This is a genomic window from Streptomyces sp. NPDC088246 (assembly GCF_044741025.1).
Lineage (GTDB): Bacteria > Actinomycetota > Actinomycetes > Streptomycetales > Streptomycetaceae > Streptomyces.
This window is the reverse complement of sequence record NZ_JBIURV010000030.1, coordinates 1-56,440: the sequence shown is the minus strand read 5'-3', so window position 1 is coordinate 56,440 and position 56,440 is coordinate 1. Positions and strand designations below refer to the sequence as shown.

48 protein-coding genes and 4 pseudogenes (1 of these 52 cut by a window edge) are annotated in these 56,440 nt (G+C 70.3%); 18 read left to right on the top strand and 34 right to left on the bottom strand.

What is annotated here, in order from left to right:
- Positions 1-517: the 3' portion of an ABC transporter permease gene (locus ACIPEK_RS32795; protein WP_402003640.1), read on the top strand. 362 nt of this gene lie to the left of the window's left edge; the window shows 517 of its 879 coding nt (coding positions 363-879); its start codon lies off the left edge, out of view; it ends in the stop codon at positions 515-517.
- A gap of 8 nt (positions 518-525) precedes the next feature.
- Positions 526-1,290: a sirohydrochlorin chelatase gene (locus ACIPEK_RS32790; protein WP_402003637.1), complete on the top strand. Its 765-nt coding sequence runs from the start codon at positions 526-528 to the stop codon at positions 1,288-1,290.
- Positions 1,291-1,340: 50 nt separating this feature from the next.
- Here the strand turns inward: ACIPEK_RS32790 and ACIPEK_RS32785 are convergent, their stop codons facing one another.
- The 4 genes and pseudogenes from ACIPEK_RS32785 to ACIPEK_RS32770 form a co-directional block, all read right to left on the bottom strand.
- Entirely contained in the window at positions 1,341-3,962 is a 2,622-nt protein-coding gene (locus ACIPEK_RS32785) for a right-handed parallel beta-helix repeat-containing protein (RefSeq protein WP_402003634.1), read from the bottom strand.
- Positions 3,963-4,117: 155 nt separating this feature from the next.
- Entirely contained in the window at positions 4,118-4,750 is a 633-nt protein-coding gene (locus tag ACIPEK_RS32780; protein ID WP_383078359.1) for a DsbA family protein, read from the bottom strand.
- Positions 4,751-4,818: 68 nt separating this feature from the next.
- Complete coding sequence (locus ACIPEK_RS32775; RefSeq protein ID WP_402003717.1) at positions 4,819-5,403, bottom strand: TIGR03086 family metal-binding protein; 585 nt, start codon at positions 5,401-5,403, stop codon at positions 4,819-4,821.
- Positions 5,404-5,478: 75 nt separating this feature from the next.
- Positions 5,479-5,739 (bottom strand): annotated as a pseudogene (locus ACIPEK_RS32770) (ketopantoate reductase family protein); the annotation flags it as partial.
- Between the two features lie 198 nt (positions 5,740-5,937).
- Here ACIPEK_RS32770 and ACIPEK_RS32765 point away from each other — a divergent pair.
- The gene (locus tag ACIPEK_RS32765) at positions 5,938-6,798 is read left to right on the top strand and encodes an aldo/keto reductase (protein ID WP_402003714.1); all 861 of its coding nucleotides are present in this window, start codon (positions 5,938-5,940) and stop codon (positions 6,796-6,798) included.
- An 83-nt stretch (positions 6,799-6,881) separates the two neighbouring features.
- The gene (locus tag ACIPEK_RS32760) at positions 6,882-7,667 is read left to right on the top strand and encodes an ABC transporter ATP-binding protein (RefSeq protein WP_402003711.1); all 786 of its coding nucleotides are present in this window, start codon (positions 6,882-6,884) and stop codon (positions 7,665-7,667) included.
- A 6-nt stretch (positions 7,668-7,673) separates the two neighbouring features.
- Here the strand turns inward: ACIPEK_RS32760 and ACIPEK_RS32755 are convergent, their stop codons facing one another.
- From ACIPEK_RS32755 to ACIPEK_RS32725, 7 genes are all read right to left on the bottom strand, one after another.
- Complete coding sequence (locus ACIPEK_RS32755) at positions 7,674-8,069, bottom strand: DUF4440 domain-containing protein (RefSeq protein WP_402003631.1); 396 nt, start codon at positions 8,067-8,069, stop codon at positions 7,674-7,676.
- Positions 8,066-8,641: a DUF1697 domain-containing protein gene (locus ACIPEK_RS32750; RefSeq protein WP_402003628.1), complete on the bottom strand. Its 576-nt coding sequence runs from the start codon at positions 8,639-8,641 to the stop codon at positions 8,066-8,068. The genes ACIPEK_RS32755 and ACIPEK_RS32750 overlap by 4 nt, the downstream gene beginning before the upstream one ends.
- A gap of 122 nt (positions 8,642-8,763) precedes the next feature.
- A complete protein-coding gene (locus ACIPEK_RS32745; RefSeq protein ID WP_402003625.1) occupies positions 8,764-9,966 on the bottom strand; it encodes a S8 family peptidase in 1,203 nt (400 codons plus the stop codon).
- A gap of 447 nt (positions 9,967-10,413) precedes the next feature.
- Positions 10,414-11,646: a macrolide-inactivating glycosyltransferase gene (mgt, locus tag ACIPEK_RS32740; protein ID WP_402003622.1), complete on the bottom strand. Its 1,233-nt coding sequence runs from the start codon at positions 11,644-11,646 to the stop codon at positions 10,414-10,416.
- 17 nt (positions 11,647-11,663) lie between these two features.
- Positions 11,664-12,962: an ABC transporter substrate-binding protein gene (locus ACIPEK_RS32735; protein WP_402003619.1), complete on the bottom strand. Its 1,299-nt coding sequence runs from the start codon at positions 12,960-12,962 to the stop codon at positions 11,664-11,666.
- Positions 12,962-13,801: a carbohydrate ABC transporter permease gene (locus ACIPEK_RS32730; RefSeq protein WP_402003616.1), complete on the bottom strand. Its 840-nt coding sequence runs from the start codon at positions 13,799-13,801 to the stop codon at positions 12,962-12,964. The genes ACIPEK_RS32735 and ACIPEK_RS32730 overlap by 1 nt, the downstream gene beginning before the upstream one ends.
- Positions 13,798-14,748, bottom strand: a complete 951-nt coding sequence (locus ACIPEK_RS32725) for a carbohydrate ABC transporter permease (protein WP_402003614.1) — start codon at positions 14,746-14,748, stop codon at positions 13,798-13,800. The genes ACIPEK_RS32730 and ACIPEK_RS32725 overlap by 4 nt, the downstream gene beginning before the upstream one ends.
- A 125-nt stretch (positions 14,749-14,873) precedes the next feature.
- Here ACIPEK_RS32725 and ACIPEK_RS32720 point away from each other — a divergent pair, with 125 nt between their 5' ends.
- Positions 14,874-15,740 (top strand): phosphotransferase enzyme family protein, encoded by an 867-nt coding sequence (locus tag ACIPEK_RS32720; RefSeq protein ID WP_402003611.1) that lies wholly within the window; start codon positions 14,874-14,876, stop codon positions 15,738-15,740.
- A 94-nt stretch (positions 15,741-15,834) separates the two neighbouring features.
- Here the strand turns inward: ACIPEK_RS32720 and ACIPEK_RS32715 are convergent, their stop codons facing one another.
- Both ACIPEK_RS32715 and ACIPEK_RS32710 read right to left on the bottom strand, forming a co-directional pair.
- On the bottom strand, positions 15,835-16,563 hold the full coding sequence (locus tag ACIPEK_RS32715; RefSeq protein ID WP_402003608.1) for a 3'-5' exonuclease: 729 nt from the start codon (positions 16,561-16,563) through the stop codon (positions 15,835-15,837).
- A 92-nt stretch (positions 16,564-16,655) separates the two neighbouring features.
- On the bottom strand, positions 16,656-17,888 hold the full coding sequence (locus tag ACIPEK_RS32710) for an SAV2148 family HEPN domain-containing protein (RefSeq protein ID WP_327272196.1): 1,233 nt from the start codon (positions 17,886-17,888) through the stop codon (positions 16,656-16,658).
- 356 nt (positions 17,889-18,244) lie between these two features.
- Between ACIPEK_RS32710 and glgX the strand changes: the two genes are divergently transcribed.
- Positions 18,245-20,410, top strand: coding sequence for a glycogen debranching protein GlgX (glgX, locus tag ACIPEK_RS32705; protein ID WP_402003605.1), 2,166 nt, complete (start codon positions 18,245-18,247; stop codon positions 20,408-20,410).
- Positions 20,411-20,716: 306 nt separating this feature from the next.
- Complete coding sequence (gene treY, locus ACIPEK_RS32700; protein ID WP_402003602.1) at positions 20,717-23,113, top strand: malto-oligosyltrehalose synthase; 2,397 nt, start codon at positions 20,717-20,719, stop codon at positions 23,111-23,113.
- Here the strand turns inward: treY and ACIPEK_RS32695 are convergent.
- The 3 genes from ACIPEK_RS32695 to ACIPEK_RS32685 form a co-directional block, all read right to left on the bottom strand.
- Positions 23,073-24,107 carry a cytochrome P450 gene (locus ACIPEK_RS32695; RefSeq protein WP_402003708.1) on the bottom strand — a complete coding sequence of 345 codons (1,035 nt, stop codon included), beginning with the start codon at positions 24,105-24,107 and terminating at the stop codon, positions 23,073-23,075. The two genes, treY and ACIPEK_RS32695, sit on opposite strands and share 41 nt — an antisense overlap.
- A gap of 44 nt (positions 24,108-24,151) precedes the next feature.
- On the bottom strand, positions 24,152-24,412 hold the full coding sequence (locus ACIPEK_RS32690; protein ID WP_402003599.1) for a hypothetical protein: 261 nt from the start codon (positions 24,410-24,412) through the stop codon (positions 24,152-24,154).
- 231 nt (positions 24,413-24,643) lie between these two features.
- Positions 24,644-25,210, bottom strand: coding sequence for an FHA domain-containing protein (locus ACIPEK_RS32685; RefSeq protein WP_402003596.1), 567 nt, complete (start codon positions 25,208-25,210; stop codon positions 24,644-24,646).
- 183 nt (positions 25,211-25,393) lie between these two features.
- On the opposite strand from ACIPEK_RS32685, the gene ACIPEK_RS32680 reads away from it, so the two are divergent.
- The 3 genes and pseudogenes from ACIPEK_RS32680 (at position 25,394) to ACIPEK_RS32670 (ending at position 26,888) form a co-directional block, all read left to right on the top strand.
- The gene (locus tag ACIPEK_RS32680; protein WP_402003593.1) at positions 25,394-26,347 is read left to right on the top strand and encodes a GNAT family N-acetyltransferase; all 954 of its coding nucleotides are present in this window, start codon (positions 25,394-25,396) and stop codon (positions 26,345-26,347) included.
- A gap of 186 nt (positions 26,348-26,533) precedes the next feature.
- Positions 26,534-26,728 (top strand): annotated as a pseudogene (locus tag ACIPEK_RS32675) (GNAT family N-acetyltransferase); the annotation flags it as partial.
- Positions 26,700-26,888, top strand: coding sequence for a hypothetical protein (locus tag ACIPEK_RS32670; RefSeq protein WP_402003729.1), 189 nt, complete (start codon positions 26,700-26,702; stop codon positions 26,886-26,888). The pseudogene ACIPEK_RS32675 and the gene ACIPEK_RS32670, both read left to right, overlap by 29 nt.
- On the opposite strand, the gene ACIPEK_RS32665 is transcribed toward ACIPEK_RS32670, so the two are convergent.
- Positions 26,860-27,990, bottom strand: a complete 1,131-nt coding sequence (locus tag ACIPEK_RS32665; RefSeq protein ID WP_402003590.1) for an alpha-L-fucosidase — start codon at positions 27,988-27,990, stop codon at positions 26,860-26,862. The two genes, ACIPEK_RS32670 and ACIPEK_RS32665, sit on opposite strands and share 29 nt — an antisense overlap.
- Positions 27,991-28,085: 95 nt before the next feature.
- Between ACIPEK_RS32665 and ACIPEK_RS32660 the strand changes: the two genes are divergently transcribed.
- Complete coding sequence (locus tag ACIPEK_RS32660; RefSeq protein ID WP_402003587.1) at positions 28,086-29,312, top strand: MFS transporter; 1,227 nt, start codon at positions 28,086-28,088, stop codon at positions 29,310-29,312.
- On the opposite strand, the gene ACIPEK_RS32655 is transcribed toward ACIPEK_RS32660, so the two are convergent.
- On the bottom strand, positions 29,301-30,668 hold the full coding sequence (locus tag ACIPEK_RS32655) for a GH1 family beta-glucosidase (RefSeq protein ID WP_402003584.1): 1,368 nt from the start codon (positions 30,666-30,668) through the stop codon (positions 29,301-29,303). The two genes, ACIPEK_RS32660 and ACIPEK_RS32655, sit on opposite strands and share 12 nt — an antisense overlap.
- A 183-nt stretch (positions 30,669-30,851) precedes the next feature.
- Here ACIPEK_RS32655 and treZ point away from each other — a divergent pair, with 183 nt between their 5' ends.
- Both treZ and ACIPEK_RS32645 read left to right on the top strand, forming a co-directional pair.
- A complete protein-coding gene (gene treZ, locus ACIPEK_RS32650; RefSeq protein ID WP_402003581.1) occupies positions 30,852-32,633 on the top strand; it encodes a malto-oligosyltrehalose trehalohydrolase in 1,782 nt (593 codons plus the stop codon).
- A gap of 62 nt (positions 32,634-32,695) precedes the next feature.
- On the top strand, positions 32,696-33,034 hold the full coding sequence (locus ACIPEK_RS32645; protein ID WP_402003578.1) for an aldo/keto reductase: 339 nt from the start codon (positions 32,696-32,698) through the stop codon (positions 33,032-33,034).
- Here the strand turns inward: ACIPEK_RS32645 and ACIPEK_RS32640 are convergent.
- Together ACIPEK_RS32640 and ACIPEK_RS32635 are read right to left on the bottom strand one after the other, a co-directional pair.
- On the bottom strand, positions 32,997-34,124 hold the full coding sequence (locus ACIPEK_RS32640; protein WP_402003575.1) for an aminopeptidase P family protein: 1,128 nt from the start codon (positions 34,122-34,124) through the stop codon (positions 32,997-32,999). The two genes, ACIPEK_RS32645 and ACIPEK_RS32640, sit on opposite strands and share 38 nt — an antisense overlap.
- A gap of 182 nt (positions 34,125-34,306) precedes the next feature.
- Positions 34,307-34,447, bottom strand: a pseudogene (locus ACIPEK_RS32635) (nucleoside/nucleotide kinase family protein); the annotation flags it as partial.
- A 96-nt stretch (positions 34,448-34,543) separates the two neighbouring features.
- Here ACIPEK_RS32635 and ACIPEK_RS32630 point away from each other — a divergent pair.
- Entirely contained in the window at positions 34,544-34,936 is a 393-nt protein-coding gene (locus ACIPEK_RS32630; RefSeq protein WP_402003572.1) for a VOC family protein, read from the top strand.
- Between the two features lie 259 nt (positions 34,937-35,195).
- On the opposite strand, the gene ACIPEK_RS32625 is transcribed toward ACIPEK_RS32630, so the two are convergent.
- Positions 35,196-35,855 (bottom strand): response regulator, encoded by a 660-nt coding sequence (locus ACIPEK_RS32625; protein WP_402003569.1) that lies wholly within the window; start codon positions 35,853-35,855, stop codon positions 35,196-35,198.
- The gene (locus ACIPEK_RS32620) at positions 35,843-37,072 is read right to left on the bottom strand and encodes a sensor domain-containing protein (RefSeq protein WP_402003566.1); all 1,230 of its coding nucleotides are present in this window, start codon (positions 37,070-37,072) and stop codon (positions 35,843-35,845) included. Before ACIPEK_RS32620 ends, ACIPEK_RS32625 begins: the two co-directional genes overlap by 13 nt.
- 163 nt (positions 37,073-37,235) lie before the next feature.
- On the opposite strand from ACIPEK_RS32620, the gene ACIPEK_RS32615 reads away from it, so the two are divergent.
- From ACIPEK_RS32615 to ACIPEK_RS32605, 3 genes are all read left to right on the top strand, one after another.
- On the top strand, positions 37,236-37,961 hold the full coding sequence (locus tag ACIPEK_RS32615) for an ABC transporter ATP-binding protein (RefSeq protein WP_402003563.1): 726 nt from the start codon (positions 37,236-37,238) through the stop codon (positions 37,959-37,961).
- A gap of 14 nt (positions 37,962-37,975) precedes the next feature.
- Positions 37,976-40,633, top strand: coding sequence for an FtsX-like permease family protein (locus ACIPEK_RS32610; RefSeq protein WP_402003560.1), 2,658 nt, complete (start codon positions 37,976-37,978; stop codon positions 40,631-40,633).
- A 774-nt stretch (positions 40,634-41,407) separates the two neighbouring features.
- Entirely contained in the window at positions 41,408-41,797 is a 390-nt protein-coding gene (locus ACIPEK_RS32605) for a hypothetical protein (protein ID WP_402003557.1), read from the top strand.
- Positions 41,798-41,900: 103 nt separating this feature from the next.
- Here the strand turns inward: ACIPEK_RS32605 and ACIPEK_RS32600 are convergent, their stop codons facing one another.
- From ACIPEK_RS32600 to ACIPEK_RS32550, 11 genes and pseudogenes are all read right to left on the bottom strand, one after another.
- Positions 41,901-42,833, bottom strand: a complete 933-nt coding sequence (locus tag ACIPEK_RS32600; RefSeq protein WP_402003554.1) for a LysR family transcriptional regulator — start codon at positions 42,831-42,833, stop codon at positions 41,901-41,903.
- Positions 42,834-42,956: 123 nt separating this feature from the next.
- Positions 42,957-44,150 (bottom strand): glycine C-acetyltransferase, encoded by a 1,194-nt coding sequence (locus ACIPEK_RS32595; RefSeq protein WP_327272219.1) that lies wholly within the window; start codon positions 44,148-44,150, stop codon positions 42,957-42,959.
- Between the two features lie 36 nt (positions 44,151-44,186).
- A complete protein-coding gene (tdh, locus tag ACIPEK_RS32590; protein WP_383073293.1) occupies positions 44,187-45,215 on the bottom strand; it encodes an L-threonine 3-dehydrogenase in 1,029 nt (342 codons plus the stop codon).
- A 292-nt stretch (positions 45,216-45,507) separates the two neighbouring features.
- Positions 45,508-48,339, bottom strand: a complete 2,832-nt coding sequence (locus ACIPEK_RS32585; protein WP_402003550.1) for a bifunctional YncE family protein/alkaline phosphatase family protein — start codon at positions 48,337-48,339, stop codon at positions 45,508-45,510.
- A gap of 161 nt (positions 48,340-48,500) precedes the next feature.
- On the bottom strand, positions 48,501-48,941 hold the full coding sequence (locus tag ACIPEK_RS32580) for a hypothetical protein (protein ID WP_402003547.1): 441 nt from the start codon (positions 48,939-48,941) through the stop codon (positions 48,501-48,503).
- Positions 48,942-48,946: 5 nt separating this feature from the next.
- Positions 48,947-49,828: an ABC transporter permease gene (locus ACIPEK_RS32575; RefSeq protein ID WP_402003544.1), complete on the bottom strand. Its 882-nt coding sequence runs from the start codon at positions 49,826-49,828 to the stop codon at positions 48,947-48,949.
- Positions 49,825-50,763 carry an ABC transporter ATP-binding protein gene (locus ACIPEK_RS32570; RefSeq protein ID WP_402003541.1) on the bottom strand — a complete coding sequence of 313 codons (939 nt, stop codon included), beginning with the start codon at positions 50,761-50,763 and terminating at the stop codon, positions 49,825-49,827. The genes ACIPEK_RS32575 and ACIPEK_RS32570 overlap by 4 nt, the downstream gene beginning before the upstream one ends.
- Before the next feature lie 660 nt (positions 50,764-51,423).
- Positions 51,424-51,927, bottom strand: a pseudogene (locus tag ACIPEK_RS32565) (MFS transporter); the annotation flags it as partial.
- Between the two features lie 352 nt (positions 51,928-52,279).
- Complete coding sequence (locus tag ACIPEK_RS32560; RefSeq protein ID WP_402003538.1) at positions 52,280-52,471, bottom strand: hypothetical protein; 192 nt, start codon at positions 52,469-52,471, stop codon at positions 52,280-52,282.
- A gap of 278 nt (positions 52,472-52,749) precedes the next feature.
- Complete coding sequence (locus tag ACIPEK_RS32555; protein ID WP_402003535.1) at positions 52,750-53,349, bottom strand: cysteine hydrolase family protein; 600 nt, start codon at positions 53,347-53,349, stop codon at positions 52,750-52,752.
- 97 nt (positions 53,350-53,446) lie between these two features.
- Positions 53,447-54,715, bottom strand: a complete 1,269-nt coding sequence (locus ACIPEK_RS32550; RefSeq protein WP_402003532.1) for an MFS transporter — start codon at positions 54,713-54,715, stop codon at positions 53,447-53,449.
- Between the two features lie 134 nt (positions 54,716-54,849).
- Here ACIPEK_RS32550 and ACIPEK_RS32545 point away from each other — a divergent pair, with 134 nt between their 5' ends.
- A complete protein-coding gene (locus tag ACIPEK_RS32545; protein WP_402003529.1) occupies positions 54,850-55,830 on the top strand; it encodes a LysR family transcriptional regulator in 981 nt (326 codons plus the stop codon).
- A 185-nt stretch (positions 55,831-56,015) separates the two neighbouring features.
- Here ACIPEK_RS32545 and ACIPEK_RS32540 read toward each other — a convergent pair.
- Positions 56,016-56,440, bottom strand: a 425-nt coding sequence (locus tag ACIPEK_RS32540) for a hypothetical protein (protein WP_402003526.1), incomplete at its 5' end; no start/stop codon positions are given.

Genomic DNA, 56,440 nt, shown 5'->3' with positions numbered 1-56,440 from the left:
ACGGGCCGCGATCGGCCCGATCCTGTCCGGGCTGCAGTCCCTGCCGTCGGTCGCCTGGGTGGCACCGGCCGTGATCTGGCTCGGGCTGAACGACAAGATGATGTACGCCGTGATCCTGCTGGGCGCCGTCCCCTCGGTCGCCAACGGGCTGGTCTCCGGCGTCGACCAGGTGCCGCCGCTCTTCCTGAGGGCGGGCCGTACGCTCGGCGCGACCGGGCTGCGCGGGACCTGGCACATCGTGCTGCCGGCCGCGCTGCCCGGCTATCTGGCCGGTCTCAAGCAGGGCTGGGCGTTCTCCTGGCGCTCACTGATGGCCGCCGAGATCATCGCGTCCTCCCCCGATCTCGGCCTGGGGCTCGGTCAGTTGCTGGAGAACGGCCGCAACAACGCGGACATGCCCGGCATCTTCCTCGCCATCATCCTGATTCTGTTCGTGGGCATCGCGATCGACCTGCTGATCTTCAGTCCGCTGGAGCGGTGGGTGCTGCGCAGCCGCGGTCTCCTCGTCAAGAACTGAGCCACGCCATGTCCGCCCCGGTCCTCCTCGTCATCGCCCACGGCAGCCGCGACCCGCGGCATGCGGCGACCGTGCACGCGCTCACCGCGCGGGTTCGGTCGCTGCGGCCGGGGCTGCGCGTGGAGACCGGTTTCCTGGATTTCAACGCGCCGTCGATCCCGAGGGTGTTGGAGCGGCTGGCCGCAGAAGACGCGGGGGACGTCATCGCGCTCCCCCTGCTGCTCACCCGGGCCTTCCACGCCAAGTCCGACATCCCCACGGTGCTGCACGAGGCCCGGGCCGGACTGCCTCGGCTGCGCATCCGGCAGGCAGAGGTGCTCGGCCCGTCACCCCTGCTGAATTCGGCACTGGAACGGCGGCTGTACGAGGCCGGGGTCCGTCCCGGTGACCGAAGCTCGACCGGGCTCGTCCTGGCCTCGGCGGGCTCCACAGACCCGGAGGCGATCGCAGTGATCGCTGAAATCGCGCGGGAGCTGCGGCACACCGGTTGGTGCGCCGTGCGGCCTGCGTTCGCCTCCGCTGCATCTCCCGCGGGTTTCCCCCGCACCGTGGACGCGGTACAGGCCCTGCGGGCCGAGGGCGTGCGGCGGGTGGCGGTGGCCCCTTACGTCATCGCACCCGGCCGGCTCCCGGACCGTATCGCCGCGGGCGCCCGGGAGGCGGGGGCGGATGTACTGGCCGACGTGCTGGGCTCTTCAGCGGAGTTGGCACAGCTGCTGCTCCGCCGCTATCACGAGGCGTGCCTGCCGCGCCTGGCGGCACTCACCGCCTGACCGGCCCGAAGTGGGCGCCGCGGGATGCCCGGCGCCCACTCGGAGTCCGTCTAACCGGCCTTGGTCGTCGCCGTGACCGTGGCTGCCGGACCGGCCCCCGCTGCGGTGACAGCGGCAACCGTGACGGTGTAGCCGGTACTGGGGGTCAGCCCGCCGATCACCCGGAACATGCCCTTGCCCGAGGGCTGGCCGACCAGGGCGTCCCGCCCGGTGACCTCGATGGTCCGGCCGTCGGAGAGCGTCAGCCGGTAGCCGATCACCTTGGCGTCACCCATCTTCACGGGCGGGGTCCACGCCACGGTCGCGGCGTGGGCCGCAGTGCGCAGCTTCGGCCCGGTGGGGGCGTCGGCCGGCACCGTGGCCGCCGTAGGCAGGAGCGGAGCGGAGGCGAGGGACGGGGCACTCGCGCCCTGCGCGTTGGCAGCGGTGACGATGACGGTGAAAGGTCCGCCGTCCTCGGGGAGTCCGCCGATCCGGATGTAGGCCAGCCGCTTGTAGTCGGCGGCCGATGCGGTCGACGCAGCCACCTCCGTCCCATCCAGGCGCAGGGCATGCGCGGTGTAACTGAGAACTGCCGAACCACCCTCTACGAAGCTGGGGTTGAAGGTGGTGTACAGGGCGCCGGCCCCCGCAGTGCTGGTACCGACCCGTGACGGCGCCTCGGGTACGGAGAGCGCCCCGGTCCTGCGCGTGAGAATCCCCCGGTACGCGGGCTCCACCCCGGCGTTGTCGACAATCGCGGCGGGCACGTCGGCGAGGGAGGTCATGATGCGGTTGCCGGTGGTCACCAGCCCCTTGTTGTCGCCGTCGCTCGTGCCCTCCTCCCACCAGTTGTCCTTGATGAGCGTCGGGTCGTTGTTGCCGAGCGCGTCGCGGTAGTCGGTGTGGCGGCTGGCGACATTGGCGTACGAGGCTCCGTACAGCACATTGCCCTCGACGGTCTCGTAGGTGCAGCCGTTGTCGGTGTAGACGCTCTTGCCCAGGCCCCACTGGTCGTGGATGACATTGCCGGTGACCTTCTCACCGTCGGCGAGCGATGTGCCGGTCATGCCCTGGGTGTAGATGCCACCACCATCGTCGAACATCTGCATGTAGTCGAAGATGAGGTTGTCGCTCACGACGTTGTCATGGCTGGGGTTGGGCGTCGCCGGTGAGCCGATCTTGTCGGGCCAGCCTCCCCAGCCCATGGATATCGCGCTGTAACCGAGATGGTCGAGCTGGTTGTGCGCGATGGTGTTGTGCTGGGTGTAGCCGTTGAGGATGCCGACCGCTCCGTGATACTCGCGGGGCAGTCCATAGAGATGGTTGTTCGTCACTTCCACGCCACTGGCGGCCGTTTGACCGTCCACACCGCCGATCTCCAGACCGTTGCCCGAGATGTCGGTGAAGATGCTGCCACTGACCCGGGTGTCGGCCGTACCGGCCCCGAGTTCGAGTCCGGCTGCGCCCAGATGCGTGAACACGCTGTCGCTGAATTCGATGCGCTTGCCGTACGTGAAGGAGACATTGCCCGGCATCTTGGTCCAGGAGGCGAACGGGCAGGTGCCGCCTTCGACGAACCCGCACAATCCTTGAGTGGCCCAGCCGGTGGGTCCGGTAATGGTGTAGCCGGCCTGGATCTCGGAGAAGCCCTCGGGCCGCGACGGGGTCAGCCAGGTCGCATAGCTGAACTGCAGCCCGCGGAAGACGACATCGTGGACGGGTGCCGCGGCGGTGCCACGGCCGTCGAGGAGTTTCTCGGCCGAGGCCGCCTCGACGTCCGCACGGCGCAGGTCCTCGCCCTTGCGCGGCAGGTAGTAGACGGTGCGGGCCGAGCGGTCGAGGTACCACTCGCCCGGCTGGTCCAGGAGCTCATAGGCGTTCTCGATGTACGAGGCCTTGCCGCCGTTGGTGAGACGGCCGGGGCCGACCATGGAGACGGTGCGGCCCGGAATGTCGGGAAACTCCACACGCTTGTTGGAGTTGTCCCAGCACGGCTGGACCATGGTGAGGGTGGTGCCCTCGGCCTCGGCGATCCGGCAGCGCGGTTCGGTCCACTGGCCGAGGCCGTTGCGTTCGACGTTCCAGAGCTCCTCGCCGCTCGAGTAGACGAATTCGGCGTCGGACGGATGGCGCCAGTTCGCGAGGGTGTCCGCGGTTGTGGTGTACCCGGTGGGTGTGACCGTCAGCCCGACGGGCACCTCGCCCCGTGCGCGCTGGGCGCGCACTCCGTCGATGTACAACTGCCGGGTGTCGGTGAGACCTTGGGGCGCAGGGGCCGAGTAGAGCCCGGGACGCCCATGGACCGGCTTCCAGCCTTCGACCTTGCGGCCGCCACTGATGACCGTGGATCCGGTCCCCTGCCAGATGATCCTGTGGCCGTCGCGGCCGGAGTCCCGGGCGTCGAGGACGAGCGGCTTCTCCGTCCGGTACGTACCGGAGGCGAGGTGGACGGTGAGGTCGCCGTCTGCATGCGCGGCCCTCGCGCGCGCCAGATCACGCGCACGCTGAAGGGTCTTGACGGGGTGTCGGGCGACGCCCTGCGCGTGGTCGTCACCCATGGGGGACACATACACATCCGCAGGGTGCGCGTGGGCCGAGTCGGCTCCGGCCGCGGTCAGGCTGCCGGGAACGCCGAGCGCCAGGACCGCGGAGAGAGCCGCGACAAGCGCGGCTCGTCGGGGTACGAGCATCTTCCCTCCTTGGGATCAGTCTCGTCAGGCACGAGAAAGGTAGGAGGGTTGACGTGGATCGGTCAACGCTTGTTGCAGGATTCCCGCCCCTTGCCCTCACTTTCACAAGAATCATCGGATCAATGGCTGTACGTGCCCGGTACAGAAGGTCGCAGTCAGCCGAAGTCGAGGCTGCCCGTGCGGGTCCGCTTGAGTTCGAAGAGGTCCGGATTCGCGGCAAGTACCCGGAAGCTGTCGAAGACCCGCGCCGCCTCCTCGCCACGCGGTACGGCCCGCAGGACCGGCCCGAACCAGACCGAGCCGTCGACATGGATCGTGGGCGTACCGACGTAGGCGTCCGCCTCCGGATCCTTGCCGGCGTCGTGGCTGCGCCGCAGGGCCTCGTCGTACGTCTCACCGTGCGCGGCGGCACCCAGTGCGGCGGGCAGACCGAGCTCCGCGAGGGATTCGGCGATCACTTCGTCGAAGTCCTCGTTCTTCTGCTGGTGGATGCGGCTGCCCATCGCGGTGTAGAGATCGCGGAGCACAGCATCACCGCGGTCGGCGGCTGCCGCGACCGCGACCCGCACCGGACCGATCGACTTGTCGACCAGTTCCCGGTACCAGTCGGGGAGTTCATTGCCGATGTTGTGCAGGTAGAGGCTCATGACGTGGAAGCGGAGCTCGATGTCGCGCTGCTGCTCCACCTCCAGCATCCAGCGGGAGGTGATCCAGGCGAACGGGCAGGCCGGGTCGAAGTAGAAATCGACGGCGGTCCTGCCCGTGTCCGGGGTGCGGTGAGTGGTCATGCGTCGAGCCTAGCCACCTATTGGCTTACTGGCCCGGGCCATTCACCGTCCGGTCAACTGGGCCACTTTCAGGCCCTGGTCCAGTGCGGGTCGCGGCCGCTGTGGGCCAGCGCCCGTTCGAACGCCGACGCCGATGCGGGCACCGTCACCTCGTCGGCGAAGCCGTCGTACTGCCGGTAGAGCGCGGCGGTACCGTCGACGACATCGAGGACATAGGCGGCCGCCGCGTCGGAGAGCCGGACGTCCGCTCCGACGGCGCGGGCCACGTCCCAGGTGTGCAGGGCCGTCTCCTCGATGAGCATCGCGGCGATCTCGGAGGCCGGAGAGGTCGAACCCCCGAGGTCGATCTCGCCCTCCCAGACCGCCGGATCCGACCAGGCGGCGACGGCGCGATCCAGTTGCGCCGCGTACTTCTGCGCCCAGTCGGCGTCGGCGGTGAAGTCACGGGTGGTGAGCTCGTCGGGGAGGTCCTTGCGCAGGGCGCGGTGCTCCAGGCCGTGGGAGGTGTACAGCACCCAGTGGTTGATGAGTCCGCGCAGGTCCCAGTCGCCGCAGGGTGTGGTGGGTACGTCGAGCTGTTCGGCACTGATGGAGCGGGCGATACGGGCCGCCTCTGCAGCGCATTCGGTCATATGAGCGTGCTCGTTCTTCATAAGCCCTACGCTAGGACGGGTCCCTGCCGCCGGTATTGAAGAAAGGCGACGGCGGCCCGGACCCGCGCTTCGGAAGGCGGCTTCGACGTGTGCGACAAGTTCGGCCACGGACATCGAGCCGGGATCCCGGCGCTTGAGCGCGAACATGTTCGCGGTGCGCCGCAGGACGTCATTGACCGGAGCGGGTACGCCGTGGAGCCTGCCGAGCAGCACGATCTCGCCGTCGAGGCAGTCGGCCTCGATCGTGCCCGTGCCCCGGCTGAGGCTCTGCCAGGACGAACCGGCGCCACGCGGGCACCCGTCGAACGGCTCGAAGCGGATCCTGCCGGCCCTGGCGATCGTGGCCCGCCTCGGCCGGCCGTCCCCCGATGACGCCGCCGACGGCACCCGCCCCGACGATGATGTAACGCATCCCAGCCCCCCGTTCCGCAGCCTCACAGGTGAGAACGCCGATCCCCGAAGAGTGGGCAACACCTCGGTACAGGACGAGAAGTCGTGGCGTCGATTGCCACTAGTGTTCCCGTTATGTCTTCCATGCCACCCCCTCTCGATGATGTGTTCCTGCTCGGCGGCGAGCTGCCCGTACGCCGTCTCGGCTACGGCACCGCCCAGCTGACCGGCCCCGGATACTGGGGGCCGCGCGGGGAGCGGCAGGACGCCGTGGCCGTGCTGCGGGCGGCCGTCGAGCAGGGTGTCACGCTCATCGACACCGCCGACAATTACGGCCCCGGGCTGGCCGAGGAGCTGGTGGCCGAGGCCCTTCACCCGTACCGCGAGGATCTGGTGATCGCGACCAAGGGCGGTGTGGTGCGCACAAGCGGCAGTGCCTGGCACATCGCGGGCCGTCCCGAGCAGTTGCGGGCGATGTGCGAGGCCAGTCTGCGGCGGCTGCGGACCGACCGGATCGACCTCTACCAGTTGCACCGGCTGGACCCGGACGTACCCATGGCCGACCAGCTGGGCACCCTGGATGCGCTGCGGCAGGAGGGTAAGATCCGGTACATCGGTCTGGACACCCTCACCGCCGACCAGCTGGAGCAGGCTCTCTCCCTGACCGGGATCGCCTCGGTGCAGAACCGCTTCAATCTCCTCGACCGTTCGTCGGACGCGGTGCTGAAGGTGTGCGAGACCCACCACCTGGCTTTTCTGCCCTGGTTCCCACTGGCCAACGGTGCTCTGACCGGCGAGGCGGCTGCGGCGCTCGCCGGTGCCGCCGATCGGCACGGTGCCACCCGTGGGCAGATCGCCCTCGCCTGGCTGCTGCACCGCTCCCCTGCGCTGTGCCCGACTCCGGGCACCGGTTCGCCCGTCCATCTGGCGGAGAACCTGGGGGCGCGGGAGATCCGGCTGTCCGCCGAGGACATGAGCTGCCTGGAGGCGCTCGCACCCGTATGAAGGAGTACCCGCGCGTGACCACACGTACCACCGCCGCTGTTCCCGCCCCGGCCGGTGCTTCCGGTTCCCCCGCCGCCGTCCCGGTGATCCGGGCCGAGGGTGTCTCGCTCGTCCGGGAGGGCAATGTCCTGCTCGACTCGGTCTCCCTGACCGTACGCAGCGGTGAGCACTGGGCCCTGCTCGGTGCGAACGGGGCGGGAAAGAGCACGCTGCTGGGGCTGCTCGGCGCGGTCAACCACCCCACCAGGGGCTCGGTCGAGGTGCTGGGGCGAACCCTCGGGCGGGTCGATCTGCGGGAGCTCCGGTCGCTGCTCGGTCATGTCGATCCCCGCCATCCGCTGCGTTCGCCGCTGTCGGTGCACGAGGTGGTGCTGACCGGTCTGACCAACTCGGTCGAGCCGGTGCCGCGCTGGTCCGCGAGCCAGGAACAGCGGGCACAGGCGGATCGGCTCCTGAAGACGCTCGGCATGGGCGGCAGGACCCGGTCGCGCTGGCCCGCGCTCTCACAGGGTGAGCGCGGCCGTACGCTCATCGCCCGCGCCCTGATGCCGCAACCGAGGCTGCTACTGCTCGACGAGCCGGCCACGGGGCTCGATCTTGCCGCCCGTGAGCAGTTGCTCGACAGTCTGGACACGCTGCGAGAGGAACATCCGGGGCTGGCGACGGTCCTGGTCACACACCATCTGGAGGAGCTGCCCGCCTCGACCACGCATGCGATGCTGCTGCAGGGCGGCCGGTGTGTGGCATCGGGCCGGGCCGACGAGGTACTGACCACCGATCAGGTCAGCGACTGCTTCGGACATCCGGTGCGGATCTCCCGTACGGACGGCCGGTGGACGGCGCGGGCGCAGCGCGTCACCCGTCGCTGAACGGGTTCATCCGTCGGCGTCCGGACCGGCGTTCGCGATGTCGCCGAACGGCGTGGCCTGGTGGAAGTAGAGCACCCAGCCCGTGCCGGTCAGTCGCCACAGCGAACTTCGGTGGGCGAGGTGGCCCTTCGTCTCGGTGTCGTAGGTGAGGTGGACGCATTCGTCGTCCAGCTGGACTCCGCACATCCGGGATGCGGTGAGCGGGCCGGGGCGCGGGGCGTTCTCGGCGGTGAGCGAGGCGATCATCGTGGCACGGTCCCAGACCCGGCCTGCGGAATCGATCTCGCGGTACTCGGGGTGCAGCACCTGGGAGAGGAGCTCGGCACAGGCGCGTACCACCGGGTCGAGGAGGCGGAGCTCGCCCTCCACCGCTGCGGCCACGCCGGGGGACGGTTCGCTCACGTGCGGGCTCCCTCGTTCGCGGTACCCGTCGGCGCGGTCATCTCCACCAGCTTGACCACGGTGTTCCAGTTGCGCGAGGTGGCGATGACGCCTTTGGTGAGGGACGGCCGGGAGAGGGCATCGGCGAGTCTGGAACGGCCCAGTCCGTCGGGGGCGTAGAGGTAGAGCGCGCGGTCGCCGAGCCGGAACTCCTCGGGGAGGAAGGCCGCCGGGTCGACCCCGGCGAAGCGGTCGGCGTCGACCGGCTGCCCGTAGTAGGTGATGTGCAGCTGCTTTCCTTCGAGTTCGGCGGCCGGGAACGGGCAGGCCGCGGCAACTGCCGCGAGGTAGGCGCCGTCCCGGACCAGGCAGGGGACGGGGAAGCCGAACCGCTTCTCGATGGCCCGCTCCAACTCGGCGGCGAGTGCGTTCTCGTCGTCCGACGCGCTGCTGAAGACGGCGTTGCCGCTCTGCAGGTGGGTACGGACGTCCCCGTGGCCGATTTCGGTGAGCAGCGTGCGGAGTTCGGCCATCGGAACCTTCTTGTGGCCGCTCACATTGATCCCGCGCAACAGCGCCGCGTACATCGTCATGCGCACACCATAGGACGATCCGTCCACGCAGTGCGGCCGCCGCGCCCCGTGGGGGAAGGCGCGGCGGCCGCCGATTGCGTCGCGCCGGGCGTCTGCCGCCCGGTCACGGCTGCGGGGGTCGGTTACTCAACGACCTTCAGCAGCTTGTTCGGTGTGCCCTCGGTCGCGTTGGAGATCGCGTCGGGGGTGGCTCCTCCGGTCAGCGCCGCGGCGACCTCCGCCGGGGTGGCGTCCGGGTGTCCGGAGAGGAGGACGGCGGCGGCACCGACGACGTGCGGGGTCGCCATGGACGTGCCGGAGATGGTGTTGGAGCCGTCGTCGCTGTCGTTCCAGGACGAGGTGATGCCGGATCCGGGGGCGTAGATGTCCACGATCGAGCCGTAGTTGGAGAACGACGACTGCTCGTCGTCCACCGTGGACGAGGCGACCGTGATGGCCTCCGGGACGCGGGCCGGGGAGCTCTCGCTCGCGTCGGCCGAGTCGTTTCCGGCGGCCACCGCGAAGGTGACCCCGGAGGCGATGGCCTTCTGGACCGCGGCGTCGAGCGCCTCGTCCGCGCCGCCGCCGAGGCTCATGTTGGCGACCGAGGGGCCCTCGTGGTTGGCCGTGACCCAGTCGATGCCCGCGACGACCTGCTCGGTGGTGCCCGAGCCGGAGTCGTCGAGGACCCGGACGGCGACGATCTTCGCCTTCTTGGCGACCCCGTAGGTCGCACCGGCAATGGTGCCCGCAACGTGGGTGCCGTGGCCGTTGCCGTCGTCGGCGCTGTCGTCGTTGTCGACGGCGTCGTAGCCCGAGGCGGCCCGGCCCTCGAACTCGTTGTGCGTGGTACGGACACCGGTGTCGATGACGTATGCGGTGACGCCCTCGCCCGCGCTGTCCGGGTAGGTGTACGCGTTGTCGCCGGCCGTCTCGGTCTGGTCGATGCGGTCCAGCCCCCAGGACGGCGGGTTGTCCTGGGTGGCGTCGATGTGGAACTTCTTGTTCTGGACGACCTTGGAGACGGCCGGGTCGGCCGCCAGACGCTTGGCCTCGGTCGGTGAAAGGCCGCTGGCGGAGAAGCCGTTGATGGCGGAGTTGTAGTTCCGCTCGAGCTTGCCGCCGTACTCCTTGGCGAGCTTCGCCTTGTCGGCCTTCTGGTCCAGCATCACGATGTAGCTGCCCGGGACGGCGGTCGCCGCGTCGGCACCGTAGACGGTGCCCATCGCGGGAGCCGGTGCGGCTCCGGCGAGGGAGGTGCCCAGCAGGGTGACTCCGGCCGCCGCGGCCACTGCGGTTATCGCCGCGGTCAGCTTGATCCGACGTGCGCGCTTGTGAATTGCCATGAAGAGGGGTCTCCTCGTCATTCTTTGTGGGGGGATTGACCCCCGGCCGGGAGATCTCCGGGGGTTGGCTCGAAACCCTCGCCGATTGACGCGCTCAGATCAAGACCTTCATGCGGCTGTGACTTACTCAACAAGGTTTCGCAATAAGACCGACCGGCAAATGGGGGGTGGGAGCGGGGCTGGGTGCGTGCAGCTGCAAGGCGGAGGAGGGAAGCAACGCGGAGCCGCAGATGTGCGTGCCCAGCCCCGCGACGCCGCCCCCCATGTGCCGGTCGGTCCAAGAAACCGGCCAGCTGCAGCCAAGTCGGGCACAGTCGAGGCAGCATCCGTCACACGTACGGGGCTTGCCGCTCCCGCAGCAGCGACCCGCGCACTTCGCAAGAGGGAAGGCGGACCCCGCCGGCGCACCCGGGTGGGCGAGGAGACGACTTGATTCCGCCCCATCCGTCAGGCGGGCAGTTCGGCCTCGATGAGGTCGGCCGCCCCCTTCGTGCCGCCCTCCCCCGCCATCCGCTCCCGCACGGCTGCGGCCCTCTTCGCCACCTCGGGGTCACGCACCAGGCCGAGCACGGCCGCCCGCAGCGACTCGGGGGTCACCTCCGCCATCGGGAGATGGCGGGCGACGCCGAGCGCCTGGAGCATGTCGGCGTTGCCGAACTGGTCGACGGCCTGCGGCACGGCAACCATCGGGGTGGCGGTGGCGAGCCCCTCCTGACTGCCTCCGGCGCCCGCATGGGTGATGAAAGCGTCCGCCTGCTTCAGCACCGAGAGCTGCGGCACCCAGGAATGCACCTCCACATTGGCCGGTACGTCGCCGAGTTCGGCGGCGTCGACCCAGGCGCCGATCTGGAGCACGACGTGCCAGCCGGGCAGAGAGCCGAAGGCCGTGACGCAGTCGCGGTAGAAACCGGGCTGGTTGGTGAAGGCCGAGCCGAGCGAGACCAGCAGCACCGTCTCGGCACCCTCGGGGCGCTGCCACTCCCCCTGGTCCGCGCGGTCGCCCTGGCAGGCACCCACGAATGTGTGGACCGCCCTGTCGACGCGGTCGGCGTTCGGCTGGAGCACCTCGGGGATCAGGACGACCGACCGCGGCGGCCGGCCGACGAACGGGTCCGGGTGCTCGTCGATCCCGTTCGCGGTGAGCCAGTCCTGGAAGCGCCGGTAGTACGCCCGCCCGCGCTCGGACCGCTTCAGCTCGGCGGTCATCGGCTCGCCGACCTCCTCCTCGTATCCGTCCCAGGCGACCAGGTTGGGCGAGAGGGAGACGGCGGGCACACCCCAGCGATGGGCGAGGACCCGCGCCGGGTAGGAGGTGATGTCGTGCAGGACGAGGTCGGGCTCGTCCCCGTCGAAGGCCTTGATGAGTTGAGGCAGGGCCTGGACGGCGTCGTCGAGGAAGGGTTCGAGGTTGTCGATGAGTTCGGTGCCCCAGGCGTCCGGGGCCTCTTCGGTCGGCAGCACCGAGGTGTAGAGCACCGGTTCGGCGCCGGTGGCGGCGACCTTCTCGGCGAACGAGGCCGGGATGGCGTAACTGACGCGGTGCCCACGGGCGACGAGCTCCCGGATGACTTCCAGGCTCGGGTTCACGTGCCCGTGGGCGGCGATGGAGAACATGGCGATATGGGCGCGCTCGGTATCCGTCATGCCCTCACCGTAGGCGAGACGAGACGTCTCGTGCATTTGGTTTTCGGGATACCTCAGCGCTGATAGCGGGCCAGCACCCGGTTCCCGTCGTCGACCAGACGTTTCCTCAGCTCTTTCGCGCCGATCGCCCCGCTGTAGTACTCCTGGAGGGCCGGTGTGGCGACCTTGTCCTTCCATTCCGGGTAGCCGCGGACTGACTGGGCGGGCGCCGGCCGCAGCGCCTTCGCCACGGCGACCCCGGTCGACCAGCCGTCCTTGTCGGTGTGCAGGGCCGGGTCCGCGAGGGCCGCGGTGCCGGTCGGGAGCATCCAGTCGCCCTTGGCCAGGCGCACCATGTTCTGCGGCCGGAGCAGGAAGTCGATGAACCGCGCGGCCTCCTTCTTGTGCGGGCTGGCCTCCGAGACGGAGAGGGTCTGCGGACTCACCCCCTGGGCGAGGCCCCCGCTGCCGGCCGGGGCGGGCAGGACGGTCCACTCGAAGCCCTCGGGGGCCTGCTCGACCACCTGTTGGCGGTACGAGAAGCCGAGCGGAACCATCGCGTACTTGCCGCCGAAGAATCCGGGGAGGGTGTCGGAGCCGCCCATTCCGAGCGTGGTGCGGGCGGCGCTGTGATCGATGTCGACCTGATCGTGAATGGTGCCGGGGACGACCTGGTCGCCCTCGCCGGCACGGATGGTCACCTTGCCGTCGGCGCCCGGGTGGAAGAGCCGGCCGCCGGCGGAGAGGCCGAGGTTGAGGGTGACGGAGACGGGCTCCTTGAGCGGCCAGGCGACGCCGTATCTCCCCTTGCCCGTCAGCTCCTTGGTGATCTGCCGGAACTCGGTCCAGCTCCAGGGGTTGCCGGGCGTCGGAATACGGACCCCCGACTCCTTGAGGATCTTGGTGTTGGCGATCAGGACACGGGGCTCCTGGAGGAACGGCACTCCGTAGACCCCGTCGCCGAAGGTGGTCGTCCGCCAGCTCTGTTGCGGGATGTCGGAGGTCAGCCGGTCCGGCAGGAGCGTCCGCAGATCGGCGAGGTAGCCGCCGTACGCGAAGTCGGCGAGGTCGTCGGAGGCGTCATGGATGACATCCGGCGCCTCGTCGCCCTCGAAGGAGGTGAGCAGTTGGTCGTGGACGGTGTCCCAGCTGCCCTGGACGTAGTTGACATGGATGTCGGGGTGGGTTTCGTTCCACTCCTTCACCAGTTGCTTGTTGGCGTCGACGGACTCCTTCTGCCAGGCCAGCGACTGGAAGCTGAGCTCGGTTCGCCCGTTGCCGCCCCCGCCGTCGCCCGTCCCCGAACAGCCGGTGAGCAGCAGAGCCATTGACGTGGCCACGGCAGCCGCCGTCGTCCTCACGGATGCGCGCATCAGCTCTTCACCGCCCCGGCCAGCAGGGAGCCGGTGATCCGCCGCTGGATGACCGCGAAGACGACCAGCGAGGGAAGGGTCGCGAGGAACGCGGCGGCGGCGAGCGGCCCGAGATCGGCCGCGCCCTCCGCCCCGATGAAGTGGGTCAGTACGACCGGCAAGGTCTGCTTCTCCGGTGTCTTGAGCAGGACGAGTGCGAAGAAGAACTCGTTCCATGCGGTGATGAACGCGAAGAGTGCGGTGGCGACGATGCCGGGGGCCAGCAGCGGGGCGGTGACCGAGACGAGCGTCCGCAGCCGGCCCGCGCCGTCGACCGAGGCGGCCTCTTCGAGCTCGGCGGGCACGGCCCGTACGTACCCCACCAGCATCCACAGCGCGAAGGGCAGAGCCCAGACGACGTACACCGCGATCAGCCCCCACAGGGTGTTGATCAGATGGAGATTCTTCAGGACCAGGAAGAGCGGAATGATCAGCAGGACGAACGGGAACGCCTGGCTGACCACGACCCATCCGGTGGTGGCCGTCGAGAGCCTGGAGCGGTGGCGGGCCATGACATAGGCCATGGGTGTGGCGATGAGCACCGCGACGACGGCGGCGCAGAGCGCGGCGATCAGCGAATTGGCGGCGGCCTGGAGCAGCGGCTGTTCGTCGAATGCCTTGTGGAAGTTGTCCAGTGTCGGATGCTCGGGGATCCAGGTCGGGTGCAGGGAACCCAGTTCGCGCGCCGGCTTGAAGGCGGTGGAGATCAGCCACAGGAACGGGAACGCCAGAAAGACGAGATAGCCGAGCAGTGCGACGTACTGTCCGGCGCGTGCGGATCTGCTGGTACGCAGGCTCACCGGTCCTCGCCTCCCCTGAGCCGGCCGACGAGATACACCGCGAGGATCACCGAGATCACCGCGACCATCACACAGCCCATCGCTGCGGCGTAGCCGAACTGCCCGTAGCGGAAGGCCTCTTCGTACGCGAAGAGCATCGGCAGCCGGGTGCGGCCGCCGGGTCCTCCGTTGGTCAGTACGTAGACCAGGGCGAAGGAGTTGAAGTTCCAGATGAAGTTGAGCGCGGTGATGGAGAGCGCGACCGGTCTGAGCACGGGCCAGGTGACGGTGCGGAAGCGGCGCCAGGCACCCGCGCCGTCCAGGGCGGCCGCCTCGTGGAGTTCGTGCGGGGTGTTCTGCAGTCCGGCCAGGAGGGCGACGGTGGTCTGGGGCATGCCGGCCCAGACGCCCACGACGACCACGGCGGGCAGGGCGGTGGCGAGTCCGGTGAGCCAGTCCCGGCCGTCGCCGAGGCCGAGATCACGGATCGTCTCGTTGAGGATGCCCGCGTCCGGGTTGTAGACGAGCCGCCACATGATGCCGACGACCACCTCGGGCATCGCCCACGGAATGATCGCCAGCGCCCGCGCCAGCCAGCGCATGCGCAGATTCTGGTTGAGCAGCAGGGCGAGGCCGAGCGCCAGTACGAACTGCGGGACGGTGACGCCGACCGCCCACAGCAGACCGATCCGGAACGAGTCCCAGAACAGGGCGTCGTGGAGCAGGTCCTGGAAATTCAGCCCGCCGACCCACTGGGTGGAGCGGGTGCGGCCGGACTGGGCATCGGTGAAAGCCAGCGCGATGCCGTAGAGGAGCGGGCCGACGCTGAGGATCAGGATCGGGATCAGCGCGGGCAGTACCAGGAACCAAGTGCCGGCATTCCGGCTGACCGGCCGGGTCTGCTTGTCGTGCGGGCTTCCGGGCGGACCGTGCCTTCCGGATCGTACGGTTGCACTCGCCAATGTCATGAATTCGCCCCCTTGCGTCATTCGATCGGTTTCATACCGTTCTGGCCGCTCAGGTGGCCCTCGTCATCGTGCTGACGGTCCGTCGGTTCGTCAAGCGGGCCTGCACAGATGCGAAAATCGGAGCCATGAACGAGATGCGTGCGCGCGAGGTGCTGACCGCTGCCGGACTGTCCGGCGGTGCGGAGTTGCTCGCGCTGGGTGAGAACGCGGTGTTCGCCGTGGACGACCTTGTGGTCAAGGTCGGCCGCGACGCCGTGCAGAACCCGGAACTGCGGGACCGGGCCGAGCGCGAGGTGGCCGTCGCTCAGTGGCTGGCCGCCTCCGGTGTCCCCGCCGTACGGGTCGCCGAGCCCGGGGCGCGGCTGGTGGAGGGCCACCCGGTGACGCTCTGGCACCGGCTGCCCGACGCCGTACGCCCTGCCGAGCCGCAGGATCTGGCGAGGCTGCTCACCCTGGTCCACGCGCTGCCCGTCCCGGACGGTTTCGCCCTTCCGCGCCGTGAGCTGCTGGGCGGGGTCGAGCGCTGGCTGCGGCTCGCGGGCGATGCGATCGACCCGGCCGACGCCGACTATCTGCGTGAGCGCCGCGACGGCTTCGCGGCGGCCGCGGCCGCGCTGACCCCCCATCTGCCGCCCGGGCCGATCCATGGCGACGCCCTCCCGCGCAATGTCCATGTCGGTCCGCACGGGCCGGTGCTGGTCGATCTGGAGACCTTCTCCGCGGATCTGCGCGAGCACGACCTGGTGGTGCTGGCGCTGTCCCGGGACCGGTACGGGCTGGCGGCCGAGGCGTACGACGCCTTCACCGCCACGTACGGCTGGGACGTCCGCGAATGGGACGGCTGCGCGGTGCTGCGCGGGGCGCGGGAGACGGCCAGCTGCGCGTGGGTGTCCCAGCACGCGCCGACCAATCCGAAAGCGCTCGCGGAGTTCCGCCGCCGGGTGGCGTCGCTGCGCGACGGTGACACGGCGGTGCGGTGGTATCCGTTCTAGGGCGCGGCTGACCGGGGCCGCCCGGTGGCCGCTGCGCCCTCAAGCCCCGGACGGGCTCAAAGGATGTCCGCAAGCGCCGAACGGGCTCGAATTCTCAGCCGGTCACCCGGGCCGGCTCCCGCAGTGGCCAGTGGCCGTCGATCACCGCGTCCGCCGTGCCCTTGCGGCGCAGGAACTGCTGGAAGTCCGCAGCCCATTGCGCGTACCACTCCACCTGGCGCTCATGGAGCTCGGGGGCGGTCAGCTCGGCCACCGAGCCGTGCCGCTCGGCTATCGCGTACGCCACCCGGACCGCGGCCAGTGCATCCGCCCCCGCGTCGTGGGCACCGCCGTGCACCACGCCGTACTCGACACAGACCGCTTCGAGGGTGCGCTTGCCCTTGCGGTAGCGGTCGACGGCCCGGTCGATGGTGTACGGGTCGATGACCGGTCCGATCCCGGCCCCGTCGAGCCGCTCGCTCAGCGACGGCAGCCCGTGCCGCCGCAATTCCGCCGTCAGCAGCGTCAGGTCGAAAGCCGCGTTGTACGCGACGACCGGCACCCCCTGGCGCCAGTAGCCGGTGAGCGTCTCGGCGATCTCGTCGGCCACCTCACGCACCGGCCGGCCCTCCGCCGCCGCCCGCTCGCTGCTGATGCCGTGGATCGCCGAGGCCTGTGCCGGAATCCGGATGCCCGGATCCGCCAGCCAGGTGCGCTGCCGCACCGGCTCCCCGTCCCTGCCGCGGACGCCGACGACCGCGGCTGTCACGATCCGGGCCTCCAGCGGTTCTGTGCCCGTCGTCTCCAGGTCGAAGCCGACCAGCGCCTCCCGGTGCCAGCTCATCCCGTACCTCCTTCGTGGTGCTCTCCCCCAGGTGATGACCACCCTCGCACGCACCACTGACAACGGACGGACAGCCCCTCAGGAACAGCCCCTCAGGAGACGGGCCTGGAATCCGTCCAGACCGACTCGAATTCCTCGCGGTACGTCTCGAACAGCCCGTGCTCGTTGTCCTGACCCGCCCGGACCACCGCACGCCCCCCGCCCCGCAGCACCAGCACGGGCGCCTCCATCCCGCGTGCGCGCCGCAGATACGGCTGGACGACCCCGACCGCGTCCGCCCCGTCGCCGTCCACCAGATAGGCCGTGAAGCGCGGCGTCTCGTCGAAGACATGGATCTCGAAGGCGCCCGGATCGCGGAGCTTGGAGCGGACCCGGCGCATGTGGAGGATGTTCATCTCCACCGACCGGCTCAGCTCACCCTTCTTGAGACCCAGCTCCCGCTCCCGGCGCTTGACCGCGCTGCTCGCCGGGTTGATGAAGAGCAGCCGGACCCGGCAGCCCGACTCGGCGAGCCGGATCAGCCTGCGGCCGGAGAAGTTCTGCACGAGCAGGTTGAGTCCTATGCCGATCGCGTCGAGCCGGCGCGAACCCCCGAAGAGATCCTCGGCGGGCAGCTGGCGCTGGAGCCGCACCCGGTCGGAGTGGACGGAGACCACGTCCGCGTACCGGTCGCCGACCAGCTCCTCGACGGCGTCGACCGGGAGCCGGTCGGCCGACGGGACCGCGGCGCCGCTGCCCAGGATCTCCAGGAGCCGGGCCGAGGCGCGCTCGGCCTGGGCGAGGACCGCCTCGTTCAGGGCGCGGTTGCGGGAGACGACATTGCGGGCGACCTCCAGCTCGTCGAGCGCCAGCTCCACCTCGCGCCGGTCGTCGAAGTACGGCTCGAAGCACGGCCAGTGCTGGACCATCAGCTCACGCAGCTGCGGCAGCGTGAGGAAGCTGAGAACGTTGTCGTCGGCCGGGTCCAGCAGATAGCCCTTGCGACGGGAGACCTCACGTACGGCGACGGCGCGCTGCACCCACTCCTGCCCGGCGGGTCCGGCGGCGGCCACCACCCAGTCCTCGCCGTGGACCGGCTCGTAGATGGGCCGGAGCACCGCGGCGACCACGGCGCGCAGCCGCTGCTCCACGAGATTCAGCCAGATATAGGCACGCCCGGCCCGCTGGGCGCGCGTGCGCACCTCGCTCCAGGCGTCCGCTCCCCAGTCCAGTTCCGCGCCGATCTCCATGGGCTGCGCAAGTGAGACCGCCCCGGGCGGGGCATCGGTTGAGTCCCCCTCGTGACCTGTGTCACCTGGGGGCAGCTCGAACCCTCCCGAGCTCACCCGCGCACCGCCTTCCACTCCCCCACCAACGATCAAGGAAGGGTACTCCGCGAGCGGGAGCCGGTGCAGCCGGATGCACAGGCTGCTTCCTCAACTCCCCTATGACACAGGGACGTTCCCTGCGGCAAGATCTGCCGTAGTGAGCGGATTCATAGTGATTAAGCACCCCGTCCGCGGCCCTGTACCGGGCCTGCGACCGGCTCAGGTCCCCGGATCCCGGATCCGGGCGACACGGAGAGGCCCGATGTTGACCGGACCGCGCGACGTCCTAGGTAGCCGCACCTCTTTCGGGGAAGATCTGGCTCAAGCAGCCCGCAAGCCCCAGGCACCCGGATCAGAAGTGGAAGAGTCAACCTATGCAGGTCTGGCCGGGACAGGCGTATCCGCTCGGTGCCACGTACGACGGCGCCGGGACCAACTTCGCGGTCTTCTCGGAGGCCGCCGACCGAATCGAGTTGTGCCTGCTGCACGACGACGGTTCCGAGACGGCGGTGGAGCTCAGGGAGACCGATGCCTTTGTCCGCCATGCCTATCTGCCCGGGGTGATGCCCGGTCAGCGGTACGGATTCAGGGTCCACGGGCCGTACGAGCCGGAGCGCGGCGTCCGCTGCAATTCGGCCAAACTGCTGCTCGACCCGTACGCCAGGGCCGTTGCCGGGCAGATCCGGTGGGGCGAGGCGGTGTACGGCTATCCGTTCGGCCGGCCCGACGCGCGCAACGATCTCGACTCGGCGCCGCACACCATGACCTCGGTCGTGGTCAACCCGTACTTCGACTGGGGCGACGACCGGCGGCCCCGTACGGACTACCACCGCACGGTGATCTACGAGGCCCATGTGAAGGGTCTGACGATGCTCCATCCGGGGCTGCCGAAGGAACTGCGCGGCACCTACGCGGGGCTGGCCCATCCGGAGGTGATCGCCCATCTGACCGAACTGGGCGTCACGGCGATCGAATTGATGCCGGTTCACCAGTTCGTCCAGGACCACCGGCTGGTGGACGCGGGGCTGGCCAACTACTGGGGTTACAACACCATCGGTTTCTTCGCCCCACACAACGCGTACGCCTCCTGGGGGGACCGCGGTGAACAGGTGCTGGAGTTCAAGCAGGCCGTTCGGTCGCTGCATCAGGCCGGTATCGAGGTGATCCTCGACGTGGTCTACAACCACACCGCGGAGGGCAATCACCTGGGTTCGACGCTCTCCTTCCGGGGCCTGGACAATGCCTCGTACTACCGGCTCGCGGACGACCAGCGGTACTACATGGACACCACGGGAACCGGGAACTCCCTGCTGATGCGCTCGCCGCACGTGCTGCAGCTGATCATGGACTCCTTGCGGTACTGGGTCACGGAGATGCATGTGGACGGCTTCCGCTTCGATCTGGCGGCCACCCTGGCCCGGCAGTTCCACGAGGTCGACCGGCTGTCGTCGTTCTTCGATCTGGTGCAGCAGGACCCGGTGGTCAGCCAGGTGAAGCTGATCGCCGAACCGTGGGACGTGGGTGAGGGCGGCTACCAGGTGGGGAACTTCCCGCCGCTGTGGACCGAGTGGAACGGCAAGTACCGGGACACCGTGCGGGACCTGTGGCGGGGCGAGCCGCGGACCCTCGCCGAGTTCGCCGGGCGGCTGACGGGGTCGTCGGACCTGTACCAGGACGACGGCCGGCGGCCGCTCGCCTCGATCAACTTCACCACCTGCCACGACGGATTCACGCTGCACGACCTGGTCTCGTACAACGACAAGCACAACGAGGCGAACGGCGAGGGCAACCGGGACGGCGAGAGCCACAACCGGTCCTGGAACTGCGGCGCGGAGGGCGAGACGGACCAGCCGGAGATTCTGGAGCTGCGCGAACGGCAGATGCGGAATTTCATCGCCACGCTGATGCTGTCGCAGGGCGTGCCGATGCTGAGCCACGGCGACGAGTTCGCGCGTACGCAGCGGGGCAACAACAACGCGTACTGCCAGGACAACGAATTGTCGTGGGTGCGCTGGCCCGACCCGGCCGAGGCAGCGACGGACGATGTGGACGAGACCGATCCGGCCGAAGGGGACGGTCTCGGCAGCAGTCTGCTGGAGTTCACCCGGGCAATGGTCTGGCTCCGCCGCGACCATCCGGTCTTCCGGCGCCGCCGGTTCTTCCACGGCCGTCCTGTCGAGGGCACACACGACGAGCTCTCGGACATCGCGTGGTTCACACCCGAGGGCGGCGAGATGAAGCAACGGGACTGGCAGGCCGCGCACGCCAAGGCCCTGACGGTCTTCCTCAACGGCCATGCGATCTCGGAGCCGGGGCCGCGCGGCGAACGGATCTCTGACGACTCGTTCCTGCTGATGTTCAACGCGAGCGCCGACACGCTGGAGTTCTCCGTTCCGGTGAATCACGGCCGGCAGTGGATGGTGGTGGTCGACACAGCGCGCCCCACCGGGGTTCTTCCCCGCTCGGGGCCGAAGGTGTCGGCGGGCGAACGGGTGACGCTGGTCGGGCGGAGCATGGCGGTGCTGCAGCGGCCCGCCTAGGCGGGCCGCTGCAGATCTCGGCCGGATCAGGGAGCGGCGTTCGGTGCGTGCAACTGCAAGGCGCCGGAGCGTACTCGAATGGGGTCTCCCCTGCTCGAACGAAGCTGAGAACTCGGGGAAGGATCTATCAGGGCGTTTCGGCAACGCCGCAGATGTGCGTGCCGGGCGTCGCGAGCCCGGCCAAGATCTTCAGCACCCTCCTGGGTCCGGGCTTCCGGCCCGGCCGTTGACTCGACGACACCGCCGGTCGAGCCCTTTGCGGCGTTCGGTGACACAGGAGCCCGCAGGCTGGGTACGTAACGGCGCATGACGCCCACCGCCACCTACCGGCTGCAGCTCCAGCCGGACTTCCCGTTCGCGGCCGCCGGTCACGCCGTGCCGTATCTCGCCACGCTCGGCGTCTCCCATCTGCATCTGTCCCCGGTCCTGGAAGCCGTGCCCGGCTCCAGACACGGCTACGACGTCGTCGATCACAGCCGGGTACGCGCCGAGCTCGGCGGTGAGGAAGGACTGCGGGAGCTGGCCCGCACGGCGCATGAGCACGGTCTCGGACTGGTCGTGGACATCGTGCCGAACCACATGGCCGCGGTCCCCCGCCACAACCACGCACTGCGGGAGGTGCTGCGCGAGGGCTCCGAGTCCCCGTACGCCCACTGGTTCGACATCGACTGGGAGGCGGGCGGCGGCAAGGTGCTGCTGCCGGTGCTGGCCGGGCGGATCGGCGACGAGATCGACAGGCTCCGGGTCGACGGGGAGGTGCTGCGCTACGGCGAGCAGGAGTTCCCGCTCCGGACCGGCACCGCTCATCTGCCGCTGCCCGAGCTGCTGGATGCCCAGCACTACCGGCTCGGCTGGTGGCGGCTGGCCCGCACCGAGCTGAACTACCGGCGGTTCTTCACCATCTCCGACCTCATCGGGGTGCGGGTGGAGGACCCCGAGGTCTTCGCCGCCACGCACGGCAAGATCCTCGAACTGGTCCGGGACGGGGTGGTCGACGGGCTGCGCGTCGACCACCCCGACGGGCTCGCCGATCCTGCGGCCTATCTGGAGCGGCTCTCGGCGGCGACCGACGGGCGGTGGACGGTGGTGGAGAAGATCCTCAGCCGTACCGAGCCGCTGCCCACGGGCTGGGCCGTCGCGGGGACGACCGGGTACGACGCGCTGCACCGGATCGACGGCCTCTTCGTCGATCCGATGGGCGCCGCGGAGCTGCTCGGCCGCTACCGGGAGTACGCGGGGCCCGCCGGGGCCCGCGGGGGTGACTGGACGTCGACCGTCCGCCGGGCCGCGTACCGGGTGGTGACGCATGAGCTGGCCGCCGAGACCGGGCTGCTGACCCGGCTCGCCGTACGTATCTGCGCCGAGGACCCCGCGCTGCGCGACCATGCACCGTGGACGCTGCACACCGCCGTGTGTGAACTTCTTGTACGCGTACCCGTCTACCGCCCGTATGTGACACCCGGCGGGCCCCGCACAGAGACGGCTGAGACGACGCTCCCGGATGCGGCCGTACGGGATGCGGAGGCGGTGTTCTCCGTTCCGGAGGAGGCCTCGGCCGTCGAGGTCGTGCGGGATCTGGCAATGGGGCGGCTGGGCGAGGGGCCCGACCGGGCGACGTTCTGTGCCCGGTTCGCCCAGACCGCGGCGGCGTTGCGCGCCAAGTCGGTCGAGGACACGGCGTTCTACCGGTACGTACCACTGATCTCGGCGAACGAGGTGGGCGGCGATCCCGCGCACCCTGCGGTGACGCCGGAGGAGTTCCATGCGTTCTGTGCCCGGCTGGCGCGCGACTGGCCGGCCACCGGCACGGCGCTGACCACGCACGACACCAAGCGGAGCGCCGATGTGCGGGCCCGGATCGCGGTGCTGACCCAGTGCCCGGAGCAGTGGTCCTGGCTGCTGGTGGAGCTGGGGCGGGTGACTCCCGCGACCGCTCCCGATGCGCAGTTCGCCTGGCAGGCCTGGCAGACGGCCTTCGGCTGCGTGAAGCTGCCGGTCCGGGAGATGGCGGGCCGGCTGGAGCCCGCACTGCTGAAGGCGGTCCGCGAGTCGGGTCTTTCCACCAGCTGGACCGAGCCCGATCCGGCGTACGAGCGGGCGATGACGGACTTCGTCGCGGCGGGACCGGCCGCCGGCAACGGTCCGGTGCGCGAGGCGCTGGAGCGCTTCGCGGGCACGCTCGACCCCTACGTACGGGCCAATGTGCTCGGCGCGGCGCTGGTGCAGCTGACGATGCCGGGTGTGCCTGATCTGTATCAGGGCACGGAACGGGAGTACCTGGCGCTGGTCGACCCGGACAACCGGCGGCCGTTTTGTCACCCGTCCGGGGACGGGGCCTTCAGCGAGAAGGGGGAGCTCACCGCGGCGGTGTTGCGGCTGCGGCGCGAACGGCCGGCGGTGTTCGACGAGTCGGGTACGTACGCCCCGCTGAGCGCCCATGGCCCGGCGGCCGCGCACTGTCTGGCCTTCTGCCGCTCGGGCGAGGTGGTCACCGCGGTGACCAGGCTGTCGTTGCGACTGGCGGAGTCGGGCGGCTGGCGCGGGACGGAGCTGACGCTGCCGGACGACGGACCGTGGACCGATCTGCTGGCGCCCGGCCGGAAGTTCACCGGGGCCACGGTCGCGCTCGCCGATCTCTTCGCGGAACGTCCGGTGGCGCTGCTCAGCCGGGTCGGACGAGAAGGGCCCGTGGACCGCGCGTGAGCACCCCCGTGCCGGCCGGGCGGAATCCGTCCGCCCAGCGGAGCCGTGGCATCGCGTCGAGCAGGGCCCGCAGGCCCTGCTGGGCCTCCAGCCGGCCGAGCTCGACGGCCGGGCAGCCCGCCGGTCCGGTGAGGGACCGGCCCTGGTCGTGGCGGAAGGGATCGAAGAGGTCGGGTGCACAGAACCGCTGCGGATCGCGGCCCGCCGAGCCGACCAGACAGGCGACGGGTGCCCCGGCAGGCAGCGTGCCCCCGCTGAGGGTGACATCGGTGACGGTGCGGCGCAGCACGACCTGGACGGGCGGGTCACGGCGCAGCGACTCCGTCCAGGCCCGGACGGCCAGGGCGGGTTCGATGCGCAGCGCGGCCAGGAGGTCGGGGACGTCGAGCAGGTTGGCGAGGAAGGAGGCGAGCGCGGTCTCGCGGAGGCCGGTGTGCCGGGTGCAGGGTGTGGTGGCGGTGCCTCCCGGTCCGGTGCGGGGCAGCCGGGTCGCGTACGGGCGGGCGGGCGCCTCGGCTCCGGAACCGGCGGGCAGCCAGCGACAGAACTCCTCTACGAGGTCGGCCTGTTGGCGGCCTGCGATGCGGTGCGCCAGCACGTAGGCGGTGCGCTCGATCCGCTCGGCCAGGTGACGTGGTACTGAACCGGTCGCGGCCCTGCGCTGCTTGCGGGGCGTGCACAGGGTGCTGCCGTGGCAGAGTCCGAGGGGTGCGGGGCCGCCGCGGGGCGCACTGTCGTGCGGGAACCCGGTGAACCGGGGGTCGCTGAGGGCCGTGGTCACATCCGCGTACCGGCTGACCAGCCAGGCGCCCAGGGGCGCGTCGTAGCTGAGCGGGTATTCCTCGCGCAGGATGCGGTAGAGCCGGTACGGGTCGTGTGCGGCGCCGGGTGCGAGCAGGCTGGGGCCGGTGCCGGGGCGGGATCCGCGCGCCGTCCGGCCGGCCCGGCGGCCGGGGTCCGGTGCGGGTATGCCCTCGGGCGCGTCGGCCTGCATCGGTACCCCCGGGGCGTAAGGGCGCCGGTGTGCGGCGCGGTTCCTCACCAGCGGATCACCGACGGGGGCGTTGCGCATTCGGTGTACGGCCGTCCGGGTGGCGACGGCGCACCCGGTCTGGCCGGGTCCCAGTCCGTGGGCGACCGGGGGGGCGGAACGGCCAGGAGACTCCGATCCGTGAACGCGGCGGCGGCCCCGGTCAGCTCGGCACGGAGGGTGCGGCCGTGCTGGACGGCCACGACCGTCCGACGCTCTCCGGGGCGGTCGGCGAAGCCTTCTTCACCCTCGCCGGCCGCGGTCTCCATCAGCAGTCCTGCTGCCGCGTCGCCGGGCCTGCCGTCCGGCTCAGAGCCTGTCGGGTGACCTCCGATCGGATAGCGGACGCGGTCTGGTGCGTGCGATTCCAAGGCGGAGGAGGGAGTCGACGCGAAGGGCCCCCCATGCCTTCAGCTATGGGGGAGTCGGTGACTGACGACAACGCGGGAAGCGTGCGTGCCAGGACGTGGCCGCCCGGTCGGAGGCCACCCGACAGGCTCTCAGGCAGGGGGCCCGAGGACGGGCGCGGAGAGCCGGAAGCTCATCCGTCCGAAGCTCACCTGGTCCCCGTCGCGGACCGGGACCGTACCCGTGACCCGCTGTCCGTTGACACAGGTGCCGTTGGTCGAGCCGAGGTCGCGCAGCAGCCAGCGGCCGCCCTGCGCGGTGAGTTCCGCATGGAGCCGGGAGACGGTCTCGTGGTTGAGCCGCAGCCCGTTGCCCGGATCGCGGCCGATCATCAGGGGGTACGGGCTGGGAGTGGGGAGCAGGAGTTTCGGGAGGCGTTCGGTCTGCCAGACCCGGCGCACCCGGCCGGGAAAGCCGGATACTCCGCTCACGACCCGGAGTATCCGCCGTGACCAGCGGTCTTCGCTCTCCAGGTCGGCGGTGAGCGCCTCCAGCTCCTCCGAGCGCCGGGCGGTGAGGGCCAGTTCCATACGTCGCATGAAGGTGTCGTGGGACAGCTTGCCCTGCGCCGCACCGTCTCTGAGCACGCCGAGAACACGGTCGCGCTGGGCGTCGGACAGCCGCGCGGGATACGTGTGGAACTCGAAGGGGGATGTCACGGAGCCAATTGTCGGGCCGACCGCCCCGGAGTGTCCAGAACAAGCTCGCATTCCGCCCTCCTGACCTGCACGGAACACCTGCTCCGGAATTTCTGAGCAGTGCCGGGAAGACGTTGCTACTCTCTCCCGCCGCAGGCCGCCCGTCGATCGCCGCATGCCTTCTGCGCGCCTCAAGGAGACTTTGTGACCCATGCACCACAGGTATTGACCATCCGTCAGCTCGCCGGTCCGCAGGAGCTCGCACTCTTCCGCCGACTTTCTTACGTGCTCGATCACGAGCTCGCCGAGGACCTGGAGAGCGGGCATCGTCGTCCCGAGTGGATGTGGGTGGCACTGCGCGGCGAACGCGTGGTCGCTCGGATCGCCTGGTGGAGCCGGGACGGTGACGTACCCCTTTTCCTCGACTTCTTCGACCTCGACGACACCCTGCCCGAGCCCGAACGCGGCGAGGCGGGCCTGCGACTGCTGGAGGCGGCGACGGCAGCGGTCGTGCCGGCCGGTGCCCCACGGCCCGAGTACGGACGCTTCGTACCGGCCGACTGGCACGAGGACCCCGCGGCCCGTGATGTCGTCGAGGCCCGGATACGGGTCATGGAGCGCTCCGGTGCGCGGATGCTGGTCGAACGGCTGCGCCTGGAATGGCGCGCCGGTACGCCGGTCCCCACCGACAGCGGCCGGCTGCGGTTCCGCCCGGTCGACGGGCGGGAGGATCTCCTCGCGCTGATGACACCGGTGATGGAGGGCACCCTCGATGCCCACGGCCGGGCCGACCTGGCATCCGGACTCGGCGCCCGCGAGGCCGCCGAGAAGCACTACGACGAGGAGCTGGCGACGTACCCGACACCGCGCGAGTGGTGGCGCATCGCCGAACTCCCGGGCGGTGAACCCGTCGGGTTCGTGATCCCGGCGCGCAACAACTACAACCCGGTCATCGCCTACATCGGTGTACTGCCCGCCCTGCGCGGTCACGGCTACATCGACGACATCCTCGCCGAGGGGACCAGGGTGCTGGCCGCACAGGACGGCGTGGAACGGATCCGGGCCTCGACCGACCTCGGCAACGTCCCGATGGCCAAGTCCTTCGAGCGCCTCGGATATGTGAACTTCGAGCGCTCCTTCGACATGGTCTGGGATTGATCCGGTGGACGGTCCGCCGGACTGCCGGTTACGGTGACCACCCGCCCGAGGACCCACGCAGGAGGCGAGAACAGTGCGTATCCGTACCACTTCATTCCCGCGCTCCCGTCCCGTTCGCCGGGCGGTTCCGGTTTCGGTCCGACCGGGAGCGCATCGCTTCTTCCGGAGGACTCTTCCACGACCGATCTGGTCATCCGCGCGCTCACCGAGAGCAACGCACATCTTTTCCACACCCTGCAAGGCCGTGATCTCGTCGGCCGCGCCGCCTTCGGGAACCGGTATGTCACATTGCGCAACGGCGGCGAGTACCGCCCGGAGTAGAGCTGGATCGCCCTGCGCGACGGTCTCGTCGTTGCCCGGGCCGCATGGTGGGCCGGGCCCGGCCCACGGGTACGACCTGCTCGCCGAGTGCACCCACTTCCTGGCCGCTGAGGGCGCCGAGTTCATCGCGGGCGCCACCGACCGGGGCAACGCGCCGATGGCGGTCGCGTTCGCCCGGGCCGGCCATCGCATCAGCCAGGAACGCATCCATCCGGTGTGAGTTCAGCGGTGAGTTCCGCCAGCCAGTCCAGGCGGAGCTGCTGCTCGGCGGGGATCGTCGCATCCTCGCCGCGCGGCCCCACATCGAGCAGCAGATTTCCGCCCGCGGACGCCGTCTCCCGTACCAGCGAGTCCAGCGCGTCCCGGCCGAGGAACGCCTCGGCCGGGGAGTTGCGGTTGTAGCCGAAGCTGTGGTCGATGCCACGGGTGATCTCGTACGGGCCGGGGCCGGTGTAGCGGGCGAATTCGGGCGTACGGAAGTCGTAGTACGGGGGTTTGCGCGGGACGAAGCCTTCACCCTGGGCGATGGTGCGTCGCTCCCAGCGGTCGTACAGGGCCTTGGCGCCCGGGAGTCGCAGTGCGCGCCACATCGGTGCGTACGGGAACAGCCGGTCGTTGACGACTCCGTGCGGGACGGTGAAGCGGTAGTACTCCACGAGCCGCTGGACGTCGGTGCGGGAGCCGGGCCAGGCGATGTCGTTCCAGAGGATGTCGGGGCGGTAACGGCGGATCAGTTCGCGTATCTGGGCGCCCGCGTACGCGGGGTAGCTGCCGCGCGGGACGGCCGAGACGGTGTCCGCGCCGGTGCCGATGGGCCGGTCGTCGAAGGTCCAGTCGAGGCCGCCGGAGTAATAGACGCCGAAGCGCAGGCCCTCGGCCCGTACGGCTTCGGCGAATTCACCGACCACATCGCGCGAGGTGTGCCAGCCGGCGCGGTGCGGGTTGCCGACCTCGGAGGGCCAGAGGCAGAAGCCGTCGTGGTGCTTGGTGACGAGGACGGCGTAGCGGGCGCCCGCGGCGCGGAAGCTGCGGGCCCAGGCGGCGGGGTCCCAGGTCTCCAGGGCGTCGTTGAAGTCGCCCCCGAAGGCGGTGTACGGGCGGGTGCCGTAGGTCGCGCGGTGGTGGGCGGAGACGGGGCTGTCGGGGAAGCGGAGCGCGTTCTCGTACCACTCGGCGTACGACGTCCAGCCCAGCGGCGAGCGGCGGCCCGCCAGGGGCAGCTCGTCCGCGGGGACGTACGGCGGGGCCCAGCCCGGTACGGAGGCGGGCGTCCAGTGCACAAAGATCCCCAGTCGGGCCCGGGACCACCATGAAGCAACCATGGCGCGAAGTATTGATCACACAGGGGGTCGTTCGTAAGATCCGGGCACCTCCGGGGCACCTTGCCGGACCCTGACGAGCTGATGGCGAGCGGCCGATGATTCTGGACGATCCCCGTACGGAACCGCAGCGCCGCGTCGGCGGTGGCTGGATCGGCGGTCTGATGCTGGCCAATCTGGGCCTGTACATGGCTTTTCTCACCCCGATCCAGGTGCTGCTCGCGGAGCAGATCGACGATCTGGCCTCGTCCGGCAAGGAGGTCGCGCTCGGCTGGGCGACCGGGGCCGGGGCGCTGGTCGCGGTGATCGCCAACCCGGTCGCGGGCGCACTGTCGGACCGTACGGGCGGACGGTTCGGCCGCAGGCATCCGTGGATTCTGGGCGGTGCGCTGGTGGGCGCGGTGGGTCTGGCGGTGACGGCGGCGCAGACCACGGTGGTCGGGGTGGCGCTCGGCTGGTGTCTGGCGCAACTGGGGCTGAACACGATGCTGGCGGGCACCAGCGCGGTGGTTCCCGACCAGGTGCCGGTACGGCAGCGGGCGGCGGTGTCGGGGTTCATCGGGATACCGCAGACGCTGGGGCTGGTCTTCGGGGTGCTGCTGGTGTCGGTGGCGGTGACGGGGACCGGTTCGGGCTACCTGGTGCTTGCGGGGCTCGTGGTGCTGTGTGCGCTGCCGTTCGTCCTGATGACCCGCGACCCGCTCGGGCCCGGGGTGCGGGGGCCGGTGGTCCGGCTGAGGGACTTCTGGGTGAGTCCGCGGCTGCATCCCGACTTCGGGTGGGCGTGGCTGACCCGTTTCCTGGTCCAGCTGGGGAATGCGATCGGCACGCTCTATCTGCTGTATTTCCTCAAGGACGCGGTGCATTACCCGGATCCGGACCTGGGCGTGCTGTATCTGACGCTGCTCTACACCGGTGGTGTGGCCGTGACGGCGGTGGCGGGCGGGATCGTCTCGGACCGTCTGGGAAAGCGGAAGATGATGGTCAGCGCCTGTTCGATGGTGATGGCGGCGGGGTCGCTGCTGCTGACGTTCTGGCACACCTGGCCGGCTGCGATGGCGGCCGCGGTGGTGCTCGGGCTCGGCTACGGCATCTATGTGGCGGTCGACCAGGCGCTGATCACCCAGGTCCTTCCGACGGCCGTCGACCGGGCGAAGGACCTGGGGGTCATCAATATCGCCAACTCCGCGCCGCAGGTCCTCGGCCCGGCACTGGCCGCGCCGATCGTGGCGTACGCGGGTGGCTATGCCGGGCTGTATCTGGCGTCGACCGTGGTAACGGTGGTGGGCGGGGTGCTGGTGTGGCGGATCAGGTCAGTGAGTTGAGCCGCCGGTGCCGGTCTTCTGCGCACGGATCAGATCGCGGTACCAGGCGTACGAGTCCTTGGGCGTCCGGCGCAGCGTCTCGTAGTCGATGTGGACCAGGCCGAACCGCTTGCTGGCGCCCTCGGTCCATTCGACGTTGTCGGTGAGCGACCAGGTGAAGTAGCCGCGGACGTCGACGCCCGCGTCGATGGCCGTCCGCAGGGCCTTCAGGTGTCCTTCGAGGTAGGCGATCCGGCGGGTGTCCCGGGCCGGCTCGTCGACGGCGCAGCCGTTCTCGGTGATGTAGAGCGGCGGAAGCCGGTCGCCGAAGCGGCTGTGGAGCTGGACGAGGGTCTCGCGCAGGCCGTCGGGGACGACGGGCCAGCCGAAGTCGGTCTTCTCGTAGCCCTCTATCTCGCGGATACCGAAGGGGAGTTCGGCAGGCATCTCGAAGCCGGAGAAGGATTCCAGGGCTTCCGTGTTCGGGGCACCGACAAGGGTGGGGTTGTAGTAGTTGACCCCGTACCAGTCGATCGGGGTGGAGATGGTCGACAGATCGTCCTCGACCGGGCCCGGCATCAGCGCGGCGAAGTTCTCGTCGGGGTAGCGGCCGGTGAGGATCGGGTCGGCGAACATCCAGTTGGTGATCGTGTCGTACAGCTGCGCGCCCAGGCGGTCCTCGTCACAGTCCCCGGCGGTCCAGACGGGGGTGTGCGAGACGGCGATGCCGATGTTGTCGGCGCCCGCGCCGCGCAGGGCGCGGACGGCCAGGCCGTGGGCGAGGAGCTGGTGGTGGGCGGCGGGCAGGGCGTCGAAGAGGAGGGTGCGGCCCGGTGCGTGCTCGCCGAGGGCGTAGCCGAGCATCGTCACTTCGGCCGGTTCGTTGATGGTGATCCACATCGGTACGCGGTCGGCGAGGCGCTCGGCGACGATGCCCGCGTACTCGGCGAAGCGGTAGGCCGTGTCCCGGTTGAGCCAGCCGCCCGCCTCGTCCAGCGGGAGCGGGGTGTCCCAGTGGTAGAGGGTGGGGGCCGGGGTGATGCCGTGGGCGCAGAGTTCGTCCACGAGGCGGTCGTAGAAGTCGAGCCCCTGCGGGTTGATGGGTCCGCTGCCACCGGGCACCACGCGCGGCCAGCTGACGGAGAACCGGAAGGCGTCGGCGCCGAGGCCGGCCAGGAGGGCGACGTCCTCGCGGTAGTGCTGGTGGAAGCCGGTCCCGCGGGTGGTGTCGGTGCCGTCCTTGATCCGTCCGGGCTGTGCGGCGAAGGCGTCCCAGCCGGAGGGGCCCTTGCCGTCGGTGTCGGACGCCCCTTCGGTCTGGAACGCGGAGGCGGAGGCTCCCCAGAGGAAACCGGGCGGGAACGACGGCACATTCATCTCGGCCTCCACAGCCGTAAGAGGGAGTGCGTATTGAGTAGCGCGTATTGAGCAGAACCTGGCGGGGCAGTGATCAGAACCAGACCTTAATCGCCAGTAACGGGCTCGATCCAGTGTCGCGAGTCAGTCGTCGCGGCTGATGCCGACCATGGGGCACGGGGGCGAGGAGACGAGGAGCGTTGCATGCTGTTCGAGGTATGGGCACCGGATGCGGACTCGGTCGAACTGCGGCTGGCGGGTGCGCTGCGGGCCATGGGGCGTGATCCCGTACGGGCCGGCTGGTGGACCGCCGAGGCGGAGGCGTCGGACGGGGACCGCTACGGCTTCGTGCTGAACGGGGGCGCGGACGACGGGGCCGATGGGCCCGTGCTGCCCGATCCGCGCTCGCGCCGTCAGCCGGACGGGCCGGACGGCGAGAGCGCCGTCGTCGACCACTCGGCGTACACCTGGCGCGATGACTGGTCGGGCCGGGGGCTCCCGGGCGCCGTCCTGTACGAGCTGCACATCGGTACGTACACCGACGAGGGCACCTTCGACGCCGCGGCGGCCCGGCTCGGGCATCTCGCCGAACTGGGCATCACCCATGTGTCCCTGATGCCGGTCTGCCCCTTCCCCGGTACCCACGGGTGGGGGTATGAGGGGGTGTCGCTCTGGGCCGTGCACGAGCCGTACGGCGGCCCGGACGGGCTCAAGCGTTTTGTCGACACGGCTCATGGTCTCGGACTCGCGGTCGTCCTGGACGTCGTCCACAACCACCTCGGCCCGTCCGGCAATTACCTCCCGGCCTTCGGCCCGTACTTCACCGAGACCCACCACACACCGTGGGGCGCGGCGGTCAACCTCGACGCGCCCGGTTCGGACGAGGTGCGGGCGTATCTGCTGGGCAGCGCGCTCGCCTGGCTGCGCGACTACCGGCTCGACGGACTGCGGCTGGACGCGGTCCATGCCCTGGCCGACACGCGGGCGCTGACCTTCCTGGAGGAGCTGTCCACGGCGACCGACGCGCTCGCCGCCGAACTCGGCCGTCCGCTCTCGCTGATCGCCGAGTCCGACCTCTGCGACCCGCGGACGACGACACCTCGCGAATCGGGCGGGATCGGCCTGCACGCCCAGTGGAACGACGACTTCCACCACGCCCTGCACACCGCGCTCACCGGTGAGTCCCAGGGCTACTACGCGGACTTCGCCGCCGCCCCACTGGCCGCCGTGGCCAAGACCGTGACCAGCGCGTTCTTCCACAACGGCACGTACTCCAGCTTCCGCGGCCGCACCCACGGCCGCCCCGTCGACATCGCCCGCACCCCGGCCCACCGCTTCGTCGGCTACGCCCAGACCCATGACCAGATCGGCAACCGGGCACTGGGCGACCGGCTCTCCGCCACGCTCTCGCCCGGTCTGCTGGCCTGCGCCGCGGCCCTCGTCCTGACAGGGCCCTTCACCCCGATGCTGTTCATGGGCGAGGAGTGGGGCGCCCGTACCCCCTGGCAGTTCTTCACCGACCACACCGATCCGGCGCTCGCCGAGGCGGTCCGGGCCGGCAGGCGGCGGGAGTTCGCGGCGCACGGCTGGGCGGCGGACGACATTCCGGACCCGCAGGACCCGGCCACCCGGAACCGCTCCTGCCTGGACTGGAGCGAACCGGCTCAGGAGCCGCACGCCCGTCTGCACGCCTGGTACCGCGAGCTGATCGCACTGCGCCACACCCTGCCCGACCTCTCCGACCCGGACCTGGCGTCGGTGCGGGCCGCCCACGACGAACAGGCGCGCTGGCTGGCATACCGGAGGGGAGATCTGCGGATCGCCGTCAACCTCGGCGAGAAGCCGGCCACGATCCCGCTGGGCGGCGGCCGGCGCCGCGGAGCCGGAGGCAGAGTCGTGGCCGCGTGGGAGCCGGTGGAGACCCCGGGCGGCGACGGGCTGCTGCACCTGCCGCCGGAGTCCTGCGTGGTGCTGGCCGACGACTGATCTCCGGGGCGCGCGGTAAGGCCCTCGCCTTCGGGTGCGCTCCAACTCGTACGGTCATGGCCATGAAACAGCGTTTTCTCGGCAGGACAGGACTGCGCGTCAGCGAACTGTGCCTGGGCACCATGACGTTCGCCAGGACGGGCGACGAAGTGGCCGCCCACCGCATCCTCGACACCTTCACCGAGGCGGGCGGCACCTTCATCGACACGGCGGACATGTACGACCGCGGTGGCTCGGAGGATGTGCTCGGCCACTGGCTCAAGGGGCGAAACCGCGACGGCCTCGTCATCGCGACCAAGGTGTGGGGGCGGATGAGCGACTCCCCTGGAGCGGCTGAGCGACCGGGACCGTCAGGGCCGGGCGCTACTCGACGATCGCCAGTTCGCGCGCGGTGCTGTTGAGGCGTCGGCCACCGTCCTCGGTCACGGTCACGATGTCCTCGATCCGGACACCGAACCGGCCCGGCAGATAGATGCCCGGCTCCACCGAGAAGCACATGCCGGGCACCAGCGGCTGCTCCTCGCCCTCGATCATGTACGGCGGTTCGTGGGTGGTGACGCCGATCCCGTGGCCGGTGCGGTGGATGAAGCGCTTGCCGTAGCCGAACTCGGTGATGACGGCGCGGGCCGCCCGGTCGATCTCCTGGCAGGCGACGCCGGGCCGGACCGCGTTGCAGCCCGCCTCCTGGGCCTCCCGCACGATGTCGTGGACCCGCTGCTCCTCGGCGGTGGGTTCGCCGACATGGACCGTACGGGAGGTGTCGGAGCCGTAGCCGTGCTTGAGACCGCCGAAGTCGAGCACGACCATGTCGCCCTGCTCGATGGTGCGGTCGCCCGCCTCGTGGTGCGGGTTGGCGCCGTTCGGGCCGGACCCGACGACGGTGAAGTCGACCTGGGAGTGCCCGAACCGCTTGAGCAGACCGGCCAGATCGGCGGCGATGTCGGTCTCCTTGCGGCCGGCGAAGCGCACCTTGAGGATCTCGCCGTACGTGGCGTCGGCCGCGACCCCGGCAGCCGCGAGCCGCTCCAGCTCAGCGGCGTCCTTCACCGCGCGCAGCATCGGCAGGGCCTCGGTGAGGGAGACGTACGAGGTGTCCGGAAGCGTCCGCTGCAGCCCGAGCAGATGCATCGCCCAGGCGTTGTCGCTGACCGCGAACCGGCCCCGGCCGTCGAGCAGCGGGGCGGTGACGGCGTACGGGTCCTTGCCGTCGGTCCAGTCCCGGAGGGTGAGGGCGGGCGCCCCGACGGCCTTCTCGGCGTCCGGGGCCTCCAGGACCGGGACGACCAGGACCGGGTCCTGGCCCGGTGTGAGGACGAGGACGGTGAGGCGTTCGGTGTTCACGGGCTGGTAGCCGGTGAGGTGGACGAGATCGGGTCCGGGGGCGACCAGCACTCCCGCGAGCCCGGCCTCGGCGGCGCTCTCGGCGGCACGCGTCATCCGGGCCCGGTAGTCGTCGGCGGTGAACGGTACGGGCTGGTTCGGGCTGGACATGCGGACCTCCTGGCGACGCGACACGGCATACAGCATCCTGCCCGTACGTGCCCGTCCACGCGAGCGGGGGTCACGAGCTGCTGTCGGTTTACTGAGCCGAAGTGCGTTGTGGTGAGCAGGAGTGAGTCCTGTCGGCGGCTTCCACCGCCGACGGTGGTCAGGAACGGTCGGGTTTCCGGGTGCAGCCGTACGACGAGGCCGGCGCGGGCGCGGCCCCGTTCGACCAGGCGTGCGTTGGGTTCGTCGGCCCCGGCCACCCATTGCTCCGCGTACGGCCGGGGCTTGCCGAACCGCACATGCCGGTCGACGAGCCGGCGCACCCGCAGCGGTACGGACTGTGCGGTTCCCGCAGCGGCAGGTAGTGTTACGTATAACCAACTGGCTCACCGCTCCATTGCCCGCCCCGTCCGAGGAATCCCATGCCGCACATCGCCCTGGCCACCCTGGTCGTCCGCGACTACGCCGAAGCCGTCTCCTTCTACACGGACGCCCTCGGCTTCGAGCTGGTGGAGGACACCGACCGGGGCGACGGCTCGCGCTGGGTGGTCGTGCGTCCGCGCGGCACGGAGGGGACCGGGCTGCTCCTGGCCCGCGCCAAGGACGAGGCGCAGCGGGCGAGCATCGGCACACAGACGGGCGGCCGGGTCGGCTTCTTCCTGCACACCGAGGACTTCGCGGGCGACCACGCCCGGATGCTGGCCGCCGGGGTGCGGTTCCTGGAGGAGCCGCGGCACGAGACATACGGATCGGTGGCGGTCTTCGAGGACCTGTACGGCAATCGCTGGGATCTGCTCCAGCCCACGCTGCCCTGACCTGCGGCGCCTGTGTCCGCGGGAGTTGTCGGTCTGTGGCAGGGCCACGACCACCGGAACCGGCAGTGAAGGCGGGCATCGGCGAACCGGCCCAGGAGGCGAAGTGGGCCGTGGCCGGTATGAAGAACCAGCCCGGCTGAAGGAACCGCCCTGCCGGTCGCGCGCCGCACGACCGGCAGGACTGAACGAACGGCCCGGGCGAGACCGTACGCAACCGGCCCGGCCGGACACCACCCCCGTCAACCGGGCACGGCGCGCGTCAGCGCGTGCCCTTGCCCTCCAGATACGCGAGCACCGCAAGCACCCGCCGGTGCACCGTGCCGTCGTCCGGTTCCAGGCCGAGCTTGGCGAAGATCGAGCCGATGTGCTTGCTCACGGCCCGTTCCGTCACCACCAGTTCGGTGGCGATGGTGCCGTTCGCCTTGCCCTGTGCCATCAGTTCCAGGACTTCGCGCTCGCGCGGAGTGAGGCTCCGCAGGGGCTGGGCCGACGACCTGCGGGTCAGCAGCTGGGTCACGACCTCGGGGTCGAGCGCAGTACCGCCGCCCGCCACCCGGTCGAGCGCCTGGAGGAACTGGTCGACGCGGCCCACCCGGTCCTTCAGCAGGTACCCGATGCCCTGGGCGCCCTGGGCGAGCAGCTCGGCGGCGTACGTCTCCTCGACGTACTGCGAGAGGACCAGGATCGGCAGTTCGGGCATCTCCGCGCGGACGGCGAGTGCGGCGCGCAGCCCCTCGTCGCGGAAGGTGGGCGGGAGCCGTACGTCGAGCACGGCGGCGTCCGGGCGGTGTTCCAGCAGGGCGGGCAGCACCTCGGGCCCGGTCGCCGCGTCGGCAACCACCTCGTGGCCCGAGCTGGTGAGCAGCAGGATCAGCCCCTCCCTCAGCAGCGCGTTGTCCTCGGCGATCACGATCCGCACGGCAGCTCCACTTCGATGTGCGTCGGCCCCCCGGTGGGGCTGTTGATGCGGGTGGTGCCGTCGAGGGCGGCGATCCGTCGCCTGATTCCGACCAGCCCGCTGCCGGCGCGTTCGTCCGCGCCGCCGTGGCCATCGTCGCCGATGGCCACCCGCAGGGTGCCGGGGGTCCGGTCGATCCGTACGGTCGCGGCTGTCGCACCGCTGTGTTTGCTGATGTTGGTGAGGGCCTCGGCGATGACGAAGTAGGCGGCGGCCTCGATCGCGGCCGGCAGCCGTCGCCCGTCCTCGACACCGTCGATCTCCGCGGTGACGGGCACGCCGACGTCGGCGGCCAGCGCCCGTACCGCGCCGGCCAGACCACGGTCCGTCAGTACCGGCGGATGGATGCCGCGCACCACATGCCGCAGTTCCGCGAGGGCCGTCTCCGCGCCGTCCTGTGCCTCGTCGAGGCGGATGCGCGCGGCGGCCGGGTCGCGGTCGAGGAGCTGTTTGGCGAGGCCGATGCGCATCGACAGGGCGACGATCCTGGCCTGGGCGCCGTCGTGCAGATCCCGTTCGATGCGTCGCAGTTCGGCGCCGTGCGCCTCGACCGCCCCGGCCCGGCTCTCGGTCAGCTGGGCGATCCGGTCGGCGAGCGCGGTGGACGGCGAGGAGGTGAGCAGGGACCGGGTCCAGCTCGCCGACAGATCCGCGAGTACGCAATGCCAGCGCAGCATCCATCCCTGGCGCGCCGGCGGCGCCGTCCCGTACTCGTCGGCGGCCCGCCGGTCCAGCAGGTGCACGACGGACAGCGCGGCCCCGTCGACGAGGAGCCCGACCGGCCACAGCACCATCGCGAGGTAGCCGAGGACGTTCCCCATGAGCGCCTGGATCGGCAGCCAGAGCGCGTCGCGCCAGACCGTCGGGTCGGTGAGTACGCGTCGGACCCGCTCGGAGAGTTCAGCGCCGTCCAGCGGTGGATACGGCGTCGGCGTGAACGGCACGCCGAGCCGTGCGGCTGCCCGGCGGCGCTCGAACTCCGCGAACCGGCGCAGCATTTTGGCGGCCTCGGGCAGGGCGGGCAGCCCGATGATCACGGCGGCGAACATCAGGGCCGCCACCACCAGGAACGTGCCCACATATGCGAGCAGCGCGACCGGAACGCCGATGAACAGATAGCGCGACGCATCCCACGAACGCCGGATGGCGACCGTCAGCGGGGCGGGAGTGGTGCTCATGACACAGCACGTTACGGGGGTTCACCCGTCACCGGAGTGGGGGCCTCTCCCTGACCGTGGTGGAGCTGGCTGAACCCCCTGTCCGGGAGCCCGCACTCTCGCCCGGACACCCCCTTCTTCATAGCGTTTATGCAGGTCGGAAAGAACGAGGCGAGAAGGAACGGTGGAGTCGACGGTGGACACGATCACAGCGGCGCGGGCGACCGCGCTGAGTCTGGAGTCGGTGAGCCGGCGCTACGGACGGCGTGGCGGCGGCAGCCGGGAGGCGATCGCGCTCGACGCGGTGAGCTGTGCGGTCCCGGCCGGGAGCTTCACCGCGGTGGTGGGTCCCTCGGGATCGGGGAAGAGCACGTTCCTGCAGTGTGCGGCGGGCCTGGACCGTCCGACGGCGGGGACGGTACGGGTCGGGGGCACCGATCTCGGCTCGCTGTCCGAGGCCGCACTGACCCGGTTGCGCCGTGACCGGATCGGCTTCGTCTTCCAGTCGCACGCCCTGAATCTGGTGCCTTCGCTGAACATCGAGGAGAACGTCGTGCTGCCGCTGGTGCTGGCGGGCGCCGATCCGGCGGACGAACGGGTGTTGGCTCGCGGCCGGGATCTGCTGGCCCGGGTCGGCCTGGCGGGCCGCGGCGGGCAGGGCCCCGCGACGCTCTCCGGCGGCCAGCAGCAGCGGGTCGCGGTGGCGCGGGCGCTGGTGACCGAACCCGATGTGATCTTCGCGGACGAGCCGACGGCGTCCCTGGACCCGGAGTCGGCGACGCTGGTGCTCGGTCTGTTGCGGGACGCGGTACGGATCGACGGCCGTACGGTCGTCATGGTCACCCATGATCCGGTGGCGGCGAGCTGGGCCGACACCGTGCTGACGATGGACGGCGGCCGGCTGCGATGAGCACGAACGCGGACATGAGCACGCGTGCGGACGCTGGTACGGGCACGGGCGCTGGTACGGGCACGGACACCCGAAGGCCTCACGCAGATGTGCGGTCCGGGGTGCGGCGGGCGTCGGCGTTCCTCGCCCGGCGTTCGCTGAAGGCCCATCGCAGGGCCTGGGCCGCGGTGTTCGCGGCGACGACCGCCGCGGCCACGCTGATCGGCGCGTTCGCCTTCGTCCTCGGTTCGCTGCTGCTGGCGCAGCCTCCGGTGGACCGGTATGCCGGGGCCGACGCGGTGGTGGCGGCCGACCAGCAGGTGACGTATACGGCGAAGCCGTGGGGCAGCAAGCCGCAGACGGCGAAGACGTATCTGCCGGAACGGGTCCGTCTCGACCGCTCCGCGGTGGCGAAGGCGGCTGCCGCCGACGGGGTCGCGAAGGCCGTCGTGGACGATTCGGTGCCGGTGGCCGTGGGCGGCGGGGCCGGGGGCGGTGCGGCGTCGGGCGTCGGCCGTTCCTGGGAATCCGCCGCGCTCACCCCGTACCGGCTGACGGACGGCCACGCGCCGCGCACGCCCACCGAAGTAGTCGTCGACAGCGCGCTGGCGGCCGCCGGGAGCAAGCCCGGCAGCCATGTGACATTGCAGGTCGACGGGGCCCCCCGCCCGTACACCGTCAGCGGTGTCGCCGACACCCGCCATCGGGGCGCCGCCCCCGCCGTCTTCTTCACCGAGCAGCGGCTGACCGCCCTGGCCGGACACCCCGGCACGGTCGACGCCATCGGCATCATCGCCGAGAAGGGCGTCTCGGCCGACGCGCTGCGGGCGTCACTGGACGCCGCGCTGCCCGACCGCGCGCACGGCGACCGCGAGATCCGGGTCCTCACCGGATCGGAGCGCGGGCAGGCCGAGTACGTCGACGCGCTCGGCGCACGGGGCGATCTCCTTCCGCTGCTCGCCTCCATCGCGGGAACGGTCCTCATGGTGGCGCTCCTGGTGATCGCCACCACCCTCTCCCAGGCGGTCCACCAGCGCTCCGGCGAACTGGCGCTGCTGCGCGCGGTCGGGGCGACGCCCCGGCAGCTCAGGTCGGCCGTCGGCCGTGAGGTGAGCCGGGTGGCCGGCGCCGCCGCGGTGCTGGGCGGGATCGCAGCCGTACCGCTGGGGCTGCTGATGCGGTCGCTGCTGACCACGGACCCGTTGCCGCTGCCCGTCCCGGTGTGGCTGCCGTTCGCCGCGGGCGCCACGGCCGCGGTGCTCGTCCCACTGGCGGCCCGTCCGGTGTCGATGCTCGCGGCCAGGTCCATCACCCGGCTGCGGCCCGCCGCCGCGCTGGGAGCGGCCCGAGCGCCCGAGCCGAGCGAGCCGGGCCGGCTGCGTACGGTCTGCGGTGCGGTGCTGGCGGTCGCGGGCGTCGGTTCGGCGGGCGCGGCGACGGCGCAGGGCGGGCAGGCCGCCGCGGTGGCCGCCTCGGGTGCGGCGACCTCGCTGATCATCGCGGTGGCGCTGCTGGGTCCGTGGATCGCCCGGGTGGCGATGCGGGTGCTCGGTACACCGGTACGGCGCGCCGGCGGGGTCTCCGGGTTCCTGGCCGCCAGGTCCGCCGCCGCGCACCATCGGCGGCTCGGCGCGGCGATCACCCCGATCGTGCTGGTCGTGGCGTTCGTCTGCGTACAGCTGGCGGCCAACTCGACGCTGGAGCGGGCCGCCGACCGGCAGGCCGCCGCCGCGCTCCGGGCGGACCTGGTGGCGACGGGCCCGGCCGCCGGGCTGCCGGCCGACGCCGCGCAGGCGGTGCGCAAGGCTCCCGGGGTCGCTGCGGCGACCGGTGTGCTGCGCTCCGGCGTCGTCCTCGCGCATCGTGAGATGGGTGATCCGAAACTCGACCGGTTCCCGGTGCTGGGGGTGACGGCGGACCAGCTGTCCGGCACGCTCGATCCGCACGTCACGGCCGGTGATCTGGCGGACCTCACCGGCAGGGGCACCGTCGCGGTCGGCAAGGACCGGGCCGCCGACCTCCACATCGGCACCGGCGACACGGTGAAGCTCCGCCTCGGTGACGGTACCCAGGTGCGGCTCCGAGTGGTGGCGCTCTACGAACGGGCCCTGGGACTGGGCGAGTTCATGCTGCCGCGCGAGGCCCTGGCCGGGCATGTCCCGGCGCCGCACGACCGGCAGATCCTGATCCGGTCGGAGCATGGAGGGGCGGCTTCGGCCTCTGCGGTACGGCGCGCCCTTGCCCCGTACGCCGGCGTGCGGGTCCGTACCGCGACGGCGGACGACGTACGGATCGCCCCGTCGACGTCGGACGAGGACAACGCCCTGATCATCATCGGTGTCGGGGTGATCGGAGGCTTCGCGCTGCTCGCGGTGATCAGCACGCTGTCCCTGATCACGGTGGGCCGTCGCCCGGAGTTCCGCCTGCTGCGGATGGTCGGCGCGGGCCGTCGCCAGGTGAGGCGGATGCTGGTCCTGGAAACGGGACTGGTGGCGGTGACGGGCCTGGTGATCGGCACGCTGGTGGCGGCCGTCCCGCTGGTGGCGTTCGCGGTGTCGACGGCCGGTTCGGCACCGTATCTGCCGCCGGTGCAGTACGGGGTGCTGGTGCTGGCCGTGACGGTGGCGGCGGGTGCGGGGACGATGTGGCCGGGGCCGTCCGGCGGCCGGTTCATCCTGGGGCGCCGAGTCTGAGACCGGACTGCACCACCAGGATCCTTGCAGCCCACTGGGACGGACGAGTGCCCGGTCCTGAACGGTTCGCGTTCAGGACCGGGCCTTGGCGGGCGAGAACGGCCGGTGTGCTGCAGGGCGGACTCGCCACCTCGAAGGTGGTCAGATCACGCCGCCGGTCCAGTGCTTGACCGGTGCCTTGATGCTGGTGCTGGTGAAGGTGAACAGGGAATCGACCCGGCGGCCGTCGGCAGTGGTTCCGGCGCGGTAGAGGACGCCGACTTCGTGCTTGCCGTTTGTCGTAGTCGCCGGACGTCAGCCCGCTGACGTTCCAGTCTGTTGGGTCGTCGAGGCGACACGCAAAAAAGTGCCTTCCGTGACATAGTTTCCACTTGAAACTAGGCAGCCCCGAAGGCTACACGGATACCCATAACGAAACAATCGAGATCCGGAATCCGGAATTCCAGATACTCCGGCATCGGTTCTCGAAATCCGTTTTCTCTTTACGAAAGTCGAAGCGGTGTGTGAGTATCCCTTCTGATCCATGCCTGGGGCGCCTTGGGGGACAGCATCGAATGCCGTTGGAGCAATGGGACTGGAGTCCGACAAAGCCCGTCGGCGTGCATCAGAGGTCGTCGACTCCGTCTGCATCCGCACCGGCAGCCGCGTGAGGGCCTCGGTCCGGACGGTCAGGGCGGAGGGAACCGCCGCCCGGCCCGCTGGCGAGATCTGCGTCAAGGTCCGGCGGCAGGACGCCGCCGGCCCTTGCGAACTGTTGAATTGAAAGGATCGACCGTGCTGGCAGGGCTCCCGCTCGCCTACTTGTTACTCATGGCGGCTTTCTCCACCGCCGCTCTCTGCCTGGCCGTACAGAGGTTGACCGGTGCCCGCAAGGCTACGGTGGCTGTCTTTCTCGCTTCCGTTGCATGCTGCCTCGGCCTGATCGCTGTGGGTGCCACCCAGTACCAGCACTGGAACGCCCGGCAGATGCTGGTCATGTATTCCTTCACCTTGGCCGGGTTGCTGATCGGCTTCGTTCCGTCCAGGAAGATTCTGCTTGAGTACAGAGATGAATGGCGTCGCGGCGTGAAGAGGGAGCGATACGAGTACCCCACGCGGTACGCGGGATTCGTGTGCGCCTCAGTCATCCTCATGGACTTCTTGGCGTTCATTCTCGCGACATGACCGCGCCGGGCTCGCAGGGGCCTCGCCACGGACGGTGCGCGTCGGCGGAGCCGGGACCGGGGGTGCCCTGGGCAGATCCCGAAGCCCCGGCCTCCGGCACGCGTCAGGGCAGGGCCGGCAGCGGCAGCGCCGCCTCCCGTACCGCCGCCGTGGCCAGCGCGTCGAGCACCGGCGCGATCAGCGGATGTCCCTCCGCGCCGTGCCGCACCGCGGCGAAGACCCGGCGGGTCGGGGCGCTGCCCTCCACCGGCCGCACCACCACCCCCGTCAGCTCCATCCCCCGCAACGCCGACCGCGGCACCAGCGCCACCCCGGCACCCGCGCCGGCCAGCGCGACCACCGCACGGAAGTCGTCCGAGGAGTGCTCCAGCCTCGGCTGGAACCCGGCGAACTCGCAGGCCAGGACCACCACGTCATGGCACGGATTGCCGGGGTACGGGCCGATCCACGGGTCCTTCTCCAGGTCGGCGATCGCCACCTGTTCCTGGTCGGACAGCCGGTGGTCCACCGGGAGAACCGCGTCGAACGGCTCCGAGTACAGCGGTACCCGGGTCAGCCGACGGTCGTCCTCTCCCGGCGCGCCCCGGTATTCGACGGCGACCGCGACATCCACCTGCCGGTCCAGCACCATCGGCACGCTCGCATCGCCCTCGGCGTCCTGGACTCGGACCCGGATACCGGGCGCGGTGAGCGTCAGTTCGGCTATCGCTGGGGCCAGGACCAGGCCGATGCCGGTCGCGAACGCGGCGACCGTGACCGTACCGGCGTCCCCCGCGCCGTACGCGGCGAGCTCCGCCTCGGCCCGTTCCAGCTGGGCCAGCACCGCATTGGTGTGGGTCAGCAGGATCTCCCCGGCGGGGGTGAGCCGGGCGCCGCGCGCGTTGCGTTCGACCAGCCGGTGCCCGGTCTCCTGTTCCAGCGCGGCAAGCTGCTGGGAGACCGCGGAGGGCGTGAGATACAGCGCTGCGGCTGCGGCCGTCACCGTGCGGTGGTCCGCCACCGCACGGAGAATGCGCAGCCGCCGTGCATCGATCATGTGACCCATTGTCCCAGGTCACGCAGGGAACCCGGCCGCCCGGGTGAGGCTCCCGGACAAGCACGAAGGCAAAGACGAGGAGAGGACACGGGCAGGACACCGTGCGGCGCCCCGCCCGGGCCGCTACTCCCCCAGCGCGGCCCGCGCGTCGACGAACGCGTCCACGGCGCGGTTCACATCCGCCGTGGAGTGCGCGGCGGAGAGCTGGACACGGATACGGGCCGCGCCCTGCGGGACCACCGGGTAGGAGAACCCGATCACGTACACACCGCGCTCCAGGAGCAGCTCCGCCATCCGGCCTGCCTTCGCCGCGTCCCCGATCATGACGGGTGCGATGGCGTGGTCGCCGGGCAGGACGTCGAAGCCTTCCTCGGTCATCCGGGTACGGAAGAGCGCGGTGTTGGCATTGAGCTGCTCGCGCAGGTCGCCTGCGGCCTCCAGCAGGTCCAGGACCTTGAGCGAGGCCGCCGCGATGACCGGGGCGAGCGAGTTGGAGAAGAGGTACGGGCGGGAGCGCTGGCGCAGCAGCGCGACGATCTCGGCGCGGGCCGCGACATAACCGCCGGACGCACCGCCGAGCGCCTTGCCGAGGGTGCCGGTGATGATGTCGACGCGGTCCATCACGTCGTGCAGCTCGGGCGTTCCGCGGCCGCCGGGGCCTACGAAGCCGACAGCGTGCGAGTCGTCGACCATGACCATGGCGTCGTAGCGCTCGGCCAGGTCGCAGATCTCGCGCAGCGGGGCGACGTACCCGTCCATGGAGAAGACGCCGTCGGTGACGACGAGCCTGCGCCGGGCCCCGGACGCCTCCTTCAGCTGCGTCTCCAGGTCGGCCATGTCGCGGTTGGCGTAGCGGAAGCGCTTGGCCTTGGAGAGGCGGATGCCGTCGATGATGGAGGCGTGGTTGAGGGCGTCGGAGATGACCGCGTCCTCCGGGCCGAGGACGGTCTCGAAGACACCGCCGTTGGCGTCGAAGCAGGAGGAGTAGAGGATCGTGTCCTCCTGGCCGAGGAACGTGGAGAGCCGCTGCTCCAGCTCCTTGTGGACCTCCTGGGTGCCGCAGATGAAGCGGACCGAGGCCATGCCGTAGCCCCAGCGGTCCAGCGCATCGTGGGCGGCGGCGATCACGTCGGGGTGGTCGGCGAGGCCCAGATAGTTGTTGGCGCAGAAGTTGAGCACTTCACCGGGGCGGCCGCCCGCGGTGACGGCGACGGTCGCGGACTGCGGGGTGCCGATCACGCGCTCGGGCTTGTGCAGTCCGGCGGCCTCGATCTCGTCGAGGGTGGTGCGCATGTCGTCGCGTACGGAGTCGAACATGAGGGGTGTCTCCCAGCTGTCTACGGGGGCGTCGGGTCAGGAGGTCCAGTCGAGGATGACCTTGCCGCCGCGGCCGCTCGCCGCGTCGTCGAAGGCTGCTTCGAAGTCTCGGTAGCCGTACCGGCCGGTGATCACGGGGGCGAGGTCGAGGCCGCCCTCCAGCAGTACGGACATGGCGTACCAGGTCTCGTACATCTCGCGGCCGTAGATGCCCTTGATGGTGATCATCGAGGTGACGATGCGGGACCAGTCGACGGCGAATTCCTCGGACGGCAGTCCGAGCATGGCGATCCGGCCGCCGTGCGTCATGTTCTCGATCATGTGGCGCATCGCCTCGGGCCGCCCGGACATCTCCAGGCCGACGTCGAAGCCCTCGCGCAGTCCGAGGCGCTTCTGCCCTTCGAAGATGGTCTCCTCGCTGACGTTGAGGGCGAGGCTGACGCCGATCTTCCGGGCCAGTTCCAGCCGGGGCTCGCTGACGTCGGTGATGACGACGTGACGGGCGCCGGCGTGCCGGGCGACGGCGGCGGCCATGATGCCGATCGGTCCGGCGCCGGTGATCAGTACGTCCTCGCCGACCAGCGGGAACGAGAGCGCGGTGTGCACGGCGTTGCCGAACGGGTCGAAGATCGCGGCGACGTCGAGGTCGACGGGGACCCGGTGCACCCAGACATTGGACGCGGGCAGGGCGACGTACTCGGCGAACGCCCCGTCCCGGCCGACGCCGAGCCCGAGCGTGGAGCGGCACAGGTGGCGGCGGCCTGCCAGACAGTTGCGGCACTTCCCGCACACGAGGTGGCCCTCGCCGCTGACCAGGTCACCGACGTTGATGTCGACGACATCGGCGCCGGTCTCCGCGATTTCGCCGACGAACTCGTGGCCGAGGACGAGCGGGGTCTTCACGGCCTGCTGCGCCCAGCCGTCGTAGTTCCGGATGTGCAGATCGGTGCCGCAGATGCCGGTGCGGAGCACCTTGATCAGTACGTCCGAGGGGCCGATCTCCGGCTCGGGCACGTCCATCAGCCAGAGTCCCGGCTCGGCCTTCTGCTTCACGAGTGCCTTCACGGCTGCGGCTCCCTGCGCTGGTACGGCGTTGAGTGCCCCGGGCCGGGGGCAGCCTTGAGGAAGCCTGCGGCCCGGGGAAGAAAAGAGGGACGGCATGGCAGCACGCGTCGATCGGCTGCCGCGCACCATCCTCTGCCGTCACGGAGAAATCTGCCGCACCCCGCGCCACAGGTCCATCGAGGTTTTCTTAAGCGCGCCCGCAGTTCCGCTTCATGCCCTCCTGATCTCCGTACGACCCCGAAGGGCCGGCCGCCCCTGGAAAGGCGACCGGCCCCCGCACATGCGTCCGTGATCAGTCGCCGAGCTCCTGCGGCGGGTTGTCGCGGCCCGGCACCTCATTGGGTGCCAGGACGCGGCTGTCGCCCGGGTACGGCTTGGTCCATCCGGTGGATGCGTACCAGGTGATCCGGTTCAGCTGCGCCGGGTTCACCTGGTCCTCGACGGGGTGGGAGCCGCCGGTGCTCTTCGCCTGGATCGCGCTCCATGCCTCCCAGTGCGCGGCGACCTCCCGCAGATGCGCGGGCACCTGCGGGCGCTGCGCACCACTGTCGGCCGCCTTCGCGGCAGCGGCCGAGGCGGGCTTCTTGAGCCCGTAGTCCAGCGGGATCCGGTTGGGCAGGGCGGTGTACGGGGTGAAGTCGGGCTTCTCCGTGAACAGGTCGCGCATGGGCTCGGCGGCCCGGTCGATCTGGTTCATCGGCTGGGCCCCGAGCATCTGCTCGATGGTCTTCACCACGTTGATCTGGGTGTAGTACGTGGAGGTGACGGCGCCCCGCTTGGCGTAGGGGCTGATCACCCAGAGGGGTGCGCGGTGCCCGTCGACGTGGTCGACACCGGCCTGCGAGTCGTCCTGGAGGACGAAGATCGCCGTGTCCTTCCAGAATTTGCTGTGCGAGATCGTGTCGACGACCCGGCCGACGGCGAGGTCGTTGTCGGCGACCATCGCGGTCGGGTAGGGGTCGATGCCACTGGTGCCGTTGGTGTGGTCCTGCGGCAGCGCCATCATGGTGAAGTCGGCGAGCTTGCCCTTCTTCTCGTACTCCTTGAAGTACCGCTGCCAGATGTCGACCCGGTACTGGTCGGGGATGTCGGTGTCGAAGGTCGGGTAGTCCGGGTGGTTGATCTTGTTGACGGAGGGGACGTCGGAGGTCGAAGGGTAGGCGCCGATGGGGGTGTTGAGTTCCCCGGTCGCCTTGCCCTCCAGCACCTGGGAGTCGTGGTACCACTGCGCCCAGGTGGGCGCGCCGGTCGCCGGGAGGGCGATGTTGCCCGCGTACTCGCTGAAGTTGTCGACGGACTTGCCGGCCCGCTCGACGGTGTTCCAGAGGAACCCGCTGCGCTGGTAGGCGAGGGCGTCATTGCCGAGCGAGGGGTAGCTGCGGTACCAGGTGCCGAATTCGTGCTCGATGTAGTCGTTGTTGTCGGCCTGGGTCAGCCAGTTGTGGCCGTCGGCGGAGAGCGTACCGACGTCGTAGAAGTTGTCGTTGACGCCGAACTCGTCCGCCAGGGCGTGCTGATTGGGTGTGACGGTCCGGCCGAACTGGGCCAGGGACGGATCGCTGTCGCCCTTGCCGATATCGCCGAGCACCTGGTCGTAGGTGCGGTTCTCCTTGATGATCAGGAAGATGTGCTTGATCTTGGAGGGGCTGCCGAGCTTGGCCGGGATGACCTGCTCGCGGTCGTGCGCCGAGCCGTAAATCTGCTTCCGCTTCAGCAGCTTCGCCCAGTCGTTGTTGATGAAGACCCGGTGGGTGAGTGCCCCGAGCTGTCGTTTGGACGGCATCGGGAAGGTGGTGACGGAGGCGGTGTCGTTGTACGTGTTGTGACCGGTCGCCGTACCACCGTTGTTGGGTCCGGCGCTCGGGCCCTGGCTGTTCTGGCTCGGGGTGCCGCGGGTTCCGATGCCCTTGGCGTTGGTGACGACGACGTCCCCGGTGGCCCGGCTCACCTGGACGCCGCTCGGGTACCAGTCGGTGGGGATGAGTCCTTCGTAGCGGACGGGGGCGATACCACCGTTCCAGCGGTACTGGGCCAGTGCGTTGTCCCGGCCGAGGCTGACGAGCAGGGTGTGGTCGTCGGTGAAGGCGAAGGCGTTGGGGGCGCTGCCGACCGAGGAGCCGGGCAGTGGGTTGACGTTGAAGGTCTGGGTGACCTTCTTCGACTTCACGTCGATGACGCAGACGCTGTCGTTGTTGGAGTTGGCTACGAGCAGTGAACGCCCGTGGAGCAGCAGGGCACTGGGCTCCAGGCCGACGCGTACGGTCCTCGTCTCCTTCTCGGCCGCCAGGTCGACGACCGAGACGGTGCCGTTGGTGACCGCGCCGTTCCTGGTGTCGGCGACCACCGGAGTGCCGTTGGAGAGGTTGGTGTTGTCGCCGTCCTTCGCCGGACGTCCGCCTTCGTTGGATACATAGGCCTCGCCGCCGGTCAGGACCACCTGGCGGGGCGCGTTGCCGACCGGGATCTCCTTGACCAGGGTGTTCGTCGCGGTGTCGATGACGCCGAGGGTGTTGCTGCCGTTGAGTGCGACGTAGAGCTTCGCTCCGTCGTCGGACAGGGCCATGCCGCCGGGCAGGGCGTCGCCGTGCGCGCCCTTGAGTGTGATCGAGGCGGCGGGCGCGGGGACGACGGTGCCGTCGCCGTTGACCGTGAACCGCAGCAGGGTGTGGGACTGCGGGAACCAGAGGGTCTTGCCGTCGGACGAGTAGAGCGGCCCGTCGGTGCCTGCCTTGCCGTCGCCGATCTTCTTGTCCCCGCTCGCCCCGGTGCCGACGCGCTGGAGGACAGTGCCGGTGGTGACGTCCATGAGGGTCAGATAGCCGGTGCCGTGCAGATACGTGAGGGCGGCGAGAGTGCGTCCGTCGGGGCTGAGTGTGCTGGACAGCATCCGTGCGTCGTTCACAAGGTGGCGGGTGCCGAGCGGGGCGACGCGCTGGTTGTCGGGCAGCAGTATGCCCTGGGCGGTCGTCGTCCCGTCGACCTTGTTCTCGCCGAAACCGCCGAGTCCGCCGAGTCCGCCGTTGATACCGACGGCGGTGGCCGCGGCCGTGGTGCCGAGTGCGGCCACCAGAGCGATAGCCGCGATCGCCGTACCGCTCATGCTCCTGAGGGGCTTGCCGAGCATCCTGTCTCCTGTCGCGAACCGTGGCATCCGGTCCGGATGCCACGGCGACGCTAGGAGCCGGCCGTGAACGGTACATGCCGTGTCCATGTGTCGCGGCGACGTCCACTCGGTAAACAGTTTGTTCCCAACACCCCATGGTTGAGAGGTATTTGCCAGTCGGCCTAAGAGACGTCGAAGCAGCCGTCGAACTCGTACAGCGGGTTGGTACGGCTCACCCCATCGATGTCCTTCATCAGCTGTTGCCCGACCTGGGTGGCGGGCCCCTGCGCCGTGAAGCACCCGGTGGGCAGCACATGCACTTCGTACGTCAGCGGCCGGGTGACCCCGCCGGGTGACGGCCACCGCACCACACACGTCCAGTCGTCCGCCGCGCCCCGGTCCGGCGAGGACTTCGTGCCACGGTTGCAGTCGGCCCAGCGGTCCGGGCGTTCCGCCCGGTCGTTGCCGTGCCGGGCACGCTGCTGGAGCACGTACAGATTGCTGAACTCCGGTCCCAGCGCGCCTTCGAGACGTACTTTGGTGACATCGGTCCCGGCGCATCCGCCGACCGTGGCGATCGCCGCGGCCACTGCTCCGGCCGTCAGGGTGATCCGTCGCATCATCGAGCTCATCCCTTCGTGAAGTCGCGTCGGCGCATGACGACATGACCGGCCGTCAGGCATACGGCTGCCCAGCCGACGCTGACGTACGCCCCGGTCACCAGCGGCTGGAGGAAGGCCGGTTCGGTGGTGAGCCCGTGCCAGGCGTCGAACGATGTCGTCGGCAGGAGGCGCCGGACCGGTCCGAGCCCGTCCACCAGTGACACAAGCTGCAACAGCAGCCCGAGCACGGCGGGTGCGCCGATTCCGGCCGCGCTGTGCCGGGTGGCCAGCGAGAAGAACACGCCGAGCGCGGTGAAGGCGAGGCAGGGCAGCAGCATGTACAGCCAGCTCTCCACGACGACCCCGGCCGCCCGCCCCGCCTCGATCTCCTGTCCGGACAGCCCGACGAGCGGCTGGTGACCGATGACCAGCACCCCCGCGGCAAGGCTCCCCGCCCCCAGCAACAACACCACTACGACCGAGTACGTGACGGCCGCCAGGGTCTTCCCGGCGAAGATCTGCCCACGGGTACGGGAGCGGGTGAGGATGGTCTTCCAGGTGCCGTGATGGTCCTCGGAGGAGAAGATGTCCCCGGCCACCAGGCAGACCAGCAGCGGCAACACCCACTGCCCGGCGAACCCGAGGACGACGAGCGGCACGGCGAACCCCGAGTCGTGCGCCCACCGTCCGAACAGCGTGTCCGACGGCAGGGTGTCCTGAGCCTTGAGCCCCAGCGCGAAGAGGAACGGCGCAACCAGGCAGAGTGCGAGCACCGCCCTGATCCGCCACTGCGCGGTGAGCTTCTCCAGCTCCCAGAGGTAGACGGTACGGGCTCCGCCCCGACGGCGGGCGGCGGTCCGCCCGGTTTCAGGCACCTCGGCCGCACTGCCACATGTCACCTCACTCATCGATCCGACGCCTCCTCGGTCAGGCGAAGAAATTGCTGTTCCAAGGAGGTGGTCTCCAGCCGCAGTTCACGTACGGCGACACCGGCCCGGCCCAGCTCCAGCACGAATCGGTCAAGCGCCTCGCGCTGCGCCCGCACGGCGAGCCCGGCAGCCCCCTCACGCGCGACCGACACTCCTACCGCATCCGCAGCGGCCTTCTCGGCTGCCCGGTCGTCGCTGGTCAGCAGACGGTGCGCGGGGTCAGGGGCGTGATCCCGGAGTTCGTCGAGTCCCCCGGTGTACACGATCCGCCCGTGATTCATGATCGTGACGGTGTCGCAGAGCTGCTCGACCTCGGCCATGTTGTGACTGCTCAGCAGCACGGTGAGCCCGCCCTCGCCGAGCTCCCGCACGAGCGCCCGCATGTCGCGGACCCCGGCGGGGTCCAGCCCATTGGCGGGTTCGTCGAGCACGAGAAGCCTGGGGTTGCGCAGAAGTGCGGCCGCGATTCCGAGCCGCTGCCGCATCCCGAAGGAGAACCCGCCGGCCTTCTGCCGCGCCACCCCGCTCAGGTCGACGCGCGCCAACGCATCGCCGACGACAGTCTCATCGGCCCCGCCGCCGTCGTAGGCGGCCAGCAGTGCCAGATTCCGCTCGGCGGACAGATATGGATAGAACCGCGGACTCTCCACGAACCCGGCCGACCCGTCGGGCCCCCCACCCCCGGCCCGCCGCACCTCGTGCCCCAGCACGTGCAGTTCACCCTCGTCGGGCCGCACAAGCCCGAGCACCATCCGCAGAAGCGTCGTCTTCCCGGCCCCGTTGGGCCCGAGCAGCGCGTGCACTCCCCCGACTCGAACGGCCAGATCGACCCGGTCCAGGGCGACAGTGGGGCCGAACCGCTTACCGACGCCCCGCCCCACCACAGCCGCCACGCCCACGCCCGAGCCGTCCAACCGCGCTCACCTCATCCGTCGCCACCGTCAACGGGCGGCAATTTACGGATGGTTGGCAACGGCAGTGCGAAGCCCGAGCGAACACGGCACGATCAGAACTCGAAGGCGGACGCCCACGCGCTGTCCGCCGGCTGCCGACTCGGCGGCCTTCGCGGTCTCCCGCTCCATCGGCGTCCGGGCATTGGTCCCCGGCGACGGTTTCACGGGTGCCCGATCCGTCCGGTATGCGGCGCTGATGGTCCTCGTGGACATTGCTGAGTCGTACCTGCCGTGTCCGGGTGAACGATGTGAGCAGCGTGTGCACGGGACGGATTGTCGTCCTGGTGCTGCCCGAGGTGAACCTGCTGGATCTGAGCGGCCCGGCGCAGGTGTTCCATGCGGCAGCCCACTTGGGGGCGTTTACCGGTTGGAGTATGTCGCCGAGACGGGCGGGGTGCGCTCGGCGCAGGGACTGGAGCCGCCGACGCCAACGAGGCGTGGCTGCGGCAGTGGATCGTGGAGCGGCACCGCAGGGGCGCGCGCGTTCTGGGAGTGTGCGCGGGCTCAGAGCTGCTGGCGGCCTCCGGCCTGCTGGACGGCCGTGACGCGACATCGTTCTGGTCCGGCACACCGAGGAGTCCGGGTTCGACCCGGTCCTGCGTGATCTCGCAGAGCACAGCGACCGCCGATCTGGGCTGCGGACCGGCTGCCTTCGAGCGCGCTGTTGCCCCGCACCAGCTGATCGCGTTTCACCAGTCGTACGAGAGGCGCCTGGTACGCCACGTCGAAGAACACGGACAAGGCCCCGACGGCGAAGGTGACCACGAGCAGTGCCGACAGGCCGAGCCCGCCCAGGAGGCCGGCCACGGCCGCCCCGCCAAGCGCCAGAGCCCGGCCGAGGTCCGCCAGCACCATCACCGTGCGGGTCCGCCACCTGTCCACCCACGCGCCGACGAAGAGCGAAAGGAGCAGTATCGGCGCCTGCCCCACCGCGCGGAGGGCGCCCAGCCGGCCGGCGTCGGCGTCGAGCGTCAGCACGGCGATCAGCGGCAGGACAACCAGGACGGCGTGCTCGCCGAGTTGGGAGGCCGTCTGGCCCACCCAGAGCCGGCGAAAGTCACTGTCCCGCCACAGACCGGGCGGCACAGGCGAATGAGAATCGTTCACAGCGGAAGCGGACGGCACAGGAATCCCTTGGGTTGCCGAAGACGAGACCCGCCACCCCGGCGCACGACAGACGCACCGGCGGTCCGGGCGAGGGAAGGCTCGCTGTGCCGCGTATCAAGGGCAGCACGCGATGACAGGCCGGTCACGGCCTACAACGTCAACGCGCGCTCGGACGACCGGGCATGTCTTGGCCTCCATCCATCGACGTGCCGTGAAGGTGATCTCTTGATCGTTCGGTGAGCGGGTTTCGTGGGTGGGCAGGTTGTTTCTGCTGGTCTGCCCAGCCTTTCACGAGTTCGGTTCCGGTCGACGACGACGGTGAAGTCCCAGGTCGCTGACCTGGGACTTCGTACACGAGTGGATGGCGGCCTCAAGGCCGGCTCAGGGCGCTGCAGAAGGTCCGCATGGCGGCTTCCCAGCCGGCCTGCCGGTGGTTGGTGATGGTACCGACGGCCTGGGTGAGCTGGTCCGCCCCCATCGTCGCGACGATGGAGACGTTCATCCAGCTGTGGCACAGGGAGTTGAGACAGTGCTGCTGCGGGAAGGGGTGGACGTCCGCCACCTTTCCGACCAGCTTCTCGTTGAAGGTGCGGAGGGCCGCCTCCAGGTCCCCCGAAAGGCGCTGCAGGGGTGGCGAAATCGACGGTGATCCGGTCTTCGTCCGGCATGGTGCTGATCCCCCGTGGCTCAGACTTCGCGTACCCGCTTCGCGCGGCGGCGGGCGCGGTAGAGGGCCTGTGCGAGCTCTGGGCTGCTGCTGGACCGGGTACTGGGATGCGGGCGGCCGCCACACCGAGCGGGTGCGGCGGCCGGGGGGTGGGATCGGCCCGGCGGTTCGAGTCAGCCGGCCCGGAGCAGGGTGCGCAGCTCGGCGGTGTCGATGATGTGGGCCCGTGAGGGGAAGACTTGGTGGAGCAGGACGTTGTGGACCTCGGTGTCGGGGTCGGCGACGCCGTCGGACAGGACGTAGAGCTGGTAGTCGCGGTCGGCCGCGTCGATGACGGTGGACAGGACGACGCCGCTGGTACTGATGCCGGAGACGACCAGAGTGGTGATGCCGCGCTCACGCAGCTGCTGGTCGAGGTCGGTGGTGGACATGCCGCCGTAGCGGATCTTGCGCACCATGATGTCGCCGTCCTGGGGGGCCAGGCGATCGTGGATGGCAGCGGCAGGGTCCTCCTGGTGCATGACACGATGCTGGGCCACCGGGGCGAAGGACTTGTTGGTGGCCGGGATCGCGTCCCAGTCGGCCTCGGTGAAGCCGACGCGGACGTAGGCGATGGTGCCGCCGTTGGCGCGAACGTCGGCGATGGCCCCTTCCACGCGGCCGAGCAGGGCTTCGCAGTCCCCGCCTTCGGGCAAAAGGGCCAGGATCGCGGGCTGGTAGTCCATGACGAGAAGAGCGGTGTGCGCGGGGTCGAGTGCGGGGGCAGTGCTCACGTGAGTGTTCTCCTTGCTCGGTGGTGCCTGGTCGGCACGGACACGAATCGGCGGACCAGCTGCGGCCGGTGGTGCTTCAGTGGCGAGTTGCGGTGTGTCATGTGTGGCTACGGGCCGGTTCCGGCTCGTGCTGTGGCGTGTGGTCGTGTCGGGGGAGCAGCAGCGGGGTCGCCAGCAGGAGCACGCCGGCCAGGCCGATGGCCGTACGCAGGCCGAGCAGGCTGCCCAGCACGCCCCAGACGGCTGTCACGAGCGCGGTCGTGGCCTTGGTCGTCACCGCCCAGGCGGACAGTGTGCGGGCGACCCGGTCGGTTGCGGTGCGTTCGAGGCGGTAGGTGGTGTAGACGGGGTTGAAGACCCCGCAGCAGAAGATGAGTCCGAGCTCGACGCCGATCACCAGCATCAGCCCTCCGGTGCCCGGCCCCAGGAAGGCCAGGCCGACGGGCCAGAGCGCGCGCAGCGCCCCGGCCACGACGAGGACCTGGTGCTGTCCGAACCGGGTGACGAGCGGTCGGGCCAGCCGCGAACCGAGCAGTCCGCCGATCGAGGGCACGGCGAAGGCGAGGCCGTACTGCCACGGTGCGAACCCGAGTCGGCCGAGCATCAGGACGGCCAGCAGCGGCTGGGCGGCCATCACCAGGCCGTTGAACAAGGCGGTGTTGAAGAACAGCGGTCGCAGCGTCGCGTCGGCGAGGATGTACCGCCAACCGTCGAGCAGGTCCCCGGCCCGCATGCGTGCGGCCTCCCGACGCTCGGGCCGCGGCTCGTGCCCGCCCGTCGCCCGGATGCCCAGGGCCGAGAGCAGGTAGCTGACCGCGTCGGCCACCAGCGTCGCCACCGGACCCAGGAGCCCGATCGCCGCGCCGCCCAGCGGCGGTCCGATGATCGTGGTCGTCCAGGCCGTGGACTCGAATCGGGCGTTGGCGACGAGCAGGTCCTCGGCCGGCAGCAGCGTCTTCAGGTACGCGCCGGAAGCGGCGCGGAAGCTGATGTCGGCCGCCGCGACGACGACCGAGACGAGCAGGAGCTGAAGGTAGGTGAGCACGCCGAGTGCGAACGCGACGGGGATCGTCAGCAGCGCCGCGAACCGCACCAGGTCCATCGCGATCAGCACCGGCCGTTTGCGGCGGAACTCCACCCACGGCCCGAGCGGCACCGCCACGGCCGCGCCCACCGCAGCCCCCACGGCGGAGAGCGCGGCGACCTCGGCCGGTCCGGCGTGCAGCACCTGGATGGCGATCAGCGGGAACGCGCCAAAGGCGAGCCACGTGCCGAGCGCGCTGGTCCCGTACGCTCCCCAGAGCCACCCGAACTGCCGCCCCAGCCGATGTCCGAGCAGATTTCCCAACCGGTGCCCGATCCGCATGCCCGCCGCCCCTCGCCACTCACCCGTACAACCGATCCGCGATCGGAAGCATCAAAGCGAGCACCATGCCCGGGGATCAAACAACCGCAGGACCGCCTGGCCACAACCAACGGTTGTACCCATAGGGTGTCGGCATGGACCTCGACACCGTCCGAACCTTCGTCGCCGCCGCCGACGCGGGGCAGTTCCAGGAGGCCGCCGCCGAGCTGGCGGTCACCCAGCAGGCAGTCTCCAAGCGCATTGCCGCGCTGGAGCGCAACCTCGGCGTGCGGCTGTTCACCCGTACCGCGCGCGGCGCCGAGCTCACCATCGACGGGCAGTCGTTCCTGCCCCACGCGCGCGAGCTGCTGCGCGTCGCCGAGCGCGCGGTCGCGTCCGTACGCCCCGGCCGCCGTCCGCTGCGCGTCGACGTGATCGCCTCGCGCAGCGCGCAGTCGGGCCTGATGCGCGGCTTCCACCGCGCACACCCAGAGACCGAGCTCGACGTGGTGATGCTGTTCGACATCGAGACGGCTGTCGCCGCCATCCGCTCCGGTGCGATCGACGCGTCCTTCCGCGCCGTCGCGGTGCCCGGCCGGCCCCTTCCCGAGGACATCGAGTCCGTCCGGGTGCTCGACGAACCGCTCCAGCTCCTCACCGGCCCCGCCCACGCACTGGCGGGCGCCCGGTCGGTGGTCCTCGCTCAGCTCTCCCGGCACCGGATCTGGATGCCCGGTCTCGTCCCCGGTACCGAGTGGACCGCCTACTACGACGACCTCGTCGCCGAGTTCGGCCTCACCATCGAGGCGACCGGCCCCAACTTCGGCTCCGACGCACTCCTCGACACCATCGCCGACACCCCGGCCCTGGCCACCTTCATGGGCGGACAGACCCGCCTGATCTGGCCCGCCGACCACGGCCTGCGCCGCATCCCGGTGACCGACCCGACGCCCGTCTACCCGCACTCGCTCCTCTGGCACCGTGACAACCCCCACCCAGCGCTGGCCACCCTCCGCGCCCACCTCGCCGCCACAACGGCCGGCCACGACGCCGCCGGGACCTGGGCACCGAGCTGGGTGATTCCCCATGGCCCGGGAATTGGACGTCTGTTAACCGTTCCTAACCAGTGCGCATGAGTGAGTCCTGGACCCACTGCTGCGTTCTGGGCGCATCCCGAACGGTTCTGGATGCGCTGGTGCGTCGACTGATGACGTCGCATATTGAGGCGTCGTGAGTTCCTGCTCGGCGGCAGCCTCGGAGCCTGCGCGACGTCTCGCCGCTACGTTCTCTGTTGATGCTGGAGTTGGCATGGTCAACTAGCTCAATGGGCCAGGTACTTACGACCTTTATCGCAGTGGCGGGAACACTCATCGGTTCTCTTCTGGGGTATCAGTTCCAGAAGCGTGTGGCAGACCGGAGCGAGCGCCGCAGCGCCGTCCTCGCCTTCACCGCTGCGACCAACGAATTCATACGGAGCCAACACGACTGGTGGCACCGGCAGCACGAGGAACAGGATGGTCCGGCGCATGTAGCAGCCAGAACAGAAGCCTTCCGGATCCGCGGCCAGGCCTTCCAGGCCGTTCACCGGCTCCGCCTGCTCGTACCCAATGGTGACCTGCATGCACGGGCCGAGCAGACCATCGGGGTGATCGGGACTGTAAAACGTTCGGTGTAACTCCTGATCACGGAAGATGCACCGATGACCAGCAACAACATGACCGAGGCCGAGTCCATCGAGCTGTCTGA

Excerpts from the sequence above, each read along its gene's own strand:
- ACIPEK_RS32585 (WP_402003550.1), bottom strand. The coding sequence starts at position 48,339 with ATGCTCGGCAAGCCCCTCAGGAGCATGAGCGGTACGGCGATCGCGGCT.
- ACIPEK_RS32660 (WP_402003587.1), top strand. The coding sequence starts at position 28,086 with ATGATTCTGGACGATCCCCGTACGGAACCGCAGCGCCGCGTCGGCGGT.
- ACIPEK_RS32630 (WP_402003572.1), top strand. The coding sequence starts at position 34,544 with ATGCCGCACATCGCCCTGGCCACCCTGGTCGTCCGCGACTACGCCGAA.
- ACIPEK_RS32715 (WP_402003608.1), bottom strand. The coding sequence starts at position 16,563 with ATGAGCTGGCACCGGGAGGCGCTGGTCGGCTTCGACCTGGAGACGACG.
- ACIPEK_RS32545 (WP_402003529.1), top strand. The coding sequence starts at position 54,850 with ATGGACCTCGACACCGTCCGAACCTTCGTCGCCGCCGCCGACGCGGGG.
- ACIPEK_RS32765 (WP_402003714.1), top strand. The coding sequence starts at position 5,938 with ATGCCACCCCCTCTCGATGATGTGTTCCTGCTCGGCGGCGAGCTGCCC.
- ACIPEK_RS32695 (WP_402003708.1), bottom strand. The coding sequence starts at position 24,107 with ATGCAGGCCGACGCGCCCGAGGGCATACCCGCACCGGACCCCGGCCGC.
- ACIPEK_RS32745 (WP_402003625.1), bottom strand. The coding sequence starts at position 9,966 with ATGGCAATTCACAAGCGCGCACGTCGGATCAAGCTGACCGCGGCGATA.
- glgX (WP_402003605.1), top strand. The coding sequence starts at position 18,245 with ATGCAGGTCTGGCCGGGACAGGCGTATCCGCTCGGTGCCACGTACGAC.
- ACIPEK_RS32775 (WP_402003717.1), bottom strand. The coding sequence starts at position 5,403 with ATGAAGAACGAGCACGCTCATATGACCGAATGCGCTGCAGAGGCGGCC.
- ACIPEK_RS32785 (WP_402003634.1), bottom strand. The coding sequence starts at position 3,962 with ATGCTCGTACCCCGACGAGCCGCGCTTGTCGCGGCTCTCTCCGCGGTC.
- treY (WP_402003602.1), top strand. The coding sequence starts at position 20,717 with ATGACGCCCACCGCCACCTACCGGCTGCAGCTCCAGCCGGACTTCCCG.
- ACIPEK_RS32645 (WP_402003578.1), top strand. The coding sequence starts at position 32,696 with ATGAAACAGCGTTTTCTCGGCAGGACAGGACTGCGCGTCAGCGAACTG.
- ACIPEK_RS32655 (WP_402003584.1), bottom strand. The coding sequence starts at position 30,668 with ATGAATGTGCCGTCGTTCCCGCCCGGTTTCCTCTGGGGAGCCTCCGCC.
- ACIPEK_RS32550 (WP_402003532.1), bottom strand. The coding sequence starts at position 54,715 with ATGCGGATCGGGCACCGGTTGGGAAATCTGCTCGGACATCGGCTGGGG.
- ACIPEK_RS32790 (WP_402003637.1), top strand. The coding sequence starts at position 526 with ATGTCCGCCCCGGTCCTCCTCGTCATCGCCCACGGCAGCCGCGACCCG.
- ACIPEK_RS32720 (WP_402003611.1), top strand. The coding sequence starts at position 14,874 with ATGAACGAGATGCGTGCGCGCGAGGTGCTGACCGCTGCCGGACTGTCC.
- ACIPEK_RS32665 (WP_402003590.1), bottom strand. The coding sequence starts at position 27,990 with ATGGTTGCTTCATGGTGGTCCCGGGCCCGACTGGGGATCTTTGTGCAC.
- ACIPEK_RS32640 (WP_402003575.1), bottom strand. The coding sequence starts at position 34,124 with ATGTCCAGCCCGAACCAGCCCGTACCGTTCACCGCCGACGACTACCGG.
- ACIPEK_RS32600 (WP_402003554.1), bottom strand. The coding sequence starts at position 42,833 with ATGATCGATGCACGGCGGCTGCGCATTCTCCGTGCGGTGGCGGACCAC.
- ACIPEK_RS32580 (WP_402003547.1), bottom strand. The coding sequence starts at position 48,941 with ATGATGCGACGGATCACCCTGACGGCCGGAGCAGTGGCCGCGGCGATC.
- ACIPEK_RS32595 (WP_327272219.1), bottom strand. The coding sequence starts at position 44,150 with ATGTTCGACTCCGTACGCGACGACATGCGCACCACCCTCGACGAGATC.
- treZ (WP_402003581.1), top strand. The coding sequence starts at position 30,852 with ATGCTGTTCGAGGTATGGGCACCGGATGCGGACTCGGTCGAACTGCGG.
- ACIPEK_RS32620 (WP_402003566.1), bottom strand. The coding sequence starts at position 37,072 with ATGAGCACCACTCCCGCCCCGCTGACGGTCGCCATCCGGCGTTCGTGG.
- ACIPEK_RS32750 (WP_402003628.1), bottom strand. The coding sequence starts at position 8,641 with ATGACGATGTACGCGGCGCTGTTGCGCGGGATCAATGTGAGCGGCCAC.
- ACIPEK_RS32575 (WP_402003544.1), bottom strand. The coding sequence starts at position 49,828 with ATGAGTGAGGTGACATGTGGCAGTGCGGCCGAGGTGCCTGAAACCGGG.
- ACIPEK_RS32690 (WP_402003599.1), bottom strand. The coding sequence starts at position 24,412 with ATGGAGACCGCGGCCGGCGAGGGTGAAGAAGGCTTCGCCGACCGCCCC.
- ACIPEK_RS32780 (WP_383078359.1), bottom strand. The coding sequence starts at position 4,750 with ATGACCACTCACCGCACCCCGGACACGGGCAGGACCGCCGTCGATTTC.
- ACIPEK_RS32735 (WP_402003619.1), bottom strand. The coding sequence starts at position 12,962 with ATGCGCGCATCCGTGAGGACGACGGCGGCTGCCGTGGCCACGTCAATG.
- ACIPEK_RS32610 (WP_402003560.1), top strand. The coding sequence starts at position 37,976 with ATGAGCACGCGTGCGGACGCTGGTACGGGCACGGGCGCTGGTACGGGC.
- mgt (WP_402003622.1), bottom strand. The coding sequence starts at position 11,646 with ATGCACGAGACGTCTCGTCTCGCCTACGGTGAGGGCATGACGGATACC.
- ACIPEK_RS32725 (WP_402003614.1), bottom strand. The coding sequence starts at position 14,748 with ATGACATTGGCGAGTGCAACCGTACGATCCGGAAGGCACGGTCCGCCC.